Genomic DNA, 55420 nt, shown 5'->3' with positions numbered 1-55420 from the left:
GCGATCGCCGCCGTCCTGGGGCTCGGCTTCATGCTGGCCGCTTGGGCTCTGGCGCCGAAAAACCCCGACACCGAGAAGCTGTCGGCCTATGAGTGCGGCTTCAACGCCTTTGACGACGCACGCATGAAGTTCGACGTCCGGTTCTATCTGGTGTCGATCCTCTTCATCATCTTCGACCTGGAAGTGGCCTTCCTGTTCCCGTGGGCGGTGTCGATGTTCGACCTGTCGCACGGCGGCATGATCTTCGCCTTCTGGTCGATGATGATCTTCCTCGGCGTCCTGACGGTCGGCTTTATCTACGAATGGAAGAAGGGAGCGCTGGAATGGCAATAGTTGCGCCTTCGTCGCCCTTGGCGTCGCCCCTGGTCCCCGCCGGCTCGGCTGCGCGCTCGACCGTGGAAGGTTACGACCCCAAGATCCACGACAAGTTCTTCGAGCAGGTGAACACCGAGCTCGGCGAGCAGGGCTTCCTGACGACCTCGCTGGACGACGTCATCAACTGGGCCCGCACGGGTTCGCTGATGTGGATGTCGTTCGGCCTGGCCTGCTGCGCCGTGGAGATGATCCACCTGTCGATGCCGCGTTTCGACCTGGAACGCTTCGGCACGGCGCCGCGCGGTTCGCCGCGCCAGTCGGACCTGATGATCGTCGCCGGCACCCTGACCAACAAGATGGCTCCGGCCCTGCGCAAGGTCTACGACCAGATGCCGGAACCGCGCTACGTCATCTCGATGGGCAGCTGCGCCAACGGCGGCGGCTATTATCACTACAGCTACAGCGTCGTACGCGGTTGCGACCGCGTGGTGCCGGTGGACGTCTATGTCCCGGGTTGCCCGCCGACGGCTGAGGCGCTGCTGTACGGCATCCTGCAACTGCAGAAGAAGATCCGTCGCACGGGGACGATCGAGCGATGAGCGAACTGGTGCGCGTCGCGGAGCGCGAATCCGCCCTGACCCCGCTGGGGACCGAAATGGTCGCGGCTCTCGGTGTCGAGGCCGTCGTCGCCTATGGCGAGCTGACCCTGATCGCCCCGCGCGAGAACATCGTCGCGGTCATGACGGCCCTGCGCGATCAATTCGGCTTCCAGCAGCTGATGGACGCCTGCGGCGCCGACTATCCTGACCGCGCCGAGCGGTTCGAGGTGGTCTATCATCTGCTGTCGCTGACGCGCGCCGCGCGCGTTCGCGTCAAGGTGTCGACCGATGAAGTCGCCCCGGTCCCCAGCGTGTCGTCGGTCTATCCGTCGGCCGGCTGGTTCGAGCGTGAAGCCTTCGACATGTACGGCATGATCTTCTCGGATCACCCCGACATGCGCCGCATCCTGACGGACTATGGTTTCGAGGGACATCCGCTGCGCAAGGACTTCCCGATGACGGGCTATGTCGAGGTCCGCTACGACGAAGAGCAGAAGCGCGTGGTCTATGAGCCGGTGAAGCTGGCCCAGGAATATCGCAACTTCGACTTCCTCTCTCCGTGGGAAGGCGCTGAGTACCCGGCCCCGGTCCTGCCGGGCGACGAGAAGGCGGGAGCCAAGTAATGGCTGACGGCAATAACACTCCGGCGACGGCCGCCCCCAAGGCGATCGATCCGTTCGAGGACTACGAAGGCGGCCTGACCCCGCACGCGCGGGCGATGGACGACCGCAAGTTCACCATCAATTTCGGCCCGCAACACCCGGCCGCGCACGGCGTGCTGCGTCTGGTGCTGGAGCTGGACGGCGAACTGGTGACTCGCGTCGATCCGCATATCGGCCTGCTGCATCGCGGCACCGAGAAGCTGATGGAGGCGCGCACCTACCTTCAGAACATTCCCTACCTGGACCGGCTGGACTACGTCTCGCCGATGAACCAGGAGCACGCCTTCTGCCTGGCCATCGAGCGCCTGCTGGAACTGGACGTGCCATATCGCGGTCAGCTGATCCGGGTCCTCTATTCGGAAATCGGCCGCATCCTGAACCACCTGCTGAACACGACCATGCAAGCCATGGACGTGGGCGCCCTGACCCCGCCGCTGTGGGGCCACGAAGAGCGCGAGAAGCTGATGGTCTTCTACGAGCGCGCCTGCGGCGCCCGTCTGCACGCCAACTACTTCCGTCCCGGCGGCGTCCATCAGGACCTGACGCCGGAGCTGATCGACGACATCGGTCGCTGGTGCGCCGAGTTCCCGGCCAAGCTGGCGGACATCGAGAGCCTGGTCACTGAGAACCGCATCTTCAAGCAGCGCAACGTCGACATCGGCGTCGTGTCCAAGGAGCAGGCTCTGGCCTGGGGCTTCTCGGGCGTCATGCTGCGCGGCTCGGACATCGCCTGGGACCTGCGCAAGGCGCAGCCCTATGACTGCTACGCCGACCTCGAGTTCGACATCGCTGTCGGCAAGAACGGCGACTGCTGGGATCGTTACCTCTGCCGCATCGAAGAGATGAAGCAGTCGATCCGCATCATGGAGCAGTGCATCCACAAGCTGCGCAACTGCCCCGGCGAGCCGGTCCTGGCCGAAAACAACAAGATCACCCCGCCGCGCCGCGGTGAGATGAAGCGTTCGATGGAAGCGCTGATCCACCACTTCAAGCTCTACACCGAGGGCTTCAAGACGCCGGAAGGCGAGGTCTATGCGGCTGTCGAAGCGCCCAAGGGCGAGTTCGGCGTCTATCTGGTGTCGGACGGCACCAACAAACCCTACCGCGTCAAGCTGTCGGCCCCTGGGTTCCGCCACCTGCAGGCGATGGACTGGATGAACACGGGCCACATGCTGGCGGACGTGTCGGCCATCCTCGGCTCGCTCGACATGGTGTTCGGAGAAGTGGACCGATGAGCGTTCGTCGCCTCGCCAAGGAACAGCCTGAATCCTTCGCCTTTTCAGAGGACACGAAGGCCAAGGCCGAGTGGTGGATCAAGAAGTACCCGGAATCGCGTCGCCAGTCGGCGGTGATCCCGATCCTATGGCTGGTCCAGAAGCAGGAAGGCTGGGTCTCGGAACCCGCCATCCGCGCCATCGGCGAACTGCTGGGCATGGCCTATATCCGGGTGCTGGAGGTCGCGACCTTCTACACCATGTTCCAGTTGGAGCCGGTCGGTAAGACCGCGCTGATCCAGGTCTGCGGCACCACGCCCTGCATGCTGCGCGGCGCCAATGAGCTGATGCGCGTCTGCAAGGAGAAGATCGGCGACAAGGACGTCCTGTCCGCCGACGGTCGCTTCACCTGGCAGGAAGTCGAGTGCCTGGGCGCCTGCTCGAACGCGCCGATGGCCCAGATCAACGACTACTATTACGAAGACCTGACGCCCGAGACGATGGCCCAGATCATCGACGACTTCGCCGCCGGCCAGTCGCCGAAGCCGGGTTCGCGCGTCGGTCGTCACACCTCCGAGCCCGAGGGCGGCGCCCGGGTCCTGACGGACCCGACGCTCTACGACGGCTCGCGGGCCAAGAAGATCAAGTCGCTTCCGAACTCCCAGCCGGCGGCTGAGAAGGCGCCGGCCTGATGACGAGACCGAACCTCGACAGCGATGAGGGCAGGGCGGCCTACCGGGCCGAGCTGCGTCGCGTCGGCTGGCCCCTGCGTTGGGGCGGGCTGGCCTTGATCCTCGTCGCCGCGGGCATGGTGCTGGCGGTCAAGGACGGCAAGTGGCTGTCGGAAGACCTGCTGATCGTCGCCTATGGCCTGCTGGCCGCCGGCTGGGCGCTGGTCGTTACAGCTATTTTCATGCGCACCCGCCACCACAAGCGCCGTCTGGCGGAAGGACTTTAAGGGCTCATGGTCGGAATCCTCGAAGACAAGGATCGCATCTTCACCAACCTCTATGGCTTCCATGACTGGGGCCTGGAGGGCGCGAAGGCGCGTGGGGCGTGGAACGCCACCAAGGACATGCTGGACCTTGGCGGCGACTGGATCATCACCAACGTCAAGAACTCGGGCCTGCGCGGACGCGGCGGCGCCGGTTTCTCGACCGGCCTGAAGTGGTCCTTCATGCCCAAGGAAGTGAAGGATCGCCCTCACTACCTGGTCATCAACGCCGACGAGTCCGAGCCCGCGACCTGCAAGGACCGCGAGATCATGCGTCATGATCCGCACCTGCTGATCGAAGGCGCCCTGATCGCCTCCTTCGCCATGAAGGCCCACGCCTGCTACATCTACCTGCGCGGCGAATACGTGCTGGAGCGCGAGCGCATGGAAGCCGCGGTCAAGCAGGCATATGAGGCCAGGCTGATCGGTGACAACAACGTCCACGGCTGGGACTTCCACGTCTATATCCACCACGGCGCCGGGGCCTACATCTGCGGCGAAGAGACCGCCCTGCTGGAATCCCTGGAAGGCAAGAAGGGCCAGCCGCGCCTGAAGCCGCCGTTCCCGGCCGGCGCCGGCCTCTATGGCTGCCCGACGACTGTGAACAACGTGGAATCGATCGCTGTGGTCGGCACTATCCTGCGTCGCGGCGCGGACTGGTTCGCCAGCTTCGGTCGCCCGAACAACACGGGCACCAAGCTGATGTCCCTGTCGGGTCACGTGAACACGCCCTGCGTCGTCGAAGAAGCCATGTCGATCCCGCTGCGTCAGCTGATCGAAGATCACGGCGGCGGCGTTCGCGGCGGTTGGGGCAACCTGAAAGCCATCATCCCCGGCGGCGCATCCTGCCCGGTGATCACGCGCGAGCAGGCTGAGACCGTGCTGATGGACTTCGACTCCATGCGCGAAATGCGTTCGTCGCTGGGCACCGCCGGCGTGACCGTGATGGACGAGTCGACCGACATCGTTAAGGCCATCGCCCGCATCAGCTACTTCTTCAAGCATGAGAGCTGCGGCCAGTGCACGCCGTGCCGCGAGGGCACGGGCTGGATGTGGCGCGTGCTGGAACGCATGGCCGTCGGCGATGCCGATCCGTCGGAAATCGACCTGCTGCTCGACGTGGCCGGTCAGGTCGAAGGCCACACCATCTGCGCCCTCGGGGACGCCGCCGCCTGGCCCGTTCAGGGTCTGATCCGGCACTTCCGTCACGAGATCGAAGACCGCATCAACACCTACCGCAGCCGCCGCGCGAACTTCGCCGGCCATGCGATCGCGGCGGAGTAATCGTAATGCCTATCGCCAAGGTCAACGGCGTTGAAACCGAGTTCGAACCCGGCATGACCGTGCTTCAGGTCGCCGAGCGCGCCGGGCACGAGATCCCGCGTTTCTGCTACCACGAGCGCCTGTCCATCGCCGGCAACTGCCGGATGTGCCTGGTCGAGGTGAAGCCCGGACCGCCGAAGCCGCAGGCTTCGTGCGCCCTGCCGGCCGCCGAAGGTCAGGAGATCTTCACCGACACGCCGATGGTCAAGAAGGCCCGCGAAGGGGTGATGGAGTTCCTGCTCATCAACCACCCGCTGGACTGCCCGATCTGCGACCAGGGCGGCGAGTGCGATCTTCAGGATCAGGCTGTCGGCTACGGCCGTGACGGTTCGCGCTACGGCGAGAACAAGCGCGCGGTCGAAGAAAAGAACATGGGCCCAACGGTCAAGACGTTCATGACGCGCTGCATCCAGTGCACGCGTTGCGTTCGCTTCATCACCGAAGTGGCCGGCGTGCCGGACATCGGCATGATCTCGCGCGGCGAAGGCGCCGAGATCACGACCTATCTGGAAAAGAACATCGACAGCGAACTGTCGGGCAACGTCAACGACCTGTGCCCGGTGGGCGCCCTGACGCACCGCCCCTGGCAGTACCACTACCGCCCGTGGGAACTGAAGAAGACCGAGACCATCGACGTCATGGACGCCCTGGGCTCGAACATCCGCGCCGACGCGCGCGGCGCCGAGGTCATGCGCGTTCTGCCGCGCGTGAACGAGGGCATCAACGAAGAGTGGCTGTCGGACAAGAGCCGCTACGCCGTCGACGGCCTGGCCCGTCAGCGTCTGGACAAACCCTATGTCCGTGAGAACGGCAAGCTGCGCGTCGCCTCGTGGGACGAGGCGCTGAACGCTGTCGCCTCCAAGATCAAGGCGGCTTCGGCCGACCGCATCGGCGTCATCGCCGGCGACCTTCAGGACGCCGAGTCGATGAAGGCGACGCTGGACCTGTTCCGCGCCCTCGGCTCGGCCAACACCGACTGCCGTCAGGACGGCGCCGCGATCGGGCAGGGGGCTCGCGAGGGCTGGCTGTTCAACTCCGGCCTGCAAGGCATTGAAAACGCAGACGCCATCCTGATCGTGGGCGCCAATCCGCGCACCGAGGCGCCTCTGCTCAACGCCCGCATCCGCAAGGCCTGGCTGAAGGGCGCCGCCGAGATCGGCGTCATCGGCGAACAGGTCGACCTGACCTATGACTACAACTACCTCGGCGCCGGTTCGAAGACCCTGGGCAAGCTGCCCAAGGCCGCTGTCGACTTCCTGACCAAGGCTGAACGCCCGGCGATCATCGTCGGCGCGGGCGCCCTGATCGGCGACACCGGCGCGGCTGTGCTGAACGCCCTGGGCGCGCTGGCCAAGAAGGTCGGCGTGGTCAAGGACGGCTGGAACGGCTTCAACGTCCTGCACACCGCCGCCGCCCGCGTCGGCGGTCTGGACATGGGCTTCGTCCCCGCCGAGGGCGGTCTGGACGTGGCTGGAATGCTCAAGCCGGGCGCGCTGGACGTGCTGTTCCTGCTGGGCGCCGACGAGGTCAACGCTTCGGCCTCGGACGCCTTCCGCGTCTATCTGGGCTCGCACGGCGACCGCGGCGCACACGGCGCCGACGTCATCCTGCCGGGCGCCGCCTATACCGAGAAGTCCGGCCTGTACGTGAACACCGAGGGCCGGGTGCAGATGGCCGAACGGGTCGTCTTCCCGAAGGGCGAGGCCAAGGAAGACTGGGCCATCATCCGCGCCCTGTCGGAACGGGTCGGCCAGAAGCTGCCGTTCGACACCCTGGAGCAGCTGCGCGCCAAGCTGATGGGCGACCATCCGACCTTTGGCCGTATCGACTATCTGGCCCCGGGGGCGTCGTTCGACGTGGCGGCTCTGGGCGCCAAGGGTGATCTGAGCGACGTCGCCTTCGTCTCGACCATCGTCGATCCCTACCTGACCAACCCGATCGCGCGCGCCAGCGAAACCATGGCCGAGCTGTCCGCCGAGCGGACTGCCCCGGTCGTTCTGGCGGCGGAGTAAATCATGGACGCTGCGACCTCCTTCTGGGCCACCCCCCTCGGCTGGACCCTCGCCACCCTCGGCGGCATCCTGATCGTTACGGTCGGGATCCTGATCTCGCTGGCCTTCCTGCTGCTGGCGGACCGCAAGATCTGGGCCGGCGTGCAAATGCGCAAAGGCCCCAACGTGGTCGGCCCGTTCGGCCTGCTGCAGTCCTTCGCTGACTTCTTCAAGTTCGTGCTCAAGGAAATCGTCGTCCCGTCGGGGTCCGACAAGGTCGTCTTCCTGGCGGCGCCGCTGATCACCTTCGTCCTGGCCTTCATCGCCTGGGCTGTGATCCCGTTTGCGCCGGGCTGGGTGATTTCGGATCTGAACGTCGGCATCCTCTACATCCTCGCGATCAGCTCGCTGGGCGTGTACGGCATCATCATGGGCGGCTGGGCTTCGAACTCGAAGTATCCGTTCCTGGGTTCGCTGCGTTCGGCGGCGCAGATGGTGTCCTATGAGGTCTCGATGGGCCTGGTCATCATCAACGTCATCCTGCTGGCCGGGACGATGAACCTGACTGAGATCGTCACCCAGCAACAGGGCGCGTTCTGGAACTGGAACATGTTCGGCGGAGGCGCGGGTACTTGGCCGACGATCATCGTCATGATCCCGATGACCGTGGTCTTCTTCATTTCGGCCCTGGCCGAGACCAACCGTCCGCCGTTCGACCTTCCCGAGGCGGAGTCGGAACTGGTGGCCGGTTATCAGGTCGAATATTCGTCGACCCCCTACCTGCTGTTCATGATCGGCGAATACGCCAACATCGTCTTCATGTGCGCCATGATCAGCCTGCTGTTCTGCGGCGGCTGGAACCCGGGCTTGCCGCAAGCCTGGCTGGACGCGCTGCCGGGCTGGCTCGAGCAAGCCATCTATCTGGTCACGTTCCTCGCCAAGATCGTCTTCTGGTTCTTCATGATCGCCCTGACCAAGGCCTTCGTGCCGCGCTACCGCTATGATCAGCTGATGCGCCTGGGCTGGAAGATCTTCCTGCCGACGTCGCTGATCGCCGTGGTGGCCGTGGCGGCCTGGCGCGTCTTCGCGGTGGGTGCGTGATGGGCGTTCGCGCCACATCATTGCTTGCGCTGGCCCTCGTCGCCGGCCTGTCGGCCTGCACCTTCAAGCCGATGGACCCCGCTGCACCCGAGAGCGCAGCCGCGCGGCTGGAACGTGTCGAGCGCGAACGCCGCGACGATGCGGACAAGCGCGCCTATTGCCAGCGGCTGTCGCGCGATGATCCGCGCTTCGATCGCGACGACTGCAAGCGGCAGGTGAACTGATGGCCCGCGCCCTCATGATCCTGCCGCTTCTGGTCGTTCTCGGCGGCTGCGCCTCGTATGAGGCCGATCCCGTCTCGGTCTATCAATGGGAACGCAAGGTGGAGCGTATTCAGCGTGAAGACGCTGAACGTGTGCGCATCTGCGCAACCCTCGACAAGGAAAGCGCGCGCTATGAACGCGACTGCGCCGGAGTGAAATCGTAATGCTGACCCGTATCGTTCAGGCGGCCAAGGGCGCGATGCTGACCGACGTGTTCGGCGCCGTCGGCCTGTCGATGAAGTACATGATGAAGCCGAAGGCGACGGTGAACTATCCGTTCGAGCGCAACCCGCAGTCGCCGCGCTTCCGCGGCGAACACGCGCTGCGCCGCTATCCGAACGGCGAAGAACGCTGCATCGCCTGCAAGCTGTGCGAGGCCATCTGCCCGGCGCAAGCCATCACCATCGAGGCCGAACCGCGCGCCGACGGCAGCCGCCGCACGACGCGCTACGACATCGACATGGTCAAGTGCATCTACTGCGGCCTGTGCCAGGAGGCCTGCCCGGTGGACGCCATCGTCGAGGGACCGAACAGCGAGTTCGCCACCGAGACGCGCGAAGAACTGCTCTATGACAAGGCCCGACTGCTGGACAATGGCGACCGCTGGGAACGGCTGATCGCGAAGAATCTGGAACTCGACGCTCCGTATCGCTAAACCGAGCCGCGATTCCGCCATGGGATCGCAGCGCAAGATTTTGAAGGGGGCTTTGTCCCACCCATGCTGCAAGGCATAGCGTTTTATCTTCTGGCGACGGTCGCCGTGGTTTCGGGCCTTCTGGTCGTGACCGCGCGCAATCCCGTGCACTCCGTCCTGTGGCTGATCCTCAGCTTCTTCTCGGCCGCCGGCCTCTTCGTCCTGCTGGGCGCAGAGTTCCTGGCCATGCTGCTGGTGGTCGTCTACGTCGGCGCCGTCGCGGTGCTGTTCCTGTTCGTGGTCATGATGCTGGACGTCGACTTCGTCCGCCTCCGCGAAGGCTACGCCCGCTACCTGCCGTTGGCGGGGATCGTCGCCGGCGTCCTGCTGGCCGAGATGATCATGGTGTCGATCACCGTGGTGCAGGGCGGGGCGGCCAAGGCCGCGATCGGCCCGGTCGTCGCCACCGCTGACGCCACCAATATCGAGGCGATCGGCCGCGTTCTCTACACGGACTACGTCTACTTCTTCCAGGCTGCGGGCATTGTGCTGCTGATCGCCATGATCGGCGCCATCGTCCTGACCCTGCGTCACCGCCCCGGCGTGCGTCGCCAGGACCTGGCCGTGCAGGCCAACCGCGAACGCGCCAAGGCCGTCGAGGTCAAGTCGGTTTCTACCGGCCAGGGCGTCACCCCCGAGGAGCTTCTGTGATGGACATCTCGCTCCAGCACTATCTGGCGGTCGCCGCCATGCTGTTCACCATCGGGGTGTTCGGCATCTTCGTGAACCGCAAGAACGTCATCATCATCCTGATGTCGGTCGAGCTGATCCTGCTCGCGGTGAACATCAACTTCGTCGCCTTCTCGACCTACCTCAACGACGTGTCGGGTCAGCTGATGGCCATGTTCGTCCTGACCGTCGCCGCGGCTGAAGCCGCCGTCGGCCTGGCGATCCTCGTGACCTTCTTCCGTAACCGCGGCGATATCGCGGTTGACGACGCCTCCGTGATGAAGGGCTGATCGGAACCGTGACTATCCAGACTCTCGTCACTCTCGGCGTCTTCGCCCCCCTGCTGGGGGCGATGATCGCCGGCTTCTTCGGTCGCAGGATCGGGAACATCGTCTCGCAGTCGGTCACGACCGGCCTGCTGTTCTTCTCGTGCGCGATCTCGTGGATCGTGTTCAGCCAGTGGACCTGGGGCGGGCTCGAAGCCTTCACCGTCCACATCGCGCCCTTTATCCACGTCGGCGACTTCCAGTCGAACTGGTCGATCCGCGTGGACGCCATGTCGGCCACCATGCTGATCGTGGTGACGACGGTGTCGTCGCTGGTTCACCTCTATTCCTGGGGCTACATGGCCGAGGACGACAGCCGTCCTCGCTTCTTCGCCTACCTGTCGCTGTTCACCTTCATGATGCTGGCGCTGGTGACGGCCGCCGACTTCCTGCAGATGTTCTTCGGCTGGGAAGGCGTGGGTCTGGCCTCCTATCTGCTGATCGGTTTCTGGTACAAGAAGGACACCGCCTCGGCCGCCGCCATCAAGGCCTTCGTGGTCAACCGCGTGGGCGACTTCGGCTTCCTGCTCGGCATGATGACGATCTTCTGGATGTTCGGCACGATCCAGTTCGCCGAGCTGTTCCCGCAGATCGCCGGCAAGGTCGGCACGGGCTGGGAATTCCTAGGCTACACCTGGTCGGCGCTGGACCTGGCGGGTCTGCTGCTCTTCATCGGCGCCATGGGCAAGTCGGCCCAGTTCTTCCTGCACACCTGGCTGCCGGACGCCATGGAAGGCCCGACGCCCGTGTCGGCCCTGATCCACGCGGCGACCATGGTCACCGCCGGCGTCTATATGGTCTGCCTGCTGTCGCCGCTCTATGAGCACGCGCCGACGGCGTCGCTGTTCATCGCCATCATCGGCGGCATCACGGCCATCTTCGCCGCGACCGTCGGCATGATGCAGAACGACATCAAGCGGGTCATCGCCTATTCGACCTGTTCGCAGCTGGGCTACATGTTCTTCGCCGCGGGCGTGGGCGCCTATCAGCCCGCCATGTTCCACCTGTTCACGCACGCCTTCTTCAAGGCTCTGCTGTTCCTGGGCGCCGGTTCGGTGATCCACGGCATGCACCACGAGCAGGACATGCGGAACATGGGCGGCCTGTGGAAGCTGCTGCCCGTGACCTATGCGGTCATGATGATCGGCACCATCGCCATCACCGGCCTGGGTCTGCCCGGCGTTGGCGGCTTCGCCGGCTTCTATTCCAAGGACTCCATCATCGAGAGCGCCTATGCGGCGGCGACGTCGGGCCACTCGGCTGCGGGCATGTTCGCCTTCGTCATAGGCATCTCGGCGGCCCTGCTGACGGCCTACTATTCGTGGCGCCTGGTCTTCATGACCTTCCACGGCACGGCCAAGTGGAAGGACGACGGCCATCACGCCGCCGACGACCACGCGTCGCACGCCCAGCTGGAGACGCACGCCGAACCGCTGTCCAGCCATGACGCTCATGACGATCACGCGCACGACGACCATCACCATCGTCCGCTGTCGCCGCATGAGAGCCCGCTGCCCATGGTCGTGCCGCTGCTGGTGCTGTCGATCGGCGCCGTGTTCGCGGGCATGATCTTCGCCCCGCACTTCATCGGTCATCATGAGGCCGAGTTCTGGCGCGGCGCCATCTTCGTCGGCAGCAACAACCACGTCCTGCACGAGAGCCACAACGTCCCGACCTGGGTGAAGTGGTCGCCGCTGGTCGTGACCCTGCTCGGCACCTTCGCCGCCTTCTGGATCTACGTCCTCAAGGAAGGCGTCGCCAAGCAGTGGGCCGACCGCAAGGGACCGCTGTGGACCTTCCTCTACAACAAGTGGTTCTTCGATGAGCTGTATGACGCCGTCTTCGTGAAGGGCGCCAAGGCGCTCGGCGACTTCTTCTGGAAGATCGGCGACGTGAAGATCATCGACGGCCTCGGCCCCAACGGCGCCGCTTGGGCTTCGCTGAAATCGGCTGGCTGGCTGTCGCGCTTCCAGTCCGGTTTCGTCTACTTCTATGCATTCGTGATGCTGATCGGCGTGGCTGCGTTCCTTGCCTTCGCCATCTTCACGTGGGGAGCCTGAGCCTCGTGCCTCACATTCTGAGCATCGTCACCTTCCTGCCGCTGGTCGGCGCCGGCCTGCTGCTTCTGGCCGGCATGATGAACAAGGGCGGTCAGGACGCCGCGGCTCCGGCCGCGCGCTGGATCGCCCTGGGCACCACGCTGGTGGTGCTGGCTGTGTCCGTCCTGCTGGTGGCCCAGTTCGATCCGTCGAACCCGGCCTATCAGTTCGTTGAAAACTACGCCTGGTTCGCCGGCGCCGGTTATCACCTGGGCGTGGACGGGATCTCGATCCTGTTCGTCCTGCTGACCGCCTTCCTGATGCCGATCTGCATCGTTGCCAGCTGGAAGTCGATCGAGACGCGCGTCGTCGAATACATGATCGCCTTCCTGGTGCTGGAGACCCTGGTCATCGGCGTCTTCACGTCGCTGGACCTGTTCCTCTTCTACATCTTCTTCGAAGGCACCCTGGTGCCGATGTTCCTGATCATCGGCATCTGGGGCGGGGCGAACCGCATCTACGCCTCGTACAAGTTCTTCCTCTACACCCTGCTGGGGTCGGTGCTGATGCTGCTGGCCATGCTGTGGATGGCCCATGAGACGGGCACCACCAGCATTCCCGAGCTGAAGCAATACGCCTTCGATCCGGCTGTTCAGCCGATCCTGTGGCTGGCCTTCTTCGCCTCTTTCGCGGTCAAGATGCCGATGTGGCCGGTCCACACCTGGCTGCCAGACGCCCACGTTCAGGCCCCCACGGCGGGTTCGGTCATCCTGGCCGGCATCCTGCTGAAGCTCGGCGGCTACGGCTTCATCCTGTTCAACCTGCCGATGTTCCCGCAGGCGTCGCAGATGTTCACGCCCCTGGTCTTCACCCTGTCGGTGATCGCCGTGGTCTATACGTCGCTGGTCGCCTTCCGTCAGACCGACATCAAGAAGCTGATCGCCTATTCGTCGGTCGCCCACATGGGCTTCGTGACCATGGGCATCTTCGCGGGCAACGACACGGGCGTTCAGGGCGCGGTCTTCCAGATGCTGAGCCACGGCCTGATCTCGGGCGCGCTCTTCCTCTGCGTCGGCGTGGTCTATGACCGGATGCACACGCGTGAGATCGCCTTCTACGGCGGCCTGACCGCGCGCATGCCCTGGTATGCGGCCATCTTCCTGATGTTCACCATGGCCAACGTCGGCCTGCCGGGCACCTCGGGCTTCATCGGCGAAGTGCTGACGATGACCGGCGCCTATCAGGTCTCGACCTGGACGGCCCTCGTGGCGGCCTCGGGCGTCATCTTCTCGGCGGTCTACGCCCTGACGCTGTTCCGCAATGTCATGTACGGCGAGATCAAGAACCCGGCGCTGCAGACCATCACGGACATCGACAAGCGCGAGCTGCTGATCTTCGTGCCGCTGATCGTGGGCACCATCTGGCTGGGTCTCTATCCCAACGCCGTCCTCGACTACACCGGGCCGACCGTTGAGGCCCTGACGACCGCCTATCGCGCAGCCATTGGCGGGTGAGAGCATAATGACTGATCTGTCTTCCGCCCTTCAACTCGCCGCCCCGGAGCTGACCCTTGCGGTCGGCGGGCTGGTGCTGCTCATGCTCGGCGCCTTCACTGGCGAGAAGTCGACGCGCCTGATCTCGGGCCTGTCGATCCTGCTGCTGGCCGCCGCCTCGGTCTTGGCCGCAGTCGGCCCGCTGGGCACGGCCTTCAACGGCGCCTATGTGGCCGACCCGCTGGCCGTCTACGGCAAGGTCGCCATCTTCCTGTCGGCGGCGGTCGCCATCGTCCTCGGCGACGGCTGGATTCACCGCAACGGCATCGCCAAGTTCGAGTACCCCGTCCTGATCGTGCTGGCCTCGGTCGGCATGTCGATGATGGCTTCATCGGGCGACCTGATCTCGCTCTACATCGGCATCGAGATGCACTCGCTGGCTCTGTACGTCCTGGCCGCCTATCACCGCGACAACCTGAAGGCTTCTGAAGCCGGCCTGAAGTATTTTGTCCTGGGCGCCCTGTCGTCGGGCCTGCTGCTCTACGGCGCCAGCCTGATCTACGGCTTCGCCGGTTCGATGCGCTTCGTCGACATCGCCGCCTTCGCCACCGCCAACCCTGGCCCGGGCCTGATCTTCGGCCTGGTCTTCCTGATCTGCGGTCTGGCGTTCAAGGTTTCGGCCGCGCCGTTCCACATGTGGACGCCTGACGTCTATGAAGGCGCCCCGACCCCGGTCGTGGCCCTGTTCGCCACGGCGCCCAAGATCGCCGCCATGGTCCTGATCATCCGCGTCCTGGTCGAAGGCTTCGGCGTCGCCCACGGTCAATGGGCCCAGGTCATCATCCTGATCTCGCTGATCAGCTTCGCCGTCGGTTCGTTCGGCGGTCTGATGCAGAAGGACATCCAGCGCCTGCTGGCCTATTCCTCGATCATCAACATCGGCTACGCCCTGTTGGGCGTGGCGGCGGGCACTGAAGCCGGCGTTCAGGCCACGCTGATGTTCATGACCCTGTACGCCATCGACCAGTTCGGCTTCTTCGCCGTCCTGCTGTCGCTGAGCCGCAATGGTCGTCCGATCCGCAAGATTTCCGACCTGGCCGGGCTGAAGAAGGATCGCCCGCTGCTGGCGGTCGCCCTGACCATCCTGTCGCTGTCGGCTGTCGGTATTCCGCCGATGTCGGGCTTCTGGGGCAAGTTCTTCGTCTTCGGCGCCGCCGCCGACGCGGGCTACTGGATGGCCGGCGCCGCCGGTCTGGTCGCCTCGGTCGTGGCCGGCTTCTACTACCTGCGCATCATCAAGGTGATGTGGTTCGATGCCGCCGAAACCGAGGTCGTCACCGACAAGTCGCCGCTGGAAGCCAAGTGGATCGCGCTTGTGGCCGCCGCCTTCTGCTTCCCGCTGGTGATCGTCGCCCTTACGTGGCTGGAGCCGCTGACCCGCGCCGCCGCCTCGGGCGTCGGCGTCGGGTAAGGGCGCTTGACGGCCCCGGTCCTGATCCTCGACGAAACCGACTCCACCAACGCCGAGGCGCGACGCCGCGCCGAGGCGGGCGAGGTCGGACCGCTGTGGATCGCGGCGCGGCGGCAGACGGCTGGCCGTGGCCGTCGCGGACGCCAGTGGGGCAGCGACAGCGGCAATCTCTTCACCTCGCTGCTGTTGCTGACGCAGAAATCGCCCGCCGAAGCGGCCCAACTGACCTTCGCCGCCTCGCTGGCGGTGGCGGACCTGCTGGACCGCTATGTCCCACCGGCCCTGGTCACGATAAAATGGCCCAATGACGTGCTGCTGGACGGTCGCAAGACCTCCGGCATTCTCATCGAGTCCGGCCCGGCCCCTTCAGGCGGCCTGTGGCTGGCGGTCGGGATCGGCGTGAACCTGAGCCAGACGCCGGGCGAGACCGAACGGCCGGCTACCTGCATCGCTGAACATCTGGCGCATGGCGTCGTTTCGCCGCCGTCGGTGGATGAGGCCGCCAAGGCTCTGGCCGAGACCTTCGGCGTCTGGCTGGATCGCTGGACGACGCTGGGCTTCCAACCCATTCTCGACGCCTGGATCGCGCGGACGCCCGGTCTGCACGGCCCCTGCACGGCGCGACTGACGAACGAGACCCTGATCGGCACGGCTGACGGGGTCGAGGCGGACGGTTCGCTGCGCCTGAAACTGCCGGACGGACGCTTGCGCGTGATCTCCGCCGGCGATGTCTTTTTCGGAGAGGCCGCCTGATGCTGCTGGCGATCGAGCAAGGCAACACCAACACACTGTTCGCCGTTTACCACGGCAATGAATGGATCGCCCAGTGGCGCACGGCCACCGACGCCATGCGCACGGCGGATGAATACGCCGTCTGGCTGCACCAACTGTTCGAGATGGGCGGGGCCAAGCTGAGCTCAGGCCTCAGCATGAAGGATCTGGATGGCTGCATCATCTCCAGCGTGGTGCCGCAGTCGATCTTCAACCTGCGCAACCTGGCGCGGCGCTACATCCACGTCGAACCCCTGGTGATCGGCGAGAACGTCAACCTCGGCATCGAGGTTCGCATTCCCAAGCCCAGCGAGGCCGGGGCGGACCGTCTGGTCAACGCCATCGGCGCGCTGCAAGTCTATGAGGGCGACCTGCTGCTGATCGACAGCGGCACGGCCACGACCTTCGACGTGGTGTCGGGCGGAGCCGAGCGGGGGCAGGGCGCCTTCGAGGGCGGACTGATCGCGCCCGGCATCAACCTGTCGCTACAAGCCTTGCACGAAGCGGCGGCCAAGCTGCCGCGCATCGCCATTCAACGCCCCGAGGTCGTCATCGGGCGCGACACCGTCACCTCCATGCAATCCGGCGTCTTCTGGGGTTATATCGCCCTGATCGAAGGGCTGGTGGACCGCATCAAGGCCGAGTGGGGCAAGCCCATGACGGTCGTCGGCACCGGCGGCGTCGCCTCGCTGTTTGAAGGCTCAACCCAATCAATCGACCGGTTCGATCCGGACCTGACTATCCGCGGCCTACTCGAAATCTGGCGGCGGAATACCCACCTTTAGGGACGCATGACAAAGAAAACTCAAAACGACGAACTCGTCTTCCTGCCGCTGGGCGGCTCGAACGAGATCGGTATGAACCTCAACGCCTATGGCTTCGGCCCGGCGCATGACCGCAAATGGATTCTCGTCGACGTCGGCGTGACCTTCGGCGATCCCTCCACGCCCGGCGTGGACGTGATCGTGCCCGATCCCTCCTTCCTGGAAGGCGAGACCATCCTGGGCATCGTGCTGACGCACGCCCACGAAGACCACATCGGCGCCCTGGGCTGGCTGTGGCCGCGCATTCAGGCACCGCTGTATGCGACGCCCTTCACCGCCTATCTGATCCGTGAAAAGCTGCGCGACGCCAATATCCTCGATGACGTCGAACTGAACGAAGTGCCGCTGGGCGGTGCCGTGAACCTGGGTCCGTTCGACGTGACCTATGTGACGCTGACCCACTCGATCGCCGAGCCGAACGGTCTGGCGATCAAGACGCCGCTGGGCACGATCCTGCACACCGGCGACTGGAAGATCGACGACGATCCCGTCGTGGGCGACCGCACCGACGTGGAGGCCATCAAGCGTCTCGGCGACGAAGGCGTGCTGGCCATGGTCTGCGACAGCACCAACGTCTTCGTGGAAGGCTCAGCCGGGTCCGAAGGCGATGTGAAGGTGGCGATCGCCGACCTGATCAAGGACCTGAAGGGCCGGGTCGCCGTCGGCTGCTTCGCCTCCAACGTCGCCCGCATGGACAGCGTCATCCGCGCCGCCGAGGCCGCCGGCCGCCGCGTGGCCCTGGCCGGTCGTTCGATGCACCGCATCACCGCGGCTGCCAAGTCGGTCGGCATGCTCAGCGATGTGAAGCCCTTCCTCAGCGAGCAGGAAGCCCGCGTCTGGCCCGCCGACGAGATCCTGTATCTTTGCACCGGCAGCCAGGGCGAAGTCCGCGCCGCCCTGTCACGCGTGGCCGAGGGGACCCACCCCTTCATCCGGCTGGGCAAGGGCGACCACTGCATCTTCTCGTCGCGGGTCATCCCCGGCAACGAGCTGTCGATCGGCCGCCTGCAAGACAAGATGGCCGACAAGGGCGTGCGCCTCTACACCGAGAAGGACCATCCGGGCATCCACGTCTCCGGCCACCCGTGCCGTGACGAACTGCGCCAGATGTACGGTTGGGCCCGTCCGCAGATTGCGGTGCCGACCCACGGGATGCGCCGCCACCTGATGGAGCACGCCATCCTGGCCAAGGAAATGCTGGTCCCGGAAACCGTGACCCCGCGCAACGGCGACATGGTGCGTCTGGCCCCCGGGCCCGCGGCCATCATCGACGAAGTGCCCTCGGGCCGTCTGTTCGTCGATGGCGGTATGCTGGTCGAGGAGGCGGGCGAGGCCCTGCGCGAGCGTCGGCACGCGGCCTCCAACGGCGTCCTGGTCGTCAGCTTCGCCATGGACAAGCGCGGCAAGATCGTCAGCGACATCGACGTGCGCGGCATCGGCCTGCCAGGCGACGAGGACCGTCCTCTGGGGGACATCCTCGACGATCTGGCCGAGCGTGCCGAACAGGCGGTTCGCAAGCTGAAGGGCGATGCGCTGGACGATGAACTGGTGGTCGAACAGGCCGTCAGCCGCGTGCTGAAAAAGGCCAGCCAGCAGATCTGGGACCGTCGTCCCATCGTCGAAACCGTCATCCTGCGTCTGTAATGACGGATCGGCTTTATCTGCTGAACGCTGACTGGTTCGACGATCAGGGCGGGCCCTGGTACTGCCCGCCCGGCGCCCGGATCGAGGGCGTTCTGAGCCTCTATCCCCGTCTGCGCGAGCAGGTCCAGGTCACGCACCTGGACCACCCGCGTCCGCGCGCCGCCGTGGTGGCCGAGGTGGGGGAGGCCAACCAAAGCTGCCCGCTGCTGGTGCTGGACGGCGAGTTCGACTGGCCGGACGCCCAGGTCAGCGCAGAGATCGGCGCCCGGTTCTTGCAGGACGACGACATCCTGCCCTACTGGGCCGCGCGGTACGGGATCGGGCGTCCGCATCCCTGACGCTGTCCTTCTCCCGATGGGAGAAGGTGGCCCGAAGGGCCGGATGAGGGTTGGCGATATCCGTCGGCGTAAGCCGCTGCGGCTGACGCCGACGGACGCCTTCGACCCTCACCCTTTCGCCTGACCAATCGCTACGCTCTTGGAGGCTCAAGCCCTCTCCCAGCGGGAGAGGGCTTTGTCTCGTCAGCCTTCCAGCGTGACCTTCCGATAATTGTCCTTGTCCAGCGCCCCGATCTCGACCGAAATCTGCGCCGGGCCGTCATAGGCCTTTACCCCCGCCAGCAGCGCCGCCTGAACCGCTTCGCCCAGCGCCGTCTTCTGTTCCTGCGTCCGTCCGGTCAGGATGCGCAGGTCGCAGTGGACCATGGCCTGGGCCGGGTCGCCGTCGGCGATGATCAGGTCGTCGCAGCGCACGATGCGCGTCTTGCAGGCCTGGGTCGTCGCGCCGACCAGGTCCACGCACAGCTGATGGATCTCCAGCGCCAGGGCGCGCCAATCTGTCCCGTCGAAATGGGGGGAGTGTTCCAGGGTGATCTGTGGCATGAGGGCGTCCTTGTTTCGCGCCCTTCCTTAGCCCGCGCCTGACGTGAGCGGAATGCGAAGGGCGCACGAACCGATGGATGGAATGCCCCGATGCCTCTTGGCCCCTTCACCCTGGTGGCGCTGTATCTGACCTCGTGGTGGATCGTGCTGTTCACGATCCTGCCGTTGGGCTCGTCCAAGCAGGTCGAGACGCCGCCGACCGACGGCAGCCAGTGGGGCGCGCCCGCTAATCCCCAGCTGAAGAAGAAGTTCATCACCACGACCTGGGTGTCGGCCATCGTCTGGGCCTTCATCGTCTTCATCGTCTCGACGGGGTGGATGCCGCTGCCGGACTTTTCGCGCGGACCTGCGCTCTAGCTTTCGCCCCATTCGCCCGGTTAACCTCGGGCCAGACTGATTTTGCAGAGATTCTCACATGCGCCTGTCGCGCTACTTCCTGCCGACCCTCAAAGAAGCCCCTTCCGACGCCCAGATCGTGTCGCACCAGCTGATGCTGCGCGCGGGCATGATCAAACAGGAGGCCGCCGGCATCTACGCCTGGCTGCCGCTGGGCCTGCGCGTCCTGCGCAAGATCGAAGGCATCGTGCGTCAGGAGCAGGAGCGGGCAGGGGCGGTCGAACTGCTGATGCCGACGCTGCAACTGGCCGACCTGTGGCGTGAGTCCGGGCGTTACGACGCCTACGGTCCCGAGATGCTGCGCATCGCCGACCGTCATGAGCGCGAACTGCTGTACGGACCGACCAACGAGGAAATGGTCACGGATATCTTCCGGGCCTATGTGAAGTCGTACAAGGCCCTGCCGCTGAACCTCTTCCACATCCAGTGGAAGTTCCGCGACGAGCGCCGTCCGCGGTTCGGCGTCATGCGCGGCCGCGAGTTCCTGATGAAGGACGCCTATTCCTTCGATCTGGACGAGGCCTCGGCCCGCATCGCCTACAAGCGGATGTTCGCCGCCTACCTGAACACCTTCTCGCGTCTGGGCCTGAAGGCCGTGCCGATGCGCGCCGACACCGGCCCCATCGGCGGCGACCTGAGCCACGAGTTCATCGTTCTGGCCGAGACCGGCGAGAGCGAGGTCTTCTGCGACCGCAAGCTGGTCGAGATGGACGCGCCGGGCCACAACCTCAGCGTCGAACAACTGGAAGGCGTCTTCAACGAGCGCACGGCTCTCTACGCCGCGACCGAGGAAATGCACGACGCGGCCCAGTTCGAGAGCCAGACCGCCGAGGGCGACCGCCTGTCGGCGCGCGGCATCGAGGTCGGCCACATCTTCTACTTCGGCACGAAATACTCGGCCCCGATGAAGGCCAAGGTCGCCGGACCGGACGGTCAGGACACCGAGGTCCACATGGGCAGCTACGGCGTCGGCGTGTCGCGTCTGATGGGCGCCATCATCGAGGCCAGCCACGACGCCGGCGGCATCATCTGGCCGGACTCGGTCGCCCCGTTCGACGTGGTGGTGATCAACCTGCGCGCCAACGACGAAGCCGTGTCGGCCGCCTGTGAAGACGCCGTGGCCAAGCTCGAAGCCCTGGGCAAGGACGTCCTCTACGACGACACCGACGAGCGTCCCGGCGGCAAGTTCGCCACCGCCGACCTGATCGGCGTGCCGTGGCAACTGACCATCGGCCCCAAGGGCCTGGCTGACGGCGTGGTTGAACTGAAACGCCGCGCCACCGGCGAGAAGCAAACCCTGCCGCTGGACGCTGCCCTGGAGCTGCTGACGCAATGACCGACGCCGCGACGGCCTCCGCGCCGCCTGCCGTAAAGCCCGCCGGTCCCTTCTCCGCCTGGGAGATCGGACTGGCCCTTCGCTACCTGCGCGCCAAGCGCAAGGAGGGCGGGGTCGCCCTGATCGCCATCATCAGCTTCATCGGCATCATGCTGGCCGTGGCGGTGCTGATCAGCGTGATGAGCATCATGGCCGGCTTCCGCAGCGAACTGCTGGGGCGGATGCTGTCGTTCAACGGGCATATGTATGTCCAGGGGCCGGTGCTGACCTCGCCCGACCGCGACGCGACGGTGAAGCGGATCAGCGACGTCCCCGGCGTCGTCTCGGTGACGCCGCTGACGGAATCCCCCGCCATGTTCCGTGCGGGCGGTCAGATGACCGGCGGCGTCGTGCGCGGCGTGAGGCCTCAGGATCTGGCCTCTACCAAGTTCGTCTATGACAGCCTGACGCCTGAGATGCGGGCCTCCTTCGGCCAAGGCGCCTATGGCGGCGACAATATCCTGATCGGCAAGGCTCTGGCCGACCAGATGGGGCTAACCGTGGGCAGCGCCCTGTCCATCTATTCGCCGACCGGGGCCGACAGCGCCTTCGGCAACCTCGGCGGGCTGGAAAAGACCTACCGCGTCGGCGGCATCTTCAGCTCCGGCACCGCCGACTACGACCGCGCCTTCATCTTCATGCCGCTGGAACAGGCCCAGCTCTTCTTCGGCAAGGAGGGCGTCTGGGACGTCATCGAGATGAAGGTGGCCGAGCCCGATCAGGTCGAAACCCTGCTGGCGCCTGTGCAGCAGGCCGCCGGTCCCGGCAGCATCGTCAGCGACTGGCGCACCCGCCTGGCCGCCTTCTGGGGCGCGCTGAAGGTCGAGCGTGTGGCCATGAGCATCATCCTGGGCCTGGTCGTGGCCATCGCCGCCATGAACATCATCAGCGGCATCGTCATGCTGGTGAAGAACAAGACCCGCGATATCGCCATCCTGCGCACCGTGGGGGCCAGTCCCTCGTCGATCCTGCGCATCTTCTTCATCTCCGGCGCCGCTATCGGCATTGGCGGCACCATCGCCGGTCTGGTGCTGGGCCTGCTGTTCTGCCTGAACATCGGCGCGATCCAGCACTTCATCGAAGGCATCACCGGGGTGCAGCTGTTCAACGCCGACGTCTATATGCTGGACGCCATTCCGGCCCTGGTCGATCCGTGGGACGTGACCTGGGTCGCGGTCTTCTCCTTCTTCATGAGCTGCCTCGCCAGCCTGCCGCCGTCGTGGAACGCGTCGCGGATCGACCCGGTGGAGGCCCTGCGCTTTGAATAGTCCGCTGAACACCACGCCGACGCTGCGCCTGCGCGGCATCACCCGCACCTATCCGACCGCTTCCGGCGGCCTGACGGTGTTGAAGGGCGTCGATCTGGACATCATGCCGGGCGAGGTTGTCGGCCTGATCGGACCTTCGGGTTCGGGCAAGTCGAGCCTGCTGCACGCCGCCGGCCTGTTGGAGCGCCCGACCAGCGGTCAGGTCATGATCGACGGCGAGGACGTCGGCGGTCTGGACGAGCGGGCGCGCACGCGTCTGCGCTTGTCGCGGATCGGTTTCGTCTATCAATTCCACCACCTGCTGCCGGAATTTGATGCACGGGACAACGTCGCCCTGCCGATGCGCATCGCTGGTCATTCCGAGGCTGAAGCCCGCCGCCGGGCCGAGGCCCTGCTGACCAGCCTGGGTCTGGGCGAGCGCTTCCTGCACCAGCCCGCACAACTGTCGGGCGGCGAACAGCAACGCGTCGCCATCGCCCGCTCACTGGCCAACAGCCCGCGCCTGCTGCTGGCCGATGAACCCACCGGCAACCTTGACCCGACCAACAGTCACGCGGTGTTCGAGAGCTTGCGCCAACTGGCCAAGACCACGGGCGTCGCCGCCCTGATCGCCACCCACAACATGGAGCTGGCCGGTCACATGGACCGCGTCTTCGCCCTGAAGGACGGCCATCTGGAAGAACGCGCCGCCGAGGCCCAAGCCTACTGAGGCCAGCCGATTGAGGTCTTGCGCCTGCTGATCAGCCCACGGCGGCGTCGCCCCACAGGGCGCGCAGCCTGACGCTGCGACGGCAACCCACGCGATAGCTTTCATATTGGGCGGGCCGTCGCCGGGCGTAGTCCTGATGCTCGGCGCCGGCGGGCCAGAAACGCATGGCGGGATAGACCGGGGTGGTGAAGCGCGAACCCTTGGCGCCCAGCGCGGCCTGAGCCGCTCGGCGAGACGCCTGTGCGACCGCCGTCTGGGCCTCTGTGGCATAGACCGCCGTGACATAGGACGGGCCCTGATCGCAGAACTGGCCGGTCTGATCGGTGGGGTCGATAGTGCGCCAGTAGCGATCGACTAGCGTGCGATAGCTGACGACGGCGGGATCAAACGTCACCTCCACGGCCTCGCGATAGCCGGTCCCGCCTCGGATCACCTGCTCATAGGTCGGGTTGGGCCGCGTGCCGCCGACGAAGCCCGACACCGCCGAGCGCACGCCGGGCAGGCCGTCGAACGCCTTTTCGCTGGACCAGAAACAGCCGCCGGCGAAGACCGCCGTCTGATAGCCGGGCGGGGCGGGCTCCAGCGGCGCGGCGCTGGCGGGCGCTTCGCTGGGCGAGCAGGCCGCCGTCAGGATCAGGCCGATCAGAGGCAGAAGGCGCGACATAGGACACTCCCGGTCATTCTCTTCAGCATACGCGCAAGCCGGGAAGACGGATGGCTGTGCGCGTTCAAGGGCGCTTGCAATGAGAACAAAGCGGGAATATAGAACGTTTCAGGAACACGCTAACTGGGGATAAGCCGATGTCGCGTTGGGTGAGGGATATGCTGTCGCTTGCGTCGTGCGGCGGCTTCGTCTGGATGATCTGGCAGGCGTCTTTCCTGGTGACGTGATCGCCGCATCGACTCCCTGCATGATCAAACTTCGGCCGCGCGGCGGTCGGATATGAGAGGTCCCGGTTTTCGGGATCAGCGGAGTTGGTATTGGCGGAAACGGCGAACAGTCAGGGTTTTGTCCATCTGCGGGTCCGCAGCGCCTATTCCCTGCTGGAAGGGGCGATCAAGGCCAGCAAGATCGGCAAGATGGCGGCGGACGCCGGCATGCCCGCCGTCGCCGTGGCCGACCGCGCCAACCTGTTCGGCGCTCTGGAATTCAGCCAGACCGCCAAGGACGCGGGCGTCCAGCCCATCGTCGCCTGCGCCTTGCCTGTGCTGGGCATCGGCGGCCAGGTCGCCGAGCGTTGGGCCAAGACCTCGACCGTGGTCCTGCTGGTCCAGAACGAGCAGGGCTGGCTCAACCTCTGCGCCCTGTCGTCCGCCGCCTATCTCGACGCCGGTGAGATGTCGGAGCCTGGCGTGCCCTGGGGACTGGTTGTGGATAAGTCCGAGGGGCTGATCCTCCTTTCGGGCGGTCCCGACGGCCCGATCGACCCTCTGTTCGTCCAGAACAAGCGCGATGACGCCATATCTTCTCTCGAAGAGATGAAGCGCGTCTTCGGTGATCGTTTCTATGTAGAGTTGCAACGCCACGGTCTGCCGCAGGAGCCGGTCGCCGAGCGTGGCCTGGTCGACTGGGCCTACGCCAACGACGTGCCTTTGGTCGCCACCAACGACGTCTATTATGCCAAGGCGGCGCAGGCGAAGTCGCACGACGCCTTGCTCTGCATTTCCGACGGCGCCTTCACCGGCCAGGAAGACCGGCGCCGCATCACCGGGGAACATTGGTTCAAGACGGCGGAGGCCATGCGCCAGCTGTTCGCGGACCTGCCCGAGGCTTGCGACAACACCATCGACATCGCGCGCCGCTGCGCCTTCCTGGTGCCCACGCGGGCGCCCATCCTGCCGCGCTTCGACACCGGCGCCGGTCGTTCCGAGCCCGACGAACTGGCGCACCAGGCGCGCGAGGGGCTGAAGGCCCGTCTGCAACAGGTCACGCCCGCCGCGCCGGAAGAAGAATACTGGACCCGCCTCGAATGGGAGGTCGGGATCATTCAGCAGATGGGCTTCCCCGGCTACTTCCTGATCGTGGCCGACTTCATCAAATGGGCCAAGCTGCACGGAATTCCGGTCGGACCGGGGCGGGGTTCCGGCGCCGGCTCTCTGGTGGCCTGGTCGCTGACCATCACCGATCTGGACCCCTTGCGGTTCGGCCTGCTGTTCGAGCGCTTCCTGAACCCCGAACGCGTCTCCATGCCCGACTTCGACATCGACTTCTGCCAGGAGCGGCGGGAAGAGGTGATCGACTATGTGCAGGACCACTACGGCAAGGACCGGGTGGCCCAGATCATCACCTTCGGTACGCTTCAGGCACGCGCCGTGCTGCGCGACGTCGGGCGGGTGCTGCAGATGCCGCTGGGTCAGGTGGACCGCCTCTGCAAGATGGTGCCGAACAACCCGGCCAACCCCGTCACTCTGGCGCAAGCGATTGATCTGGAGCCGCGGCTGAAGGAGGCGCGCGACGCTGAGCCGGCGGTACGCACCCTGTTGGAGACGGCGCTGGAGCTGGAGGGGCTGTACCGCAACGCCTCGACCCACGCCGCCGGCATCGTCATCGGCGATCGGCCGCTGACCGAACTGGTGCCGCTGTATCAGGACCCGCGCTCGACCATCCCGGCCAGCCAGTTCAACATGAAGTGGGTCGAGCCGGCGGGCCTGGTCAAGTTCGACTTCCTGGGCCTGAAGACCCTGACGGTGCTGGACCGGGCGCGGGAGTATCTGGAGCGGCGCGGCGCGGCGCCGGAATGGAACCTGCTGCCGCTGGACGACGCAAAGACCTATGAACTGATGGCCTCGGGTCAGACGGTCGGGGTCTTCCAGCTGGAATCCCAGGGGATGCGCGACACCCTGCGCAAGATGCGCTGCGGCTCCATCGAAGAAATCACCGCCCTGATCTCCCTCTATCGGCCCGGGCCGATGGAGATGATCGACACCTATATCGACCGGAAGTTCGGCCGGGCCGAGGTGGACTATCTGCACCCGTCCCTGACCGAGGTCCTGACTGAGACCTACGGCGTCATCATCTATCAGGAACAGGTGATGAAGATCGCCCAGGTCCTGGCGGGCTACAGCCTGGGCGAAGCCGACCTTCTGCGCCGCGCCATGGGCAAGAAGAAGAAGGAGGAGATGGATTTCCAGCGCCTTCGCTTCGTCAAGGGCGCCTCGGAAAAGAACGTCCCCGAGGCTCAGTCCGGCTCCATCTTCGACCTGGTGGCCAAGTTCGCGGGCTACGGTTTCAACAAGTCGCACGCCGCCGCCTATGCGCTGATCTCGTTCCAGACGGGCTGGCTGAAGGCCAATCACCCGGTCGAGTTCTTCGCCGCCTCGATGAGCCTCGACCTGTCGAACACCGACAAGCTGGCGGTCTTCTATCAGGACTGCCGCCGCTTCGAGGTGCCGGTCCTGGCCCCGGACATCAACCGTTCCTCGGCGGACTTCGACGTCCAGTGGAAGGACGGGCAGGGCAGCGTCCTTTATGCTTTGGGCGCTATCCGCAACGTCGGCCTGGAGGCGATGAAGCATGTCGTCGAGGTGCGCGAGGCGGGCGGACCCTTCGCCGACCTCTTCGACTTCCTGGAACGGGTCGATCCCAAGGCGGTCAACAAGCGGGCGCTCGAAGGTCTGGCCAAGGCCGGCGCCTTTGACAGCCTCAACCCCAACCGCCGCCAGCTGTTCGAACAGGCCGACATCCTGATCGCCTATTGCCAGAGCGTGGCTGCAGAGCGCGCCTCGTCGCAGGTCAGCCTGTTCGGCGCGGATCAGGCGGGCGCCTCACGGCCGCGTCTGCGCAGCGTCGAGCCCTGGGCCGGGCCGGACAAGCTGGATCAGGAACTTTCGGCGGTCGGATTCTATCTGTCGGGCCACCCGCTGGAGGATCTGACGCCCGCGCTGAAGCGCAAGCGCGTGACCTTTGTGGCCGAGGCGCAAGGCTTGGCGGAGGCCGGGCATGAAGCCTTCCTGATGGCCGGCGTCGTGCGTCGTCGTCAGGAACGGGCCAGCGCCAAGAGCGGTGAGAAGTTCGCCTTCGTCACCTTCTCGGACCCGACGGGCGAGTTCGAATGCCTGTTCCCGCCGGAACAGCTGCGGCGGTGCCGTGATATCCTCGAGGTCGGGACCTCGGTTCTGGTCAAGGTGCGGGCCAAGTCGGCGGACGGCGAGGTGCGCTTCTTCGGCGACGACGCCAGCCGGATGGAGACCCTGCTGGACGACACCCAGATCGGGCTGCGCGTCGTCCTGTCGGCGCAGACGGCGGACGCCGAGGCGCTGAAGGCGCGGCTGGACCGGGCGCGGGCTCAGGGCAAGGGCGGCGAGGTCTGGTTGCAGGCGACCCTAGGCGGTCGCACCGAGGTCGAGATCAAGCTGCCGGGCCGCTATCGTCTCGACGCCGCCCTGCGCGGGGCGCTGAAGTCGGCTCCGGGTGTGGTGATGCTGGAGGACGCCTGATGGACGAGGGGCTGGTCATGAAGAATGCACGCGGGACATTTGAGGTCGTCATCACTCCGGTCCAGCCGGCGGAGGGCGCCGCGTCGGACGCGCCGGGACGCATGCTTCTGGCCAAGACCTTTCATGGCGACCTGATCGGAACCGCCGCCGGCGAAATGCTGGCGACGATGAGCCCGGAGCGGTCCGGCGCCTATGTGGCGCTCGACCGGGTTCGCGGCGTCATCGACGGTCGCGAAGGGGCCTTCACCCTGGTGCATCGCGGTCTGATGGACCGGGGCGCGCAGGAGCTGCTGATCACCATCGTGCCGGGATCGGGGGCTGGGGACCTGGCGGGGATCGCCGGGGTCTTTCATCTGACGATCAAGGACGGCGTTCATCACTACGATCTGGAATACAGTCTGCCGACATCTTGAGGGAGGAGAGCGAACCTGACCGTGCATAAGGGGTCCTGCCACTGCGGCGCAGTGGCCTATGAGGTCGAGGTCGGGCTGGAGGGCCTGATCGAGTGCAACTGTTCGCACTGCTATCGAAAGGGCTTCGTTCTGGCTTTCGCGCCGCGCGCAGCCTTCCGCCAGACGGCGGGCGAGGACGCCACCACCTCCTACTTCTTCAACCAGCACAAGATCGATCACCGCTTCTGCAAGACCTGCGGGGTTCAGCCCTTCGGCTATGGCGTGGCGCCGGACGGGTCGGAGGTCGCAGCGATCAATGTGCGGACGCTGACCGATGTGGAGCCCTGGAGCTGGACGGCGACGCGCGTGGACGGGCGCAGCTTCTGACTGATTGGCTTGCCTTTTCCGAACAATCCGCCTAGAGAGCGCGCGCACTTCGCACGTGGGCGTGGCGCGGCCCGGGGAGACATCCCGGCCTGCACCGTTCCGAGGGACCGCAGGTCCTTTTACTCGCCCACGCTAGGTTTGATCGGAAAAAGGACACCACGATCATGGCACTGCCAGAATTCTCGATGCGTACGCTGCTGGAAGCCGGCGCTCACTTCGGTCACCAGACGCACCGCTGGAACCCGAAGATGGACCGCTACATCTTCGGCTCGCGCTCGAACATCCACATCATCGACCTGTCGCAGACGATGCCGCTGTTCCACCAGGCTCTGGTGGCTGTGCGTGACGTCGCCGCCAAGGGCGGTCGCGTTCTGTTCGTCGGCACCAAGCGTCAGGCTGCCGGCCCGGTGGCTGAAGCCGCCACGCGCTGCGCCCAGTACTACATGAACAACCGCTGGCTCGGCGGCACGCTGACCAACTGGCGCACCGTCTCGGGCTCGATCGCCCGCCTGCGCGAGCTGGAAACCGTTCTGGCCACCGGCGGCGAAGGCCGCGTCAAGAAAGAGCTGCTGAACCTGCAGCGCGAGAAGGACAAGCTGGAACTGTCGCTGGGCGGCATCAAGGACATGGGTTCGATCCCGGACATCATGTTCGTGATCGACACCAACAAGGAAGCGATCGCGATCCAGGAAGCCCGCAAGCTGAACATCCCGATCATCGCCATCCTGGACACCAACTCGGACCCGGACGGCATCACCTATCCGGTCCCGGGCAACGACGACGCCGCCCGCGCCATCCAGACCTACTGCGACCTGATCGCCGACGCCGTCCTGGACGGCCTGGCCGCCGGCGCTTCGGCCTCGGGCATCGACCTGGGCGCTTCGGAAGCTCCGGTTGAACCCATGCTGCGTGAAGCCGCTGCTGCTCCGGTTGAAGCTGAAGCCGCCCCGGCCGGTACGGAAGCTGTGGCTGAAGAACTGCTCGCGACGACTGAAGAAAAGGTCGAGGGCTAAGGCGCTCTCGGGGCCCGATCGGTGATCGGGCCTACGCCAAACTGACATGCGGCCGGGCTATCCATGCCCGGCCGCTCATTTGAATTTTCAGGAGAAGAACATGGCCGAGATCACTGCCGCCCTCGTGAAGGACCTTCGCGAGCGTTCGGGCGTCGGCATGATGGACTGCAAGAAGGCGCTGGTGGAAACCAACGGCGACATCGACGCAGCTATCGACTGGCTGCGCGCCAAGGGTCTGTCCAAGGCCGCCAAGAAGGCCGACCGCGTCGCCGCTGAAGGTGTTGTCGCCGTCGCCACGCGTGAAGACGGCGAGGGCGAAGTCGCCGCCGCCATCGAGTTCAACGCGGAAACCGACTTCGTCGCCCGCAACGACCTGTTCCAAACCGCCGCCAAGCAGTTCGCTGCCCTGGCGCTGCACCATGACGGCGTCGAAGCCATCAGCGGCGCGACGCTGGAAAGCGGCCGCACCGTTCAGGACGAAGTGACCCAGCTGATCGCCACCATCGGCGAGAACATGCAACTGCGTCGCGCGGCCCGTCTGGCCGTGTCGCAGGGCGTCGTGTCGTCCTACGTCCACAATGCTGTTTCGCCGGGCGTCGGCCGCATCGGCGTTCTGGTGGCTCTGGAAGGCGAGGGCGACAAGGCTGCTCTGCGCGAACTGGGCCGCAAGATCGCCATGCACGTCGCCGCCACGGCGCCGCTGTCGCTGAACACCGACGACCTGGACCCCGCCGCCATCGAGAAGGAACGCTCTGTTCTGACCGAAAAGGCCAAGGAAGAAGGTCGCCCGGAAGCCATGATCGCCAAGATCGTGGAAGGCCAGATCAACAAGTTCCAGAAGGACGTGGTGCTGACCAAGCAGCCGTTCGTCATGGACCCTGACGTGACCATCGAGCAGCTGGTCGTGAACTCGGCCAAGGAACTGGGCTCCTCGAACCTCAAGCTGGCCGGCTTCGTCCGTCTGGCCCTGGGTGAAGGCGTCGAGAAGGTCGAGAGCCCTGACTTCGCCGCTGAAGTCGCCTCGATGACGGGCGGCAACTAACACCGAAGTTTCTTCCTGAAAGGGAAGAATTTTCAAAAGGGCGCGTTCGGCTTTGATGGCCGGCGCGCCCTTCGTCTATGATGAACCGCCGATTCACCTCGCGCGGATGCCTAACCCCAGTATCCACGGACCCATACCCATGCCCGACGCCCCCTCCGAGTTTCGTTACAAGCGCGTCCTGCTCAAGGTCTCGGGCGAGGTCCTGATGGGCGATCAGTCCTATGGCATCGACATGAAGACGGTCGATGTCGTGGCGGCGGCTGTGGCCCAGGTGGCGCGCGAAGGCGTCGAGATCTGCCTGGTCATCGGCGGCGGCAACATCTTCCGTGGCCTGTCCAAGGCCGCCGAGGGCATGGATCGCGCCAACGCCGACTACATGGGCATGCTGGCGACCATCATGAACGCCCTGGCCATGCAGGGTGCGCTCGAGAAGATCGGCGTCGATACGCGGGTCCAGAGCGCCATTCCCATGGCCGCCATCGCAGAACCCTACATCCGCCGCCGCGCCATGCGGCATCTGGAAAAGGGACGGGTGGTGATCTTCGCCGCCGGCGTGGGCGCACCCTTTTTCACGACCGACTCAGGCGCCGCCCTGCGCGCGGCTGAAATGGGTTGCGACGCCCTGCTGAAGGGGACCAGCGTGGACGGCGTCTATACCGCCGACCCCAAGAAGGACGCGACGGCGACCCGCTACGATACGCTGACCTATCAGGAGGTTCTGGCCAAGGACCTGCGCGTCATGGACGCCTCGGCCATCGCCCTGATGCGCGACAGCGATATCCCGATCGTGGTCTTCTCGATCCGCGAGGAAGACTCGCTGCGCAAGACCCTGCGCGGCGAAGGCACTTTCACCGTCATCACCAACAAGGCCGCGTAAGCGGCTCTCGACCCGAACGACAGACCAAGGAAAACCACCATGGCCAAGCCCGACCTCAAGACCTATCGCGACCGCATGGAAAAGGCGGTCGCCTCGCTGAAGGAAGACTTCGCGGGTCTGCGCACCGGCCGGGCCAACTCGGGTCTGTTGGACCCGGTTCAGGTTGACGCCTATGGCTCGACCTCGCCGTTGAACGCCGTGGCCGCTATCAGCGTGCCTGAGCCGCGCATGATCTCGGTCAGCGTCTGGGACAAGGGCATGGTCGGGCCGGTCGAGAAGGCCATTCGCGCCGCCGGTCTGGGCCTGAACCCGATCGTTGACGGTCAGACCCTGCGCATCCCGGTGCCGCCGCTGACCGAAGAGCGCCGCAAGGACCTGGTCAAGCTGGCCGGCAAGTACGCCGAGCAGCAGAAGATCGCCGTGCGCAACGTGCGTCGTGACGCCAACGACGACCTGAAAAAGGCCGAAAAGGCCACCGAGATCAGCCAGGACGAGCAGAAGAAGATGGAAGCCGAGGTCCAGAAGGACACGGACGCCGCCATCAAGAAGATCGACGAGGCCTTGAAGGTCAAGGAAGTCGAGATCATGCAGGTCTGACGCAAGCCAGCGTCGGGAGGGACCCAAGCAATGTCGGCCGAGACCGTCGCCACCGGGCCTGAAAAGGGGCCACGTCACGTCGCCCTGATCATGGACGGCAACGGTCGCTGGGCCGAGCGTCGCGGTCTGCCGCGCGTCATGGGGCACCGTGAGGGGGTTCAGGCTCTGCGGCGCACGATCAAGGCGGCCCCGGACTTCGGCATTCGCTGCCTGACGGTGTTCGGTTTCTCGACCGAGAATTGGAGCCGCCCGGCGGACGAGGTGTCGGACCTGATGGGGTTGGTGCGAGCGTTCGTCGGCAGCGACCTCAAGCGGCTGGACGAGGCGGGCGTGCGTATACGCATCCTGGGGCGCCGCAAGGGCCTGCCCAGCGACATCGCCGCCATCGTCGATCGCGCCGAAGCCCAGACCGCCCACAACACCCGATTCCTTTTGCAGGTGGCGTTCAACTATGGCGGGCGGGCTGATCTGGTGGATGCGGCCCAGCGGCTGGTCGATCAGGCGCGCGCCGGACAGTTCGAGGGCGAAGTGACCGAGGACGACCTCGGGGCCGGCCTATCGACGGCGGGGGCGCCGCCGGTGGACCTGATCGTGCGAACTTCGGGCGAGCAGCGTCTATCCAACTTCCTGTTGTGGGAAGCGGCCTACGCGGAACTGGTGTTTCAGGACATTCTTTGGCCGGATTACGGCGCCGAGGCTCTGGCCGAGGCGGTGTCCCTCTATGGTAATCGCGAGCGGCGATATGGCGGGCGCGACGTCCTGTCAGACGCCGAGGCGAAGACGGCGGTAGGTTGATGGCGTTGAAGATCGGTGACATCGGCCTGAGAGCGGCCTCGGCCGTAGTGCTCGCGCCGGCGGCCGTGCTGGCCACCTGGGCCGGCGGCGGCTGGTTCTGCGCCCTGGTCGTCGCGGCCTGCGGTCTTTTGGCGTTCGAGTGGGCGCGGATGAGCGCGCCGCGCTTCTGGCGTTCGGTCGGGGCGGCAGTCGCGCTGGCGCTGATCGTCGCCGTGGTCGCGGCCCACGTCGGCCAGATGTCGCTGGCGCTGATCCTGCTGGTCTTCGGCGCTCTGGCGGCGGGCCTGTTCGCCCGTTCGCGCGGGGCCGAGGCGCTGGATGCGGCCTATGGGGTTCTCTACCTCGGTTGGCCCTGTGTCCTGCTGATCTGGCTGCGTGACCTGAACGACGCGCAGGGTCTGTACTGGACCGTTCTGGTCTTCGCCGTGGCCTGGGCGTCCGACATTCTGGCCTATCTGGTCGGCAGCGCCGTCGGCGGGCCCAAGCTGTGGCCGCGTTTTTCGCCGAACAAGACCTGGTCCGGCTTCATCGGCGGCCTGATCGCCGGGATGATTGCGGGCGCCGCCATGGCGGGCTGGCTGGAGATGGGGCGTCTGAATGTCTTCTGGGGCGGCGTGCTGGGCTTGGCGGCGGCTTTGGCCACCATGGCCGGCGACCTGTGGGAGTCGGCGCTGAAGCGTCGCTTCGGGGTCAAGGACGCGGGGAACATCATTCCGGGCCACGGCGGTCTGCTGGACCGGGTCGACGGCCTGATGTTCGCCGTCGTGGTCGTGGCGGCGGGACGCGTGATCGTCCTGATGCTGGGGCAGGGCGCGTGATCACCCGCAAGATCAGCGTGCTGGGTTCAACCGGCTCAGTCGGCGCCTCGACCCTGGACCTCATGGACCAGGCCGAGACGGCCGGTTCTGGGGCGTTTCAGGTCGAGGTCCTGACCGGCGGCGCCAATATCGCCCGCCTGGCTGAGCAGTCGCGTCGCTGGCGGCCCAGGATGGCGGTAACGGCGGACCCCGCGCGCCTGTCGGAACTACGCGATGCCCTGGCCGGAACCGGCGTCGAGGCGGCGGCGGGGCCTGACGCCATCGTCGAGGCCGCGACGCGGCCTGTGGACTGGGTCATGGCCTCCATCGTCGGTTCGGCGGGCCTGCGCTCGGCCTGGGCCGCCGCCGCCACCGGCGCGACCCTGGCTCTGGCCAACAAGGAAAGCCTGGTCTGCTGCGGCCCGGCCCTGATCGAACGGGTCAAGCGCAGCGGCGGTAAGCTGATCCCGGTCGATTCCGAACACTCCGCCATCTTCCAGGTCTTTCCGGCTGAGGCGCCGGAGCAGGTGTCGAAGCTGGTGCTGACCGCCTCGGGCGGCCCTTTCCGCACCCTGCCGAGCGAGGCCATGGGCCGGATCACCCCGGAGCAGGCGGTGGCGCACCCGAACTGGAGCATGGGCGCCAAGATCTCGGTAGACAGCGCCACCATGGCCAACAAGGGTCTGGAGCTGATCGAGGCGGCCTATCTGTTCGCCATGAGCGGCGACCAGATCGACGTCGTCGTCCACCCCGAATCAATCATCCACAGCCTTGTGGAATATGTGGATGGTTCGACCCTGGCCCAGATGGGGCCGCCCGACATGAAGACCCCCATCGCCTGCGCCCTGGCCTGGCCTGACCGACTGGCCTGGCCCGCGCCGAAGCTGGACCTAGCGGCGCTGGGCCGTCTGACGTTTGAGGCGCCCGACATGACGCGCTTCCCGGCCTTGCGTCTGGCGCGCGAAGCCCTGGCGGCGGGGGGCGTGGCGCCCATTGTTTTCAACGCGGCCAACGAAGTCGCGGCCCTGGCCTTCCTTGACCGTCGGCTGGGCTTTCTCAATATTGCCGCAGTCGTCGCCGACACCTTGGAGCGTGCGACGAATTCGGGGGTGGGTTCCGGTTCCGACGACGCCTGTGACGCGGCCCTGGCCGTTGACGCAGCGGCCCGACGGATTGCGAACGACATCATCGCCTCGCTCGCAATTGCAGCCTGAGGGCGACAGGAGACATGACTGGGATGCTAGGTGTTCTTGGGCAAGCCCTGATCTATGTCGTGCCGTTCCTTCTGGTGCTGACGCTGGTCGTCACGGTCCATGAACTGGGCCACTTTTTGACCGCGCGCGCCTTTGGCGTGAAGATGGAGCGTTTCTCCATCGGCTTTGGCCGCGCCATCTTCCAGCGTACCGACAAGCGCGGCGTCGAATGGCGTCTGGGGTGGCTGCCGCTGGGCGGCTACGTCAAATTCGCCGGCGATCTGGATGCGACAGGCGTGCCGGACAAGGTGGGGCTTGAGGCCCTCAAGAAGGATCTGATCGCCGCCCACGGGGCGGGCGCAGAAAAAGATTATCTGTATTTCAAGCCCTTGTGGCAGCGCGCTCTGGTCGTTGCGGGCGGTCCCCTGGCCAACTTCGTGCTGGCGATCTTTATCTTCACCCTGCTCTTCAGCCTGGTCGGAGTCGAACTTCGCCCCGCCCGGGTCATGCAGGTTCAACCCGACTCGCCGGCCGCAGTCGCCGGTTTCCTGCCGGGCGACCTGATCACCCGCGTCAACGGCAAGCTGATCGCCGACGGCGGCGAGGTGACGCAGGTCGTGGCGCTCAGCAGCGGTGATCCTGTCCAGTTCACGGTCGAGCGTGCGGGCGCCGACGTGCAACTGACCGCCACCCCGGAACGCAAGATCGAAGAGAACCCCATCGCTGGACGGGTCTCGGTCGGCCGTATTGGTCTCGCCCTGGGCTCCAGCCGCGATGAAGTGCGTCACGTGCGTTATGGACCGATCGCCGCCGTGGGCCGTGGATTCCAGGAAACGGGCAACATCCTCAGCACCACCTTCACCTATATCGGCCGCATCTTCTCCGGCCGCGAATCGGGCGACCAGTTCAGCGGACCGCTTGGAATCGCCAAGGCTTCGGGCGCTCTGACCAACGCGGCGGTGGCGGCCAATCCTGATCCTCTGGCCATGGCGGGAAATCTCCTGCTGACGTTGACCAGCTTCGCCGCCATACTTTCGGTCGGAATCGGCTTTCTTAATCTGCTGCCCGTTCCGGTGCTGGATGGGGGGCATCTGATGTTTTACGCCTATGAGGCGGTGGCGCGTCGGCCTGTCGCCGCTCAGGTTCAGGAGGCGGGATATCGCGTCGGCCTTGCTTTGCTGGCCAGTTTAATGTTGTTCGCGACCTGGAACGACCTGCAGAAACTCAATCTCTTCAAATTCCTCGGCGGGCTCGTCTCGTGAGCCGACGCCAGCCCCCGATGGTTCCCCGAATGATTCAGAACGACAGTCGCCTCATGATCCGAACCCGTGGCCGTATCCTTGGACCCAGCGCCCTGGCGCTGGCCGTCGCCGCCGGCTTGGCCGGTCCGGCTCTGGCGCAGACCGCGCCCGCTGCGGCCGGGGCCGCGCCGCAGGACCCGCAGGTCGTCGTCGCCGCACCGGCTGAGGAGCGCGCGGTCGTCAATCGCATCCTCGTGCGCGGCAATCAGCGCATCGATCAGACCACGGTTCTGTCCTATCTGCCGATCCAGCCGGGCGACACCATCGACGCCGCGACCATCGACGTCGCGGTTCGCACCCTGTCGCGCACCGGCCTGTTCGCCAACGTGCAACTGGGCCTTCAGCCGAACGGCGATCTGGTGGTCGAGATCGCGGAAAACCCGATCATCAACCAGGTGACGTTCGAGGGGAACAAGGCGCTTACCGAGAAGAAGCTGACGGACGAGGTCACGATCAAGCCGCGCGGCATCTATACCCGCGCCCGCGTTCAGGAAGACGTCGGCAAGATCATCGAGCTGTATCGCCTGTCGGGCCGCATCTCGGCCACGGTGACGCCCAAACTGGTCCAGTTGGAGCAGAACCGCGTCGATGTCGTCTTCGAGATCGACGAAGGCCCTGAAACCGGCGTCGCCGCCATCACCTTCCTGGGCAATACGGCCTTCTCGGACAGCGACCTGCGCGATGTCATGGTCACCAAGGAGACGACTTGGTGGCGCCTGTTCAGCTCGAACGACAACTACGACCCCAACCGTCTGGATTACGACCGCGAGCAACTGCGGAAATTCTATACGAACCGCGGCTATTACGACTTCCGCATCCTGTCGTCCGTGGCGGAACTGAAGCCCGACAACAGCGCCTTCGGCATGACGATCACCCTGGAAGAGGGCGACCGTTACAATTTCGGAGAGGTCAAGGTCGTTACCGAGAACGACCGCCTGAACGCCGACTTCCTGCAGCGCCTGCTGCCGATCCGTTCGGGCGACCTGTACGAAAGTGATCGCATCGAAAGCGCGGTCGACGCCCTGACCTTCGCGGCGGGTTCGGCTGGCTATGCCTTCGTTGAAATCAATCCGAGCTACCGCGCCAACCCGGAAACCGACACGGTCGACGTGACCTTCAACCTGAAGGAAGGCCAACGCGTCTACATCGACCGGATCAACGTCGTGGGGAACACCCGCACGCTGGATTCGGTCATTCGGCGCGAACTGATGGTCGGCGAGGGCGACGCCTTCAACCGTAGTCTGGTCGAGCGGTCGCGCAATAATCTCCGCGCTCTGGGCTTCTTCAAGGACGTCAAGATCGAGGAAACGCGCGGCAGCGCGCCCGACCGCACGGTCGTGAACGTCACCGTGGAAGAGCAACCGACCGGCGAACTGTCTGTCGGCGCAGGTTTCAGCTCGGTCGACTCCTTCGTGCTGAACCTGGGCATCACCGAGCGCAACTTCCGCGGTCGCGGCCAGAACGTCGTGGCCCGCGCCGAGTGGGGTTCGCTGCGTCAGCAGATCGACTTCCGCTTCACCGAGCCCAAGTTCCTGGGGCGTGACCTGCGTGCAGGTTTCGACCTGTTCCACACGCGATATGATCTGAGCGAGTATTCGTCCTATGACTATCGCTCGACGGGCGGCGGCTTGCGTCTCAGCTACCCGCTGAACGGCTACTCGCTGTTCAGCGTCCGCTACTTCCTGAAGAACGACGAAGTCATCATTCCCAGCGGCTATTGCAGCGGGACGGGTTCGTCCGCCCTGTGCGATCAGGCCGGCGCCTTCATCAACTCGTCGGCGGGCTATACGCTGATGGTTGATCGCCGTAACGATCCCGTTCGCCCGACGCGCGGTTGGTCGGCCTCGGTGCGTCAGGACCTCGCGGGCATCGGCGGCGACGTCAACTATCTCAAGACCGAGGCCGACGCCTCCTGGTATTACGGCATCACCCCGGCCTGGGTGGTTAGTGTCCAGGGTTCGACCGGCTATGTGTCTGGCTGGAACGGCGATCCCATTCGGATCAACGACCGCTTCTTCAAGGGCGGCAACACCTTCCGCGGCTTCGAAACCGCCGGCATGGGCGCGCGCGACCTGACCACGACCGATGCTCTCGGCGGCAACTTCTACGCCATCGGCACGGTTGAACTGACGGTGCCGAACTATCTGCCCGACGAATACGGCATCAAGACTTCGTTGTTCGCCGATGTCGGCACTCTGGGCCTGCTGGATGACCGCTATACGGTGAACTCCGTCACTGGCCTGCCCAATCCGAACATCGTCGACAATCTGGCTCTGCGAGCCGCTGCCGGCCTTAGCATCCACTGGCGCTCGCCGATGGGGCCGATCCGTTTCGACCTGTCCAAGGTTCTGTCGAAGGAAGACTACGACAAGACCGAGACCTTCCGCTTCTCCACTTCGACCCAGTTCTAACCGCAGCCTTCCAGACTGCTCAAAGGTTCAAGATGAAACTGTTTGCTATCGGCGCCTTCGCCATCGCTTCGCTCGCCGCCTCGTCGGCTCTGGCTCAAACCCAGGGCCCGGCCAATCCTGGCCCGGCCATCCCCGGCGTCTGCGTCTATTTCAACCAGCAGGCCCTGGCCCAGTCGACCGTCGGTCAAGCCGTGCAGACGCGGATGGAGCAACTGGCCCAGGAAGTTCAGGGCGAGATCGCGCCCTATGCCCAGCAACTGCAGACCGAGTATCAGGCCCTGCAAACCGGCGCCTCGACCATCCCGGCTGACCAACTGAACCAGCGCCGCCAGGCTCTGCAACAGCGCGCCCAGGAAGCTCAACAGCTGGAGCAGACCCGCGACGGCGAACTGCGCTACACCCTGGCCGAACAGCGCAAGAAGATTTCGGAAGCCATCGAGCCGATCCTGGTCGCCGTCTATCAGGAAAAGGGCTGCGGCATCATGATCGACCGCGAGAGCGTCTTCATCATGAACCCGGCCATGGACGTGACGCCCCTGGTTATTCAGCGTCTGAACGCGGCCCTGCCGACGCTCAGCTTCAACCGTATGCCGGTTCCGGCACAGCCGCAGTCGTAAGACGGGCCATGCCCGATCCGAGGTTCTTTCAGACCCTGTCGCCCCTGACGGTCGCCGCCCTCGCCGAGAAAATCGGCGGGGAGGCAGTTCGGGGCGGCGAGGTCGTCATCTCGGCCGTCGCGCCCCTGTCCACTGCGGACCGGGGCGCGATTGCGTTTCTGGGCGACCGGAAGTTCGCCGCAGCCCTGGCTGAGACGCAGGCGGGATGCGTCATCGTGCCGGCCTCGGCCGTCGATGCGGCGCCTGCGGGTGCGGCGGTGATCGTGTCGGGAGAGGCGCAAGCCGCCTGGGCGCGCGCTTCGGCCCTGCTGCATCAAGCCATTCGGCTGGAGCGCGCGGCAAGCGTGGCCGACGTGGCCGAGGACGACAGTGTGGTGATCGAGCCTGGCGTGGTGCTGGGCGAGGGCGTTCGCATCGGTCGCGGCACGCGCATCGGCGCCAACACCGTGGTCGGGCCGGGCGTCCAGATCGGCCGCGACTGCCTGATCGGCGCCAATGTCTCCATCGGGTTCGCCCTGCTGGGCGACCGGGTGAAGCTGCTGTCCGGCGCGCGCATCGGCGAGGCGGGCTTCGGCGCCGCCGGGTCCAAGGCCGGTCCGGTGGACATCCCTCAACTGGGCCGCGTCATCCTGCAAGACGGCGTCACCGTCGGGGCCAATTCCTGCATCGACCGTGGGGCCTATGGCGACACGGTCATCGGCGAAAACACCAAGATCGATAACCTGGTCATGATCGGCCACAACTGCGTCATCGGCCGCAACAACCTGATGGCCGGCCACGTCGGTCTGGCGGGATCAGTCACGACCGGCGACAACTGCATCTTTGGCGGTCGGGCCGGCGTGGGCGACCACATCACCATCGGCGAAGGCGCGCGCGTCGCCGCCGGTGGCGGCGTCCTGGCCGATGTGCCGCCGGGCGAGACCTGGTCCGGCTATCCGGCAAAACCCCTGCGCCAATCCTTGCGCGAAGCCATCTGGCTGGCCAAACAGGCGTCCCAGAAAAAGGGCGCGAAAGAATCATGAGCGACGAAAACAAGATCGACTACGCCGAAGTCATGCGGCGCCTGCCGCATCGCTATCCCTTCCTGCTGGTCGACAAGGCCGAGGACTTCGTGGCGGCGACCTCCATCGTGGGCATCAAGAACGTCACCCACAACGAGCCCTTCTTCCCCGGTCACTTCCCGATCGACCCGGTCATGCCGGGCGTCCTGATCGTCGAGGCCATGGCCCAGACCGGCGCCCTGCTGATGTCCAAGTCGCTGGATGTGGCCGTAGCGGACAAGGTCATCATGTTCATGTCGATCGACGGGGTGCGGTTCCGCAAGCCGGCGCGTCCGGGCGATCAACTGCGCATGGAGGTCAAGGTGATCCGCGCACGCGGCGACGCCTACAAGTTCCGTGGCGAGACCTTCATTGACGGCAAGCTGGCCGCTGAAGCCGAGTTCATGGCCATGGTCGTGACCGTGGCGGAACCCGCGCAGTGACCATCCACCCGACCGCCGTCGTCGACGCCTCGGCCCAGATCGCTGAAGGGGTCGTGATCGGCCCCTGGTGCATCGTCGGCCCGGGCGTGACCCTGGCCGAGGGCGTCAAGTTGGTCAGCCACGTAGTGGTGCAGCAGGACACGAGCATCGGCGCGCGGACGGTCGTCCATCCCTTCGCCGTCATCGGCGGCGACCCGCAGCACAACGGCTACAAGGGCGAGCCGGTGCGGCTGGAGATCGGCGCGGACAACGTCGTCCGCGAACACGCCACCTTCAACCGGGGCACGCCGCAGGGCACGGGCGTGACGCGCGTCGGCTCGAACGGCCTGTTCATGACCAGCGCCCACGTCGGCCACGACTGCGTGGTCGGCGACCATGTCGTCATGGCCAACAACGCCACCCTGGGCGGTCACGCCCGGATCGGCGACAAGGTTTTCCTGGGCGGCCTGTGCGCCGTGCACCAGAACGGCCGGGTGGGGCAGGGCGCCATTGTCGGCGGACTGGCCGCCGTGACGCGCGACGTCATTCCGTACGGCTCGGCCTGGGGCAACCACGCCAGCCTGCAGGGGCTCAACCTGATCGGGTTGAAGCGCAAGGGCTACGGCAAGGACGCCGTGCGCCGCCTGCTGGCCGCCTTCTGCAACCTGTTCGAAGGCGAGGGCGTCTTCGCCGACCGTCTGGACCAGGTCGAGGCGACCTATGCCGACCTGCCCGAGATCATGGAGATCGTCGCCTTCATCCGCGACGGCGCCAAGCGGCCGCTCTGCCTGCCGGACGCGGAATGACAAGCCCGGCTTCTGGGGCGCCCAAGCTGGCCCTGATCGCGGGTTCCGGTGATCTGCCTATCCGTATTGCGACGCGGTGCGAAGCCGAGGGGCGGGCGGTCTTCATCATCCGTCTGGCGGGCTTCGCCGACGAGCATCTGGTGCGCTGGCCGGGCGAAGAGTTCGGCATGGCCGAGATCGGCCGTATCCTGAAGGCGATGAAGGCCGAGGGCTGTAGGGCGGTCTGTTTCGCGGGCTATGTGAACCGGCCTGATTTCAAGACCCTGAAGCCCGACTTCAAGGGCGCGACCCTGCTGCCTGGCATCGTGGCGGCGGCGACGAAGGGCGACGACGCTCTGTTGCGCAAGATCCTGTCGGTGTTCGAGGCCGAGGGCTATGCGGTCGAGGGCGCGGACGACATTCTGGGCGGCGAGGCCTTGCCTGCGGGTGCGCTCGGCGCAGTCACGCCAACCCCAGAGCAGCTGGCAGACCTGAAGAAGGCGCTGCACGTCGCTGAAAAATCAGGCGAACTGGATATCGGTCAGGGGGCCGTCGTTTGTGACGGCCTGGTCCTGGCGGTCGAGGCGCAGGAAGGCACGGATGAGATGCTGCGCCGCGTGGCGGGGCTGCCCGCTGACCTGCGCGGCGCACCGGGCGCGCTGAAGGGCGCGCTGGGCAAGGCGCCCAAGCCGATCCAGGACCTGCGGGTTGACATGCCTGTCATCGGATCGACGACGGTCGAGCTGGCCGCTGCCGCCGGCCTGGCGGGCATAGGCGGCTTCGCCGGGCGGCTGATCATCATCGACCATCAGGCTCTGGTGGAGGCGGCTGACCGTCTGGGGCTGTTCGTCTGGGGCGTGGCCAAGGCAGAGAAACCATGAGCCGTCCGCTGAAGATCATGCTGGTCGCCGCCGAGGCGTCCGGCGACGCCCTGGGCGCCGGTCTGGCTCACGCCCTGAAGATGCGTCTCGGCGCGGATGTCGCCTTCGTCGGCGTGGGCGGCCCCAGGATGGCGGCCGAGGGCGTGGTCAGTCCGTTCGACATCGCCGAACTGTCTATTCTGGGCTGGATCGAGGGACTGAAGGCCTATGGCCTGGTCAAGCGTCGGGTGGCCGACACGGTCGCGCTGGCCAAGGCCGAGCGGCCGGACGCCGTTGTTCTGATCGACAGCTGGGGTTTCACCATCCGCGTGGCCAAGGCGCTGCGCGAGGTCCTGCCGGGCGTGCCGCTGATCAAGTACGTCGGGCCTCAGGTCTGGGCCTCGCGTCCGGGGCGGGCCAAGACCCTGGCCGCCAGCGTCGATCACCTGCTGTCACTCTATAGCTTCGACGCGCCCTGGTTCGAGCGCGAGGGTCTGCCGACGACGGTCGTCGGCTCGCAGGCCCTGCACGTCGATATGGCCAGCGCTGACGGCGCCCGCTTCCGCGCCGCGCGCGGCATCGCCGCCGACGCGCCCCTGCTGCTGGTCCTGCCGGGCAGTCGGCCCAGCGAGATCACCCGCATGACGCCCGTCTTCGAGGCGACGGTGAAGCGCCTGAAGGCGGCCGACCCCTCGCTGGAGATCGCCGTCGTTGCTGCCGGAACCGTGGCCGCCGATGTGGCTGGTCGCGTCGCCGCCTGGCCTTTCCGTGCCCATCTAGTGCAGGAGGCCGACAAGTACGACGCGATGAAGGCCGCCAACGTCGCCCTGGCCACCAGCGGCACGGTCTCGACCGAGCTGGCCCTGGCCGGCGCGCCTATGGTCATCGCCTACCGGATCGACGGGCTCAGCTATCTGCTGATGAAGAACCTGGTGACGGCCAAGCATATCACCCTGTTCAATATCGCCGCCGACGAACGCATCGCGCCCGAATTCATCCAGAACGACGCCACCCCTGAGAAACTGACCGATGCGGTCGGACGCCTGTTGTCCGACCCGCAGGCCGCCGCCGAACAGGCCGCACGACAGACGGCGGCTCTCGATCTCATGGGACGGGGCGGACCTGATCCATCGGAGCTGGCGGCGGACGCCGTGCTGCGCGTGATCGCCGACAGGGCGCAGCGAGGCATGCGCCCGGGCTGATGCCCGGCGTACCGAAAGGCGCTATAGTGCGCGCCAACGCGCCTTGAACAGGCGCGTGTCTTCGAGATGGGCCTGTTCGGACACCTGTGATGCGTATTGAAGTCAACGGCGAGGGGCGTGAGACCGCCGCTACGACCATTCTCGGCCTAGTTCAGGAACTGTCGCTGGACCCCCGAAAGGTGGCGGTCGAGCGCAACCTGGAGATCGTGCCGCGTTCGCTGCACGGCGACACGGCGCTGGCCGAGGGCGACAAGATCGAGCTGGTTCAGTTCGTCGGCGGCGGGTGAGGCATCAAATCCCGTGTCGGCGCTTCCCCCCGGCGCACGGCGGCGCTAGGTCAGGAGCATGACCGATACAGCCCCCCGCACCGACAGCTGGACCGTCGCCGGCCGCACCTTTAACTCGCGCCTGATCGTGGGCACCGGCAAGTACCGGGACTATGCCCAGAACGCCGCCGCAGCAGAGGCCTCGGGCGCTGAGATCGTCACTGTGGCTGTGCGTCGGGTGAACCTGACCGATCCCAGCCAGCCGGTGCTGACCGACTTCCTGGACCCCACGAAATACACCTATCTGCCCAATACGGCGGGCTGCTTCACCGGCGAGGACGCGGTGCGGACCCTGCGGCTGGCGCGCGAGGCGGGCGGCTGGACCCTGGTCAAGCTGGAGGTTCTGGCGGACCAGCGCACCCTGTTCCCCGACATGGAGGAGACCCTGCGGTCGCTGAAGCTGCTGACCGCCGAGGGCTTCGAGGTCATGGTCTATTGCACCGACGACCCCGTCTATGCGCGCAAGCTGGAGGACGCGGGCGCCGTGGCCATCATGCCGCTGGGCGCGCCGATCGGCTCGGGCTTGGGCGTGCAGAACCCGATCAACATCCGCCTGATCGTCGAGCAGTCCAAGGTGCCGGTCCTGGTCGACGCGGGCGTGGGCACGGCTTCGGACGCGGCCATCGCCATGGAGCTGGGCTGCGACGGCGTGCTGATGAATACCGCCATTGCCGAGGCGCGCGACCCGATCCTGATGGCCAGCGCCATGAAGCACGCGGTCATCGCCGGTCGGGAATCCTATCTGGCCGGGCGGATGAAGAAGCGCCTCTATGCCGATCCGTCGTCACCGCTGGCGGGCCTGATCTAGGGCGCGACTTGCCGCGCCGTCGCTGGCGGCGCACTCTCCCGTTTGCTCTGGGAGAGGGTACGATGCGTTTCGGATGGATGGCCTGCACGGCTGTGGCGGCCTGCATGATCGGGCCAATGGCGGTGGCGGACGCGACGGCGGACAAGGCTGTGCGCGACCTGCTGGATCAGCCGCAGGTCTGCGGCCCCGGCGGCTCGGCCATAGAGGCGATCCCGACCAATGACATCGTCATGGTCGAAGGGTTCGGCGCCGGTGGGTTCAAGGTGGATACGGTCAACCCCGAGGCTCAGGCCTGGTTCGACCACGGCGTGCGGCTGCGCTGGGCGTTCGAGCACACCGAATCGGTGCGGGCCTTCCGCAAGGCGCGGGCGCTCGACCCGTCCTGCGGGATGTGCGCCTGGGGCGAGGCCTGGGCCATCGGCCCCAATCTGAACGGCGGCGGACAGGACAAGGCGTCGATTGACGCCGCCCGCAGCGCTGCTCGCGACGCCCGCCGTCTGGCCCGCGACGCCACGCCGGTGCAGCGTCAGATGATCGACGCCCTGATCCAGCGCTATTCCGGCGCGGAAAAGAGCCGGACAGACCGTTTTGCTCAACGGATGGACCGGATCGCGCGTCAGAATCCTGACGACGGGGCCATCGCCAATATCACCGCTGACGCCTGGCTGCTGGCCGCCGATGAATGGTGGGACGACGACGGCAAGGCGGCTGATCCGGCCATCCCGCGCGCCATGGGCCTGCTGGAGCAGGCGCTGGCCAGGGACCCGAACGATCCGGGGGCGATCCACCTCTATATCCACCTGACCGAGTGGTCAGACGACCCGCACAAGGCCATTCCCTACGGTGAGAAACTGGCCCTGCTGGCCCCGGCGGCCAGCCATCTGGTGCATATGCCGTCGCATACCTATTACCGCGTCGGACGTTATCGGGATGCGATGATGTCCAACGTCAACGCCGTGGCGCTGGACCGGCGCTATGACGTGCTGGCCAGGCCGCCGGGCGGGGTGCCGGCGATGCGGCTGCACGCCCACAACGTCCATTTCGGCATGGGCGGCGCCCTGATGGCCGGGGGCGGCGAGGAGGGGCTGAAGCTCGCCGACTGGTTCCTGACCACCTATCCGAACATCGGCGCTCAGGAATACTGGCGGCAGATCGTCGCCAACAACGCCTACGCCCTCTATGGCCGCTTCGGGGTGCCCGAGCAGGTCGCGGCCCTGAAGGCGCCGCCTGCGACCCATCCGCTGCTGCGCATCAGTTGGCGTTACGCGCGGGGCGAGGCCGCCGCGCGGGCGGAGAATGCGGCGGCGGTTAGGGCGGAGGCCGAGGCCATCAAGACGGTGCGCGAGGCGACGACCTTCGCCGGGCCGATGGCCGAGCAGCGCGCGGTTTTCGCCGAACTGTCGCAGCGTATTCTGGAAGGCCGCGCGGCCATGATCGAGGGCAATGCGGCGGCCGCTGTCGCCGCCTTCACCCGCGCCGCCCAGATCCAGGCCATGGACGACGAGGGCGGCGACCCGCCGATCATCTGGTATCCGACGCGCCGTAGCCTGGCGGCGGCCTTGCTGGCCAGCGGCGACGCCTCAGGAGCCAAGGCCAAGATCGAGGAACTGCTGAAGGACTGGCCCAGCGATCCGTACAGCTATTTCGTCCTGGCCGAGGCTGAGAAGGCGCTTGGGAACGCCAACGCGGCGGCCGAGGCTACGCGACGCGCGAACGTCGAGTGGATCGGCGGCGAGCGGATGCTGGCGGCGGCATAAATTTCATGTCGTCACCCTCGGGACAAGCCCGAGGGTGACGAGCGTGGGAGGGAAACTTAGCGCTTGGCGTCTTCGATCATCTTGGCGACGACAGCAGGCTCGATGCTGGCGCTGGCCTTGCCGTTGATGAAGAAGGTCGGCGTGCCTTGCAGACCCAGGGTGGCGGCGACCGTGTGAATGTCGGTGACGTGGCGGGTCATCTCGGGCGAGGCGATCGCCGCCTGGGCCTTGGTCAGGTCCACGCCGTGCGCGGCCAGGATGCCGTCGATGGCGGCGCGGTCCAGGGCGCGTTCGGTCATCAGGGCGTCGTAGACCTCCAGATACTTGCCCTGCTGATGCGCGGCCAGGGCGGCGCGGGCGGCGTATTGCGAGGTGACGTCGTCGCCCCGGTCGAGGATCGGCCAGTCCTTGAAGACGAAGCGGACTTCGGGGTGGGCGGCCATCAGGGCGCGGAATTCGGGAGCCACGGCCTTGCAGCCCGGGCAGCGGAAGTCGAAGAACTCGATCACCGTGACCTTGGCGTCGGCGGGACCGAAGCTGGGGTCGCGCGCGTCGGGGGCCAGAAGGGCCGGGTTGGCCTTGACGGCGGCGTTGATCGTCTCGACGCGGGATTGCTCCTCATTGGCCTGACGCGCGGCCAGAACCTCGTCCAGCACCTGCGGATTGGCCACCAGATAGGCGCGCACCCGTCCGCCGAAATCGCCGCCGGTCAGGTAGGGCGCAGCTGACAGACCCAGTGCGACGACCGAGACGGCCAGAGCGGCCCCGGCCAGGGTCTTGCCGGACAGGGACGACAGGAGGCTGCCTTTCGGGGCTGCGGGCGCCGGGGTCTGTGGCGAGGTCTGGGGGGCGTCTGCGCGTGCGTCGTCGATCATGAAGGGTCTCGGTATCGGTGGCTGAGGGCAGCCTCAGCCGTTGGGCAGGATGACGCCGCGGTTGTTGCGCTCTTCGTTGCGGCGCTCGGCGTCGTCGATGTCTTTTTGCGAGGCGCCCGACGAGAAGACGATGTCGGTGGCGCGGCGCCATTCGATGGAGCTTCGGTCCAGCAGGTCACGGGCGCGCATGGCGAACTGGTTGGCCTGTTCGGTGCGGCCCAGGGCGAACCAGTATTCGGCCGAGGCCAGACGCGCCTCGCCCTCCTTGCCCTGGCTGGCGTAGGCCTGTCCCAGCAGGCGCCAGGCCAGGGTGTTGTCCTTCTCCAGCGCGACGGCGCGCTTCAACTGATCGATGGCGACGTCGAGATTGGCGGCGTCATTGGTCTCGATCAGGGCGTGAGCCAGATTGATCTTCAGCAGGGGGGCGTCGGGCTTAAGCTCAACGGCCTTCTGATGAGCGCCGATGGCCTCGGCCGGACGGCCTTCCTCGAACAGGATCTGACCCTTCAGCTCCCAGAAATAGGGATTGGCGGGTTGTTCGGTCAGCAGGGCGTCGACGGCGCTCAGGGCCTTGTCCGTCTGGCCGTCGCGATACCAGGCGATGGCGCGGGCGTAGCGGGCGGGCAGGGAGGTGTCGGACGAGGGATAGTCGCGCAGCGCTGCGTTCGGCGATTCCATGAAGGAGCGGATCTTGGCGACCACCAGCGCGTGCTGCGCCATCCGCTCGGGGCTGTCTCGGTGATCGTAATGGGAGGCGGCCTCAACCGGGCGACGCAGGGCCTCGATACGGGCCGAGGACAGCGGGTGGCTGCGGAAATAGGGATAGCGGCGCTGGTCCGAGAAGACTTCCTGTGAGCGGAAGTTCTCGAAGAACTCGACCATGCCCTTGCCGGACTCGCCGGCGCGCTCCAGGGCGCGAGCGCCGGTGATGTCGGCCTCGCCCTCCTGGCTCTGCATATAGCGCAGGGCGCCGAGGGTGCCGAAATACTGGCTGGAGGCCAGAAGCGCCGCGCCCGCGTCCGGCGCCCCCGCGATCGCGGCCAGGGCGCCCAGGGCCATAGTCATGATCATCGGCTGCATGCCGGCGTTCTGGGCCCCGTCGCGCAGGGTGTGGCGGTTCTTGATGTGGCCGGCCTCGTGGGCGATCACGCCGAGAAGCTGGTTGGGGGTCTTGGTCTGCAGGATCAGGCCGGTGTTCAGCCCCATGATCCGCCCGCGCGTGGCGAAGGCGTTCAGGTCCTGATCGTTGACCAGCAGGATCTCGACCTCGGTCGGGTCCAGTCCCATGGCGACGAAGACCGGCTCGGACCACTCATGGATGATGCCTTCGATCTCGGTATCCCGGATCAGGCTCTGGGCCGAGGCTGAGCCGGCCGCCGCCAGCACCGCCAAGGCAGCCGTGGCGGAGACAAGGACGCGGGTTGCGACACGGGGAAGTCTGGTCATGACGTACTCCAGAGCGACAGTCTCCCCCGTGTCTTCAAGCCTAATCGTGTCCGATCAACGGCGCCACCAGCCGCGCTTCGGCTTCTCAGGCGGCGCGCCGATCTGGTTGGGGTCTTCGGCGATGATGGCGGCGACATCGACTTCGGGCGTCGGTGCAGGCGTGGGCTCGACGATGGCGACCGGCTCGGGCGTCGGCGCCATGGCCTGCTCGATGGCGGCCTCAACCTTGGCGGCGACCACGGGCTCCACGTCCAACTGGGCGGGGATGGCGACGGCTTCAGCCTCGACGGCGACTTCGACGTCAGTTTCGGCCTCCGCTTCAACCGGGGCTTCGATCACGCCGGCGACATCGGCGCTGACCTTGCGGCGCACGCGACGACGCTTGGGCGCTTCGGCGGTTTCGACAACCGCATCCGGCGCGTCCGCAGCGACGGCGTCATCCGCAGGGATGATCGTGGCGATGGGCGTGTCCGGCGAGCCGACGGGGGGCAGGCCCTCGTTGACGGCGCGGTCCTCGACCTTGGTCTCGTGGGGCAGGCCGGCGCGGTCACGACCGCGACCCCGACCACGGCGACGGCGCGAGCGGCCGCCTTCGCGATCAGCGCGTTCGCCCTCGGGACGTTCGCCAATGATTTCTTCGACGTCGCGGGCTTCCGAGGCTTCGACCGGCGCGCGTTCGCTGCGGGGCGAGGGGGCGGGGTTGATCGGGTCGAACCAGACGTAAGGATCGTCCAGCGACGGCGTGCGACCGCGCACCCAGGTGAAGGCGTCGCGTTCGCCGTCTTCACGCATGCGGCGACCGCCACGACGACCGCGACGACGGCGACGGCCGGCCTCGCTGTCATCGTCTTCGTCGTCAGCGGCGACAACATCGACGGCGGCGGTTTCATCCGAGCCTTCTTCTTGGCGACCGCCACGACGGCGGCGGCGGCGGCCACGACCACGGCCTTCGCCGTCGACGGCTTCGGCGCGCTCGCGCGGCTCGTCGTCGTCGCTGTCTTCGCGGTCCAGATCGGCGTCGTCCTCGTCGTCGCCGTCGATGACCTCGTCGTCCTCGTCTTCGTCCTCATGGTCGAAGGCGCTGTCGTCGAAGCCGTCGTCCAGGTCGGCGGCCGAGATGTGGGTGACGATCGGCACGAAGTCCTCGTTGGTCGAGGTGCGCTCGATGGCGTGCTCGCCCTGGGCCAGGGTGTCGTCGATCAGGATGACGACGTTCAGGCCGCGCTGTTCCAGCAGGCGCTGCAGATAGTCGCGCTTGTGGTTCAGGATGTAGAGGGCGACGGCGGTCGAGACGCGCAGGTTGACCGAGCCGGCGCCGTTGCGGCCCGCCTCGATGTCCACGGCGCGCAGCGTCACCAGAGCCGCCGATTCCGCCGAGCGGATACGGCCTGCGCCCTGGCAGTGGGGGCAGACCTCAGTGGCGCCTTCGATCACGCCCAGACGGCGGCGCTGGCGGCTGATTTCCATCAGGCCGAAGCCCGAGATGCGGCCCATCTGGATGCGGGCGCGATCCTTGGCCAGCGCGTCCTTCAGCGCCTTCTCGACGGCGCGGTTGTTCTTGCCTTCATCCATGTCGATGAAGTCGATGACGATCAGGCCGGCGAGGTCGCGCAAACGCAGCTGGCGGGCGGCCTCGACGGCGGCTTCCAGATTGGTCTTGGTCGCGGTGGCCTCGACATTGCGCTCCTTGGTGGAGCGGCCTGAGTTCACGTCGATGGCGACCAGGGCTTCGGTCTGGTTGATCACCAGATAGCCGCCCGACTTCAGCGGCACGACCGGCTGGTGGATCTGCGTCAGCAGTTCTTCAATGCCGTTGGCGGCGAACAGGGGCTTGGAGCCCTGATACAGATGAATCTTCTTGGCCTGCGACGGCATCAGCACGCGCATGAAGTCGCGGGCTTCCTTGAAGCCTTCCAGACCCTCGACCTGAATGCCGTCGAAGTCCTTGTCGTACATGTCGCGTACGGCGCGACGGACCAGGTTTTCTTCTTCGTAGATGACGGCCGGGGCGTTCGACTTCAGCGTGTTCTCGCGGATCGTCTCCCACAGGCGCAGCAGGTATTCGTAGTCGCGCTTGATCTCGGCCTTGGTGCGCTTGGCGCCGGCCGTGCGGATGATCAGGCCCATGCCCTTGGGCACTTTCAGCGCCGAGGCGGCGGCCTTCAGGCGGCGACGGTCGGAGGTGTTGGTGATCTTGCGCGAGATGCCGCCGCCCTTGCCGGTGTTGGGCATGAGGACGCAGTAGCGGCCCGCCAGCGACAGCCAGGTGGTCAGGGCCGCGCCCTTGGCGCCGCGCTCGTCTTTGACGACCTGCACCAGCAGGATCTGACGGCGCTTGATGACGTCCTGGATCTTGTAGCGGCGCATCAGGCGGCGCTTCAGGCGTTCCTCGTCGGCCAGGCCGCCTTCGGACTCGTCGTCGCCTTCACGGCCCAGATCATCGTGATCATCGTCGTCCGAATGCGCTTCGGCCATGATGGCTTCGCGGTCGGCGACCGGGATCTGATAATAGTCCGGGTGGATTTCGTTGAAGGCCAGGAAGCCGTGACGATTGCCGCCGTACTCGATGAAAGCCGCCTGAAGGCTTGGCTCTACGCGCGTGACCTTGGCGAGGTAGATGTTGCCGCGAAGCTGGCGGCGGGCCGTGGATTCGAAATCGAATTCCTCAACCTGGCGTCCGTCCACGATGGCGACGCGGGTTTCTTCCGCGTGCGCCGCGTCGATCAGCATTGTTTTTGACATGGATGGTCTCTCTCTGGCGCGCCAGGCCGGGCCCTGCGGATACATCCGCAGACAAGGGGGCGGCTCGCCGAATGGAAATGGGGGCCAGGGCGCGCGTCATCCCCTCGCAAAATGCGAGAGCGGCATCAGAATGCCGGTCGGGAGCGCAGGCGGGTCGGCCCATGAGGTTCTGTCGGTCCTGGGTCCGAACGCGCCGTTCAAGGCCGCGCCCCGGACCCTTTCGTCAGATCGTCGGCCAGGCCGGGCGATCCTCGGAATGAGGTGAAAGTCAGCGTTGCGAGGAGGGCGCGCCCGCCCTGCGTCAATGTGCAGAGGGCGCGATCGTTCGCGAACGGATCACACCATAGGCCTAACTTGTGGAAAATAAAAGAACCGCCGCCGTTACATGAGTTAACGAAATCCTTAGCAGGTTTGGCCCTTATTGTGGCTTGAACCAGAAGGGTGAAGTCCGTCCATGTATGGCCGGTGGCGTAACAATCTGGCCCGTTGGGGCGTGCGTGAATGGGCGATGACGGGCCTGGCCTTCGTCGTGATTTGCGCCGTCGTGCTGACGGCTGGCCGCGGCCTGGCCTTTGGACCGGACGGTCAGATTTCCTCTATTCGCTTTGGCGGCGACGCCCAGCGCACGCGGGTCGTGCTCGACCTGGGCAAGACCACGCGTGGACAGGTGATCGAGGACGGCACGACCGGCCGCGTCGTGGTGGCCCTGTCGGACGTGGCGCCGGGCAGGGGGCTGGGCGGCAATGGCTCGGGCCTGGTGCGCGGCTATGAAGTCAGCTCTGCCGGCACGTCGTCACGCATCCGTCTGGATCTGGCGCGCGGAGCCGAGATCGAGCGCCGCTTCCTGCTGCCGCCGGGCGACGGGGTTCAACACTATCGCTACGTCATCGACCTGAAGGCCACGGGCGCCGCCGCTGCGGTTGCGACCAGCACGCCGCCGCGTCGCGAGCAAGCGCGCAAGGAAAAGCCTCTGATCGTCATCGACGCCGGGCATGGTGGCCGCGACCCGGGCGCTCAAGGCGTCCACGCTCAGGAAAAAGCCGTCACCCTGGCCGCCGCGCGCGAGCTGAAGGCTGCGATCGAGCGCACGGGCCGCTATCGCGTGCGTCTGACGCGCGACAGCGACGTCTATGTCATTCATGGCCGCCGGGTGCAGATCGCGCGCGATGCGGGGGCTGATCTCTTTATCTCTCTGCACGCCGACGCCGGGACCGATCCAGCCCTGCGCGGCGCCAGCGTCTATACCCTGTCGGAGCAGGGCGCGGGCCGCGCGGTGCGCGAGTTCACGCGCGGCGACGACTGGCAGCGTGAACTGCGTCTGCCGGGGCGTGACCCCTCGGTCGACCGCATCCTGCTGGACATGACCCAGCGCGCCACCCAGAATCGTTCGGCCCAGTTCGCGCGGGTCCTGCTGACGCATCTGGAAGGCGACAGCCATCCGCTGCTGCGCCGCAGCCATCGCGACGCCGGTCTGGCCGTCCTGCTGGCGCCAGATGTTCCGGCCGTCCTGCTCGAAATGGGCTTCATCACCAATCCAGAGGATGAGCGCGTCCTGACCGACGAGCGCGCCCGTCGCCGCCTGATGCGCTCAGTCGCCGAGGGCATCGACCGCTACTTCCGCGAACCCTCGGCGCCGGTGATGGTGGCCGGAGAGGTCGCCGGCGGCGGTTGAGGTCTGCTTTTCCTCCCCATGACTATGGGGAGGGGGACCACGTAGTGGTGGAGGGGGTGGCACAGACGCTGACCGTCGAGTCGCCCCTTCCGTCGCGTCCGATCCACCTCCCCATGGAATGGGGAGGAAATAAGCTCAGTCTTCCAGCGCCGCCTTGGCCCGGTGGAAGATCTCCTCGAACATCTCCGGCGTCAGGCGGCCCGTGTTCGTGTTCAGGCGCGAGCAGTGATAGCTGTTGATGATTGTATAGGCGCCGACCTTGCCCTCGACCCCGTGCCCGGCGGGGATGGCCGTGCCGGGATAACCCAGGGTTCGCAGGATGCTGCGTCGCGAAACGTCGCCCAGGGTGACGATGACCTTCAGTCGGGGCAGGGCGGCCAGCCGGTCGATCAGGAAGGGACGGCAGGTATTCTCCTCTTCGCCCGTCGGCTTGTTCAGCGGCGGGGCGCAACGGACCGCATTGGTGATCATGCAGTCTGTCAGCGTCAGGTCGTCCTTGCCGTCAGGATCATAGGTCCCGTGCGCGAAGCCGGTCTTCTTCAAGGTGTCGAACAGCAGCCAGCCTGCGTGGTCGCCGGTGAAGGGGCGGCCCGTGCGGTTGGCCCCCATACGGCCCGGTGCCAGGCCCGCGATCAGCAGGCGGGCGTTGGGATCGCCGAAAGAGGGGGCGGGGCCGTTCCACCAGTCCGGGTTCTGACGGACGTTCTCCTGCCGATAGGCGACCAGGCGCGGGCACAAGGGGCAGTCGCGCGCCGGTTCAGGGTTCAGGGCGCGGCTCACGCGCGGTCGCTCCGGTCCAGGGTGCGGGCGACGCCCTGGTTCATCGAAGTCTTTGGCTTGCTGAAGTGGATCATGACGTCGGACAGGTCGATGAAGGCGTCGGCCTGACGGCGCAGTTCGTCGGCGATCTGGGGCGGCTGGCAGCGGGTGGTCGAGACCACGGTGACGCGCACGCCCTTGGCCTGAATGGCCTCAACCAGCCGGCGGAAGTCGCCGTCGCCTGAGAACAGGAAGATGTGATCCAGCCGTGGGGCCAGCTCCATCATGTCGACGGCGATCTCCATGTCCATATTGCCCTTGATGCGGCTGTGGCCCTGGGCGTCGGTGAAGCGTTTGGCCGGCTTGGTCGTCACGGTGAAGCCGTTGTAGTCGAGCCAGTCGACCAGCGGACGCACGGGCGAGAACTCTTCGCCCTCGACAATCGCCGTGTAATAATAGGCGCGGACCAGCTGGCCCTTCTGGCCGAACCAGTCGGACAGCTTTCTGAAGTCGAGATCGACGTTGAGCGCGCGAGCCGCCGAATAGAGGTTGGCGCCGTCGATGAACAAGGCGATGCGGTCGCCCGTGTGGCCAGTCATGAATATGAGTCCGTGGAAATGGTCGAGAATATGAGCGTCCCGACCGAAATCCCCGAGGGCGACCTCGATCTGGACGGTGCAGTCATCGTCGCGCTGGGCTGCAATGACAAGGGCGTTTGGGCGTCTTGCGAAGAGTCTCTGGAGGCGGCCCTGGCCCGTTTTCGCGCCGAGGGCATTGACGTGCTGGCGCGGTCGTCCTGGTGGTCGTCGCAGGCTTGGCCTGATCCGACCGATCCGCCCTTCCTGAACGGGGTGGTGATCGTACGCACGGAACATGACCCGCGCGCGCTGATGGGCAAGCTGGCGCGGATCGAGGATATCTTTGACAGACGGCGCAGCGTTCGCAACGCGCCGCGCACCCTGGACCTGGATCTGATCGCCTATGGCCGGCTGAACGGCGATCTGGAGGGGCTGATTCTGCCGCATCCGCGCGCGGCCGAGCGCCTGTTTGTCATGGGGCCTCTGGCCGAGATCGCGCCGGACTGGCGTCACCCGACGGTCGAGGGCGTGGCCCAGGACTTGGCGACGACCTGCACGGTCGGGGTCGACGCCCGCCCTCAACGCCGTCTATAGGGAGGTTTGCGCCGCATTCCGGCCTTCGCGGCGTTGCACAATCACGCCTAACCCTATATTTTGTGCGGTTCTCCCTGCCGCCAGAGGAATTTCATGGCCCGCGTCACTGTCGAAGATTGCATCGAGAAGGTGCCGAACCGCTTTGGTCTGGTTCTGCTGGCCGGCCACCGCGCCCGCAACATCGCCAACGGCGCGCCTCTGACGCTGGATCGCGATAACGACAAGAACCCTGTCGTGGCCCTGCGCGAAATCGCCGAAGACACCGTCGTGCCCGACGAACTGCGCGAGAACATCATCACCACGCTGCAACGCGTTGATGAGCGTACCGAAGCTGAGGACGAAGCAGAAGTCGTCGCCCTGCTGGCCGAGCCCCAGCACATGAACATGGCCGAAGCCGAACTGATCCGCGCGCTGCAAAGCGACCGGGACGGCGGCCAGGAGGAACGCTACTGACGGCTGAGCCAGTCAATGGCGTAACCATCCTTCCGGCGCGGTCCCCCGCGGGCCCGTCGCCGGTCGAAGTCGCGAATCAGATAGACCAGTCGGCGTCGCTCCCTACCGGGGCGGCGCCGTTGTCGTCTGAAGTCTCCGAGTCCCCCCAGTCCGTGTCCCAAGTGTCTGAAGCCAAACGCGCGCCGATCATGCGCCAGTTCGAACTGATCGAGGCGGTCAA

The 55420-nt window shown here is 66.1% G+C and carries 57 protein-coding genes (2 of these 57 running past the window's edge); 50 read left to right on the top strand and 7 right to left on the bottom strand.

All coding sequences use genetic code 11. From position 1 onward, the window contains the following. The 21 genes from DXK21_RS03130 to DXK21_RS03030 all read left to right on the top strand — a co-directional run. Positions 1-333, top strand: partial view of an NADH-quinone oxidoreductase subunit A gene (locus DXK21_RS03130; RefSeq protein ID WP_114816323.1) — the 3' portion only. It extends 45 nt beyond the left edge of the window; only the last 333 of its 378 coding nucleotides appear in the window; its start codon lies off the left edge, out of view; it ends in the stop codon at positions 331-333. Next, the gene (locus DXK21_RS03125; RefSeq protein WP_114816322.1) at positions 303-914 is read left to right on the top strand and encodes a NuoB/complex I 20 kDa subunit family protein; all 612 of its coding nucleotides are present in this window, start codon (positions 303-305) and stop codon (positions 912-914) included. The genes DXK21_RS03130 and DXK21_RS03125 overlap by 31 nt, the downstream gene beginning before the upstream one ends. After that, complete coding sequence (locus tag DXK21_RS03120; RefSeq protein WP_114816321.1) at positions 911-1537, top strand: NADH-quinone oxidoreductase subunit C; 627 nt, start codon at positions 911-913, stop codon at positions 1535-1537. Before DXK21_RS03125 ends, DXK21_RS03120 begins: the two co-directional genes overlap by 4 nt. A 95-nt stretch (positions 1538-1632) precedes the next feature. Further along, a complete protein-coding gene (locus tag DXK21_RS03115; protein ID WP_245945082.1) occupies positions 1633-2811 on the top strand; it encodes an NADH-quinone oxidoreductase subunit D in 1179 nt (392 codons plus the stop codon). Next, positions 2808-3482 (top strand): NADH-quinone oxidoreductase subunit NuoE, encoded by a 675-nt coding sequence (gene nuoE, locus DXK21_RS03110; RefSeq protein ID WP_114816319.1) that lies wholly within the window; start codon positions 2808-2810, stop codon positions 3480-3482. The genes DXK21_RS03115 and nuoE overlap by 4 nt, the downstream gene beginning before the upstream one ends. Continuing rightward, a complete protein-coding gene (locus DXK21_RS03105; protein WP_114816318.1) occupies positions 3482-3748 on the top strand; it encodes a hypothetical protein in 267 nt (88 codons plus the stop codon). Before nuoE ends, DXK21_RS03105 begins: the two co-directional genes overlap by 1 nt. A 6-nt stretch (positions 3749-3754) precedes the next feature. Next, complete coding sequence (gene nuoF / locus DXK21_RS03100; RefSeq protein WP_114816317.1) at positions 3755-5068, top strand: NADH-quinone oxidoreductase subunit NuoF; 1314 nt, start codon at positions 3755-3757, stop codon at positions 5066-5068. A gap of 5 nt (positions 5069-5073) precedes the next feature. Beyond that, the gene (gene nuoG, locus DXK21_RS03095) at positions 5074-7119 is read left to right on the top strand and encodes an NADH-quinone oxidoreductase subunit NuoG (RefSeq protein ID WP_114816316.1); all 2046 of its coding nucleotides are present in this window, start codon (positions 5074-5076) and stop codon (positions 7117-7119) included. Between the two features lie 3 nt (positions 7120-7122). Continuing rightward, positions 7123-8199: an NADH-quinone oxidoreductase subunit NuoH gene (gene nuoH, locus DXK21_RS03090; RefSeq protein ID WP_114816315.1), complete on the top strand. Its 1077-nt coding sequence runs from the start codon at positions 7123-7125 to the stop codon at positions 8197-8199. Continuing rightward, positions 8199-8423: a hypothetical protein gene (locus DXK21_RS03085; RefSeq protein ID WP_162790564.1), complete on the top strand. Its 225-nt coding sequence runs from the start codon at positions 8199-8201 to the stop codon at positions 8421-8423. Before nuoH ends, DXK21_RS03085 begins: the two co-directional genes overlap by 1 nt. After that, positions 8423-8626, top strand: coding sequence for a hypothetical protein (locus tag DXK21_RS03080; RefSeq protein ID WP_114816313.1), 204 nt, complete (start codon positions 8423-8425; stop codon positions 8624-8626). The genes DXK21_RS03085 and DXK21_RS03080 overlap by 1 nt, the downstream gene beginning before the upstream one ends. Next, positions 8626-9117, top strand: coding sequence for an NADH-quinone oxidoreductase subunit NuoI (gene nuoI / locus DXK21_RS03075; protein WP_040345161.1), 492 nt, complete (start codon positions 8626-8628; stop codon positions 9115-9117). Before DXK21_RS03080 ends, nuoI begins: the two co-directional genes overlap by 1 nt. Before the next feature lie 63 nt (positions 9118-9180). Next, the gene (locus DXK21_RS03070; RefSeq protein WP_114816312.1) at positions 9181-9807 is read left to right on the top strand and encodes an NADH-quinone oxidoreductase subunit J; all 627 of its coding nucleotides are present in this window, start codon (positions 9181-9183) and stop codon (positions 9805-9807) included. Next, a complete protein-coding gene (gene nuoK / locus DXK21_RS03065; RefSeq protein WP_105563431.1) occupies positions 9807-10115 on the top strand; it encodes an NADH-quinone oxidoreductase subunit NuoK in 309 nt (102 codons plus the stop codon). The genes DXK21_RS03070 and nuoK overlap by 1 nt, the downstream gene beginning before the upstream one ends. A gap of 14 nt (positions 10116-10129) precedes the next feature. Next, the gene (gene nuoL / locus DXK21_RS03060) at positions 10130-12211 is read left to right on the top strand and encodes an NADH-quinone oxidoreductase subunit L (RefSeq protein ID WP_170136947.1); all 2082 of its coding nucleotides are present in this window, start codon (positions 10130-10132) and stop codon (positions 12209-12211) included. A gap of 5 nt (positions 12212-12216) precedes the next feature. After that, positions 12217-13704 (top strand): NADH-quinone oxidoreductase subunit M, encoded by a 1488-nt coding sequence (locus tag DXK21_RS03055; RefSeq protein WP_114816350.1) that lies wholly within the window; start codon positions 12217-12219, stop codon positions 13702-13704. Between the two features lie 7 nt (positions 13705-13711). After that, positions 13712-15154 carry an NADH-quinone oxidoreductase subunit NuoN gene (gene nuoN / locus DXK21_RS03050; protein ID WP_114816310.1) on the top strand — a complete coding sequence of 481 codons (1443 nt, stop codon included), beginning with the start codon at positions 13712-13714 and terminating at the stop codon, positions 15152-15154. A 6-nt stretch (positions 15155-15160) separates the two neighbouring features. Then, the gene (locus DXK21_RS03045) at positions 15161-15907 is read left to right on the top strand and encodes a biotin--[acetyl-CoA-carboxylase] ligase (protein ID WP_114816309.1); all 747 of its coding nucleotides are present in this window, start codon (positions 15161-15163) and stop codon (positions 15905-15907) included. Beyond that, positions 15904-16710 carry a type III pantothenate kinase gene (locus DXK21_RS03040; RefSeq protein ID WP_114816308.1) on the top strand — a complete coding sequence of 269 codons (807 nt, stop codon included), beginning with the start codon at positions 15904-15906 and terminating at the stop codon, positions 16708-16710. Before DXK21_RS03045 ends, DXK21_RS03040 begins: the two co-directional genes overlap by 4 nt. Before the next feature lie 6 nt (positions 16711-16716). Beyond that, positions 16717-18393, top strand: coding sequence for a ribonuclease J (locus tag DXK21_RS03035; protein ID WP_114816307.1), 1677 nt, complete (start codon positions 16717-16719; stop codon positions 18391-18393). After that, positions 18393-18731, top strand: a complete 339-nt coding sequence (locus DXK21_RS03030; protein ID WP_114816306.1) for a DUF3088 family protein — start codon at positions 18393-18395, stop codon at positions 18729-18731. Before DXK21_RS03035 ends, DXK21_RS03030 begins: the two co-directional genes overlap by 1 nt. A 183-nt stretch (positions 18732-18914) precedes the next feature. On the opposite strand, the gene DXK21_RS03025 is transcribed toward DXK21_RS03030, so the two are convergent. Beyond that, positions 18915-19274 carry a 5-carboxymethyl-2-hydroxymuconate Delta-isomerase gene (locus DXK21_RS03025; protein WP_114816305.1) on the bottom strand — a complete coding sequence of 120 codons (360 nt, stop codon included), beginning with the start codon at positions 19272-19274 and terminating at the stop codon, positions 18915-18917. Between the two features lie 90 nt (positions 19275-19364). Between DXK21_RS03025 and DXK21_RS03020 the strand changes: the two genes are divergently transcribed. The 4 genes from DXK21_RS03020 to DXK21_RS03005 are packed head-to-tail and all read left to right on the top strand — an operon-like array spanning position 19365 to position 23022. Further along, on the top strand, positions 19365-19631 hold the full coding sequence (locus tag DXK21_RS03020) for a DUF1467 family protein (RefSeq protein ID WP_114816304.1): 267 nt from the start codon (positions 19365-19367) through the stop codon (positions 19629-19631). Between the two features lie 58 nt (positions 19632-19689). Next, positions 19690-21006 (top strand): proline--tRNA ligase, encoded by a 1317-nt coding sequence (proS, locus tag DXK21_RS03015; RefSeq protein WP_114816303.1) that lies wholly within the window; start codon positions 19690-19692, stop codon positions 21004-21006. Further along, entirely contained in the window at positions 21003-22313 is a 1311-nt protein-coding gene (locus tag DXK21_RS03010) for a lipoprotein-releasing ABC transporter permease subunit (protein WP_114816302.1), read from the top strand. Before proS ends, DXK21_RS03010 begins: the two co-directional genes overlap by 4 nt. Next, the gene (locus tag DXK21_RS03005; protein ID WP_245945078.1) at positions 22306-23022 is read left to right on the top strand and encodes an ABC transporter ATP-binding protein; all 717 of its coding nucleotides are present in this window, start codon (positions 22306-22308) and stop codon (positions 23020-23022) included. The genes DXK21_RS03010 and DXK21_RS03005 overlap by 8 nt, the downstream gene beginning before the upstream one ends. Positions 23023-23053: 31 nt before the next feature. On the opposite strand, the gene msrA is transcribed toward DXK21_RS03005, so the two are convergent. Next, positions 23054-23686, bottom strand: coding sequence for a peptide-methionine (S)-S-oxide reductase MsrA (gene msrA / locus DXK21_RS03000; protein WP_114816301.1), 633 nt, complete (start codon positions 23684-23686; stop codon positions 23054-23056). A gap of 317 nt (positions 23687-24003) precedes the next feature. On the opposite strand from msrA, the gene dnaE reads away from it, so the two are divergent. From dnaE to DXK21_RS02895, 21 genes are all read left to right on the top strand, one after another. Next, positions 24004-27459 carry a DNA polymerase III subunit alpha gene (gene dnaE, locus DXK21_RS02995; protein ID WP_114816300.1) on the top strand — a complete coding sequence of 1152 codons (3456 nt, stop codon included), beginning with the start codon at positions 24004-24006 and terminating at the stop codon, positions 27457-27459. Further along, positions 27459-27872, top strand: coding sequence for a DUF3224 domain-containing protein (locus tag DXK21_RS02990; protein WP_245945077.1), 414 nt, complete (start codon positions 27459-27461; stop codon positions 27870-27872). Before dnaE ends, DXK21_RS02990 begins: the two co-directional genes overlap by 1 nt. A 21-nt stretch (positions 27873-27893) precedes the next feature. Next, on the top strand, positions 27894-28238 hold the full coding sequence (locus DXK21_RS02985; RefSeq protein WP_342766887.1) for a GFA family protein: 345 nt from the start codon (positions 27894-27896) through the stop codon (positions 28236-28238). A 164-nt stretch (positions 28239-28402) separates the two neighbouring features. Next, the gene (rpsB, locus tag DXK21_RS02980) at positions 28403-29251 is read left to right on the top strand and encodes a 30S ribosomal protein S2 (protein ID WP_114816298.1); all 849 of its coding nucleotides are present in this window, start codon (positions 28403-28405) and stop codon (positions 29249-29251) included. A gap of 100 nt (positions 29252-29351) precedes the next feature. Beyond that, the gene (gene tsf, locus DXK21_RS02975) at positions 29352-30293 is read left to right on the top strand and encodes a translation elongation factor Ts (RefSeq protein WP_114816297.1); all 942 of its coding nucleotides are present in this window, start codon (positions 29352-29354) and stop codon (positions 30291-30293) included. 139 nt (positions 30294-30432) lie between these two features. Next, the gene (gene pyrH, locus DXK21_RS02970) at positions 30433-31170 is read left to right on the top strand and encodes a UMP kinase (protein WP_114816347.1); all 738 of its coding nucleotides are present in this window, start codon (positions 30433-30435) and stop codon (positions 31168-31170) included. Positions 31171-31209: 39 nt separating this feature from the next. After that, the gene (gene frr / locus DXK21_RS02965; RefSeq protein ID WP_114816296.1) at positions 31210-31767 is read left to right on the top strand and encodes a ribosome recycling factor; all 558 of its coding nucleotides are present in this window, start codon (positions 31210-31212) and stop codon (positions 31765-31767) included. A 30-nt stretch (positions 31768-31797) separates the two neighbouring features. Beyond that, positions 31798-32562, top strand: a complete 765-nt coding sequence (gene uppS / locus DXK21_RS02960) for a polyprenyl diphosphate synthase (protein ID WP_114816295.1) — start codon at positions 31798-31800, stop codon at positions 32560-32562. Beyond that, positions 32562-33380 (top strand): phosphatidate cytidylyltransferase, encoded by an 819-nt coding sequence (locus DXK21_RS02955; RefSeq protein ID WP_114816294.1) that lies wholly within the window; start codon positions 32562-32564, stop codon positions 33378-33380. Before uppS ends, DXK21_RS02955 begins: the two co-directional genes overlap by 1 nt. Next, the gene (gene dxr, locus DXK21_RS02950; protein WP_114816293.1) at positions 33377-34573 is read left to right on the top strand and encodes a 1-deoxy-D-xylulose-5-phosphate reductoisomerase; all 1197 of its coding nucleotides are present in this window, start codon (positions 33377-33379) and stop codon (positions 34571-34573) included. The genes DXK21_RS02955 and dxr overlap by 4 nt, the downstream gene beginning before the upstream one ends. A 23-nt stretch (positions 34574-34596) precedes the next feature. After that, positions 34597-35814: a M50 family metallopeptidase gene (locus tag DXK21_RS02945; RefSeq protein WP_114816292.1), complete on the top strand. Its 1218-nt coding sequence runs from the start codon at positions 34597-34599 to the stop codon at positions 35812-35814. Between the two features lie 53 nt (positions 35815-35867). Continuing rightward, the gene (gene bamA / locus DXK21_RS02940; RefSeq protein ID WP_245945076.1) at positions 35868-38264 is read left to right on the top strand and encodes an outer membrane protein assembly factor BamA; all 2397 of its coding nucleotides are present in this window, start codon (positions 35868-35870) and stop codon (positions 38262-38264) included. 32 nt (positions 38265-38296) lie between these two features. Continuing rightward, positions 38297-38881: an OmpH/Skp family outer membrane protein gene (locus DXK21_RS02935; protein ID WP_114816290.1), complete on the top strand. Its 585-nt coding sequence runs from the start codon at positions 38297-38299 to the stop codon at positions 38879-38881. 8 nt (positions 38882-38889) lie between these two features. After that, positions 38890-39903 carry a UDP-3-O-(3-hydroxymyristoyl)glucosamine N-acyltransferase gene (gene lpxD, locus DXK21_RS02930; protein ID WP_114816289.1) on the top strand — a complete coding sequence of 338 codons (1014 nt, stop codon included), beginning with the start codon at positions 38890-38892 and terminating at the stop codon, positions 39901-39903. Further along, the gene (gene fabZ, locus DXK21_RS02925) at positions 39900-40364 is read left to right on the top strand and encodes a 3-hydroxyacyl-ACP dehydratase FabZ (RefSeq protein ID WP_114816288.1); all 465 of its coding nucleotides are present in this window, start codon (positions 39900-39902) and stop codon (positions 40362-40364) included. The genes lpxD and fabZ overlap by 4 nt, the downstream gene beginning before the upstream one ends. Then, entirely contained in the window at positions 40361-41149 is a 789-nt protein-coding gene (gene lpxA, locus DXK21_RS02920) for an acyl-ACP--UDP-N-acetylglucosamine O-acyltransferase (protein WP_114816287.1), read from the top strand. The genes fabZ and lpxA overlap by 4 nt, the downstream gene beginning before the upstream one ends. Further along, positions 41146-42009 (top strand): UDP-2,3-diacylglucosamine diphosphatase, encoded by an 864-nt coding sequence (gene lpxI, locus DXK21_RS02915; RefSeq protein WP_114816286.1) that lies wholly within the window; start codon positions 41146-41148, stop codon positions 42007-42009. The genes lpxA and lpxI overlap by 4 nt, the downstream gene beginning before the upstream one ends. Continuing rightward, positions 42006-43190, top strand: coding sequence for a lipid-A-disaccharide synthase (gene lpxB / locus DXK21_RS02910; protein ID WP_114816285.1), 1185 nt, complete (start codon positions 42006-42008; stop codon positions 43188-43190). The genes lpxI and lpxB overlap by 4 nt, the downstream gene beginning before the upstream one ends. Positions 43191-43279: 89 nt before the next feature. After that, positions 43280-43477 (top strand): sulfur carrier protein ThiS, encoded by a 198-nt coding sequence (thiS, locus tag DXK21_RS02905; protein ID WP_114816284.1) that lies wholly within the window; start codon positions 43280-43282, stop codon positions 43475-43477. 58 nt (positions 43478-43535) lie between these two features. After that, positions 43536-44324, top strand: a complete 789-nt coding sequence (locus DXK21_RS02900) for a thiazole synthase (RefSeq protein ID WP_114816283.1) — start codon at positions 43536-43538, stop codon at positions 44322-44324. A 62-nt stretch (positions 44325-44386) separates the two neighbouring features. Beyond that, complete coding sequence (locus tag DXK21_RS02895) at positions 44387-46081, top strand: tetratricopeptide repeat protein (protein WP_114816282.1); 1695 nt, start codon at positions 44387-44389, stop codon at positions 46079-46081. A 56-nt stretch (positions 46082-46137) separates the two neighbouring features. Here DXK21_RS02895 and DXK21_RS02890 read toward each other — a convergent pair whose 3' ends face one another. Genes DXK21_RS02890 through DXK21_RS02880 form a run of 3 tightly spaced genes read right to left on the bottom strand, consistent with a single transcriptional unit; the run spans position 46138 to position 51144 of the window. After that, positions 46138-46956, bottom strand: coding sequence for a DsbA family protein (locus DXK21_RS02890; RefSeq protein WP_114816281.1), 819 nt, complete (start codon positions 46954-46956; stop codon positions 46138-46140). Positions 46957-46989: 33 nt separating this feature from the next. Continuing rightward, on the bottom strand, positions 46990-48402 hold the full coding sequence (locus DXK21_RS02885) for a M48 family metalloprotease (RefSeq protein WP_114816280.1): 1413 nt from the start codon (positions 48400-48402) through the stop codon (positions 46990-46992). A gap of 54 nt (positions 48403-48456) precedes the next feature. Next, a complete protein-coding gene (locus tag DXK21_RS02880; RefSeq protein WP_114816279.1) occupies positions 48457-51144 on the bottom strand; it encodes an Rne/Rng family ribonuclease in 2688 nt (895 codons plus the stop codon). A gap of 454 nt (positions 51145-51598) precedes the next feature. Between DXK21_RS02880 and DXK21_RS02875 the strand changes: the two genes are divergently transcribed. After that, positions 51599-52816, top strand: coding sequence for an N-acetylmuramoyl-L-alanine amidase (locus DXK21_RS02875; RefSeq protein WP_114816278.1), 1218 nt, complete (start codon positions 51599-51601; stop codon positions 52814-52816). 135 nt (positions 52817-52951) lie between these two features. Here DXK21_RS02875 and DXK21_RS02870 read toward each other — a convergent pair whose 3' ends face one another. Further along, positions 52952-53596 carry a uracil-DNA glycosylase gene (locus tag DXK21_RS02870; protein ID WP_114816277.1) on the bottom strand — a complete coding sequence of 215 codons (645 nt, stop codon included), beginning with the start codon at positions 53594-53596 and terminating at the stop codon, positions 52952-52954. After that, positions 53593-54174 (bottom strand): LabA-like NYN domain-containing protein, encoded by a 582-nt coding sequence (locus tag DXK21_RS02865; protein ID WP_114816276.1) that lies wholly within the window; start codon positions 54172-54174, stop codon positions 53593-53595. Before DXK21_RS02865 ends, DXK21_RS02870 begins: the two co-directional genes overlap by 4 nt. 30 nt (positions 54175-54204) lie before the next feature. Here DXK21_RS02865 and folK point away from each other — a divergent pair, with 30 nt between their 5' ends. The 3 genes from folK to DXK21_RS02850 all read left to right on the top strand — a co-directional run. Further along, entirely contained in the window at positions 54205-54747 is a 543-nt protein-coding gene (folK, locus tag DXK21_RS02860; protein ID WP_245945075.1) for a 2-amino-4-hydroxy-6-hydroxymethyldihydropteridine diphosphokinase, read from the top strand. A gap of 93 nt (positions 54748-54840) precedes the next feature. Next, a complete protein-coding gene (gene rpoZ / locus DXK21_RS02855; RefSeq protein ID WP_114816275.1) occupies positions 54841-55200 on the top strand; it encodes a DNA-directed RNA polymerase subunit omega in 360 nt (119 codons plus the stop codon). A gap of 188 nt (positions 55201-55388) precedes the next feature. Continuing rightward, positions 55389-55420, top strand: partial view of a RelA/SpoT family protein gene (locus tag DXK21_RS02850; RefSeq protein WP_170136945.1) — the beginning only. 2122 nt of this gene lie beyond the right edge of the window; the window shows 32 of its 2154 coding nt (coding positions 1-32); it begins with the start codon at positions 55389-55391; its stop codon lies off the right edge, out of view.

This window comes from Brevundimonas bullata (genome assembly GCF_003350205.1).
In the GTDB taxonomy this organism is placed as follows: Bacteria; Pseudomonadota; Alphaproteobacteria; order Caulobacterales; family Caulobacteraceae; genus Brevundimonas; species Brevundimonas bullata.
This window is presented reverse-complemented; position numbering and strand designations above follow the sequence as displayed.

Excerpts from the sequence above, each read along its gene's own strand:
- nuoI (WP_040345161.1), top strand. The coding sequence starts at position 8,626 with ATGCTGACCCGTATCGTTCAGGCGGCCAAGGGCGCGATGCTGACCGAC.
- DXK21_RS03070 (WP_114816312.1), top strand. The coding sequence starts at position 9,181 with ATGCTGCAAGGCATAGCGTTTTATCTTCTGGCGACGGTCGCCGTGGTT.
- DXK21_RS03080 (WP_114816313.1), top strand. The coding sequence starts at position 8,423 with ATGGCCCGCGCCCTCATGATCCTGCCGCTTCTGGTCGTTCTCGGCGGC.
- DXK21_RS02955 (WP_114816294.1), top strand. The coding sequence starts at position 32,562 with ATGGCGTTGAAGATCGGTGACATCGGCCTGAGAGCGGCCTCGGCCGTA.
- DXK21_RS02885 (WP_114816280.1), bottom strand. The coding sequence starts at position 48,402 with ATGACCAGACTTCCCCGTGTCGCAACCCGCGTCCTTGTCTCCGCCACG.
- rpoZ (WP_114816275.1), top strand. The coding sequence starts at position 54,841 with ATGGCCCGCGTCACTGTCGAAGATTGCATCGAGAAGGTGCCGAACCGC.
- msrA (WP_114816301.1), bottom strand. The coding sequence starts at position 23,686 with ATGTCGCGCCTTCTGCCTCTGATCGGCCTGATCCTGACGGCGGCCTGC.
- nuoF (WP_114816317.1), top strand. The coding sequence starts at position 3,755 with ATGGTCGGAATCCTCGAAGACAAGGATCGCATCTTCACCAACCTCTAT.
- DXK21_RS03120 (WP_114816321.1), top strand. The coding sequence starts at position 911 with ATGAGCGAACTGGTGCGCGTCGCGGAGCGCGAATCCGCCCTGACCCCG.
- nuoG (WP_114816316.1), top strand. The coding sequence starts at position 5,074 with ATGCCTATCGCCAAGGTCAACGGCGTTGAAACCGAGTTCGAACCCGGC.
- DXK21_RS02890 (WP_114816281.1), bottom strand. The coding sequence starts at position 46,956 with ATGATCGACGACGCACGCGCAGACGCCCCCCAGACCTCGCCACAGACC.
- DXK21_RS02900 (WP_114816283.1), top strand. The coding sequence starts at position 43,536 with ATGACCGATACAGCCCCCCGCACCGACAGCTGGACCGTCGCCGGCCGC.
- DXK21_RS02895 (WP_114816282.1), top strand. The coding sequence starts at position 44,387 with ATGCGTTTCGGATGGATGGCCTGCACGGCTGTGGCGGCCTGCATGATC.
- DXK21_RS03115 (WP_245945082.1), top strand. The coding sequence starts at position 1,633 with ATGGACGACCGCAAGTTCACCATCAATTTCGGCCCGCAACACCCGGCC.
- nuoN (WP_114816310.1), top strand. The coding sequence starts at position 13,712 with ATGACTGATCTGTCTTCCGCCCTTCAACTCGCCGCCCCGGAGCTGACC.
- fabZ (WP_114816288.1), top strand. The coding sequence starts at position 39,900 with ATGAGCGACGAAAACAAGATCGACTACGCCGAAGTCATGCGGCGCCTG.
- DXK21_RS02880 (WP_114816279.1), bottom strand. The coding sequence starts at position 51,144 with ATGTCAAAAACAATGCTGATCGACGCGGCGCACGCGGAAGAAACCCGC.
- DXK21_RS03035 (WP_114816307.1), top strand. The coding sequence starts at position 16,717 with ATGACAAAGAAAACTCAAAACGACGAACTCGTCTTCCTGCCGCTGGGC.
- thiS (WP_114816284.1), top strand. The coding sequence starts at position 43,280 with ATGCGTATTGAAGTCAACGGCGAGGGGCGTGAGACCGCCGCTACGACC.
- uppS (WP_114816295.1), top strand. The coding sequence starts at position 31,798 with ATGTCGGCCGAGACCGTCGCCACCGGGCCTGAAAAGGGGCCACGTCAC.
- DXK21_RS03085 (WP_162790564.1), top strand. The coding sequence starts at position 8,199 with ATGGGCGTTCGCGCCACATCATTGCTTGCGCTGGCCCTCGTCGCCGGC.
- lpxI (WP_114816286.1), top strand. The coding sequence starts at position 41,146 with ATGACAAGCCCGGCTTCTGGGGCGCCCAAGCTGGCCCTGATCGCGGGT.
- DXK21_RS03010 (WP_114816302.1), top strand. The coding sequence starts at position 21,003 with ATGACCGACGCCGCGACGGCCTCCGCGCCGCCTGCCGTAAAGCCCGCC.
- folK (WP_245945075.1), top strand. The coding sequence starts at position 54,205 with ATGAGCGTCCCGACCGAAATCCCCGAGGGCGACCTCGATCTGGACGGT.
- DXK21_RS03030 (WP_114816306.1), top strand. The coding sequence starts at position 18,393 with ATGACGGATCGGCTTTATCTGCTGAACGCTGACTGGTTCGACGATCAG.
- DXK21_RS03125 (WP_114816322.1), top strand. The coding sequence starts at position 303 with ATGGAAGAAGGGAGCGCTGGAATGGCAATAGTTGCGCCTTCGTCGCCC.
- DXK21_RS02935 (WP_114816290.1), top strand. The coding sequence starts at position 38,297 with ATGAAACTGTTTGCTATCGGCGCCTTCGCCATCGCTTCGCTCGCCGCC.
- tsf (WP_114816297.1), top strand. The coding sequence starts at position 29,352 with ATGGCCGAGATCACTGCCGCCCTCGTGAAGGACCTTCGCGAGCGTTCG.
- DXK21_RS02865 (WP_114816276.1), bottom strand. The coding sequence starts at position 54,174 with ATGACTGGCCACACGGGCGACCGCATCGCCTTGTTCATCGACGGCGCC.
- rpsB (WP_114816298.1), top strand. The coding sequence starts at position 28,403 with ATGGCACTGCCAGAATTCTCGATGCGTACGCTGCTGGAAGCCGGCGCT.
- DXK21_RS02875 (WP_114816278.1), top strand. The coding sequence starts at position 51,599 with ATGTATGGCCGGTGGCGTAACAATCTGGCCCGTTGGGGCGTGCGTGAA.
- lpxD (WP_114816289.1), top strand. The coding sequence starts at position 38,890 with ATGCCCGATCCGAGGTTCTTTCAGACCCTGTCGCCCCTGACGGTCGCC.
- proS (WP_114816303.1), top strand. The coding sequence starts at position 19,690 with ATGCGCCTGTCGCGCTACTTCCTGCCGACCCTCAAAGAAGCCCCTTCC.
- bamA (WP_245945076.1), top strand. The coding sequence starts at position 35,868 with ATGATCCGAACCCGTGGCCGTATCCTTGGACCCAGCGCCCTGGCGCTG.
- nuoH (WP_114816315.1), top strand. The coding sequence starts at position 7,123 with ATGGACGCTGCGACCTCCTTCTGGGCCACCCCCCTCGGCTGGACCCTC.
- nuoK (WP_105563431.1), top strand. The coding sequence starts at position 9,807 with ATGGACATCTCGCTCCAGCACTATCTGGCGGTCGCCGCCATGCTGTTC.
- DXK21_RS03025 (WP_114816305.1), bottom strand. The coding sequence starts at position 19,274 with ATGCCACAGATCACCCTGGAACACTCCCCCCATTTCGACGGGACAGAT.
- lpxB (WP_114816285.1), top strand. The coding sequence starts at position 42,006 with ATGAGCCGTCCGCTGAAGATCATGCTGGTCGCCGCCGAGGCGTCCGGC.
- pyrH (WP_114816347.1), top strand. The coding sequence starts at position 30,433 with ATGCCCGACGCCCCCTCCGAGTTTCGTTACAAGCGCGTCCTGCTCAAG.
- DXK21_RS02945 (WP_114816292.1), top strand. The coding sequence starts at position 34,597 with ATGCTAGGTGTTCTTGGGCAAGCCCTGATCTATGTCGTGCCGTTCCTT.
- DXK21_RS02990 (WP_245945077.1), top strand. The coding sequence starts at position 27,459 with ATGGACGAGGGGCTGGTCATGAAGAATGCACGCGGGACATTTGAGGTC.
- frr (WP_114816296.1), top strand. The coding sequence starts at position 31,210 with ATGGCCAAGCCCGACCTCAAGACCTATCGCGACCGCATGGAAAAGGCG.
- DXK21_RS03020 (WP_114816304.1), top strand. The coding sequence starts at position 19,365 with ATGCCTCTTGGCCCCTTCACCCTGGTGGCGCTGTATCTGACCTCGTGG.
- DXK21_RS03105 (WP_114816318.1), top strand. The coding sequence starts at position 3,482 with ATGACGAGACCGAACCTCGACAGCGATGAGGGCAGGGCGGCCTACCGG.
- nuoE (WP_114816319.1), top strand. The coding sequence starts at position 2,808 with ATGAGCGTTCGTCGCCTCGCCAAGGAACAGCCTGAATCCTTCGCCTTT.